This window comes from Streptosporangium sp. NPDC049078 (assembly GCF_040648855.1).
Classification (GTDB): domain Bacteria; phylum Actinomycetota; class Actinomycetes; order Streptosporangiales; family Streptosporangiaceae; genus Streptosporangium.
Map to the genome: position 1 here is coordinate 67,240 of NZ_JBEZEL010000002.1, position 56,387 is coordinate 123,626.

The window sequence follows — 56,387 nt, forward strand, 5'->3', positions numbered from 1 at the left end:
CGTACAGCGGGGAAACCCGGGCGACGAGTTCCCCGTGCGCATACCGCGGCTGATTCTGCAGGTGCGGGGTGACGTCGCGGCCGACCTCAACGGCGGCCTTGATGATCTCCCGCCAAGTGGTGGTCGAGACGTACCAGCCGTCGGTCGTCGGGAACCCTCCCGACCCCACCCACGGCTTGTGCCTGGCCGTCCGCCACTGCTTCCAGGGCTTCTTCGCAGGCCCGTTACGGAAAAGGACCGGTACGTCGAAGCTGTCGGCGTAGGTGAGCGGTGGCTCGTCGAGGACGTGTGCGGGGATCATGTGGATCACTTTGGCACGGTTGGACCGCTTCCGGCGCCAGACGCCGTCCTCGCTTCTTCCGGGCCGCTGCCGACAGCGTGCGAGAAGCGGTTGATCAGCGATGGGCCGTTGCGATGAGGCGTCGCAGTGAGGCGCGGGCGGGTGGGCCCCAGGTGGATTTGCCGCCTGGGTGGCCGTGGACGCCGGCGTCTCCGATGAGGATGCCGGCCAGTCGGCCAGGTCGGGGTGCTGGTCGCGCAGCAGATCCCGCACCAGCTCCGCGGTGATCTCGATCTCGGTATGCGTCATGCGGGGCAACGGTAGCCGGACCCCGTTCGCAGGGTCAGGTCACTTCTGAGCTGCATGGAGGGCGGGAAGAGCCGGTCAGAGGAATTCGAAGCTGTGTCTGCCCACATGCTCGGCCGGCAGGCAGCACGCGTCCTCGCTGATCGGCTCGGTGGTCAGACAGTTCGGAAGCACCTTGAGCTCCCCGTGGATGTCCTCGGTGTCCCAGGTCGCCCACCAGTCCGTGACCGACGACCCCTGCGCCAGGGTGACGTGCCGACCGCGATGTCCCGCCTCCAGAGAGCACCGCATGTAGGGCTCCACGATGAGTCCTGGGCACGGGAGGCTGGAGAGGAACTCCCCCTGGACCCGGGTCAACTCCACGATGGCCGTACAGAACGGCAAGGGCACCATGCGCTAACAGTAGGCACAGCTCAGCGGAGGTGTCCTCCCTTTGGGGCGATGACGCCGACGGCGTTGCCACGGCGGCCTTCGCACTGGTCATCGCCCGGACGGCGGCTGACTGTCGGTGCTCTCTGGTTGGGTGAGCGGCACCGATACGAGAGGGGCGACGAGATGAAGTCCGAGGAAGGTTTCTGGGGCCTGGTGGAGGCGGCCTGGGCACCGCTGGGAGTGGAGGTCAATCAGGCGCGACGGGAGTTGACACATCGGACGCCCGCCCCCGACGAGGACCTTCACGGCAAGCCGCCGTTTGTCGTGGTCGAAGCCGCCCTGAAGGAGTTTCTGAGCAACCTCGGCTCCCTCAGCGAGGGGTTGTCGGCGGACGAGCTGACGGATCTCGATCGGGTGGTCGAGGCGAAGCTCCACGACATCGACCGCGCGGACATCCAGGCGGTCACCGACGGTTCCGACGACGGTTTCCTCTACGCGCGTGGCTTCATCGTCGCGATGGGCCGCGACTTCTACACCGCGGTGGCCGAGGATCCGAAGAAGGCGGTGCTGGATGCCGAGTGCGAGAGGATGTGTTACTTCTTCGCCCATCTGCACCACGAGCGCTACGGGACCTTCCCTGACACCGGATCGGGAATCTCCCGCGAGTCGTGCTCGAACCCGGCCGGCTGGCCTCGCTGACCGGGCTCTGCTCACCCCCATTACGCGACGGGAACCGGCGGATCCCAGGTGATCGGTAGCTGGGCGATGCCACCACCGAGCTTCCGTTCGCTCATCCCCCCGGAGACCGGGATGTCACTGACCGGGATCGCCAGGCGCATGGTGGGCAGCCGGGGCAGAAGCCTGGCGAGTACCTCGTTGATCTCCAGCCGAGCCAGGGGGGCACCGAGGCAGTAGGTGATTCCGTGGCTGAACACCAGGTGGGGGTTGGGCGATCGGGTGACGTCGAACCGTTCCGGGTCCTCGAACACCCGGTCGTCGAACGCGGTCGAGCCGTGGTCGCACAGCACGAGGTCGCCGGCGCGGATCGTGACCCCGCCGATCTCGATGTCCTCGCTGGCGTAGCGGGGCAGTGCGGATTCGGCGAATTTGCTCATCCGCACGGCCTCCCCCACCGCGCCGGGCAGCAGTTCCGGGTCATCGAGCACCAGCTTGTGCTGGTCCGGGTTCATGGCGAACAGCGCGATCGCCGCGCTGATGCTGTGCGGAGTCACCTGGTACGACATGGTGACAAAAGCCAGCAACGCACCGACGAAGTCGTTGGGGAGTCCGGATTGGCACAGCGCCGAGGCCAGATCGTCGCCCGGTTGCGCGCGTTTGCGCTTGGCAACCTCGCTCAGGTATCTGAACAGCTCCTGCGCCTGGCCCAGTCCCGCCCCCACCCTGCTGACCCGGTCGAGCACCACCTGGTATTCCGCTGGATCCGCTATGCCGAGCAGATCGCACAGGATCTGATAGGAGAACGGCAGCGAGAACTCGGTGTGGATGTCTATCGGCGGCTGCTTGGCGAGTACGGCGTCGAGATACTCGTCGACCACGGCGCCGACGCGCGGCCGCATGCCGGCTATGCGCTTGGCCGAGAAATACGGGGTGAGATTCGACCGGAGGGCCTGATGCGCACGATGCGCCTCAGCCGGATCCTGGTTCGACACGACCAGGTCCAGCATCGGGCTGTCCAGGTACCGTGCTCTGTTCGGCGGGTCCGGGTGGGTGGTCCCGAGTCGGTCGTCGAGCAGGAGTTGCTTGAGTTCGGCGAGCCGGGTCACCAGCCACGCTTCATCGCCGACCGGGGTACGAACCCGGACGATGGGGCCGCTGTCTCGCAGTTGGCGGATCAACGGGTTCAACTGGCCTAGACATCCGGGTTCGCCCAGTGTCGGCAGTTCGCTATGGACCATCCAAGCCCCCCGAGGTTTGGTTTGAGCGCCACGCTATCGCTAGATGATCTCCTCTTTATGGCTAGGGGTTTTCTCAGATGCATCGGCAATTTTCAGGTCGCACACCATCCCGGCGTCCTGTTAATCCTGTTTCATCCCGTTAGTCCTTTTCGCGGCTCGTCAGGCGGTCTCGGAGTCGCGACAGGCGTACAGGTCGGCCAGGAGCTTGCCGCATCTCTTCCGCCTCGTCTTCAAGGGGCCGAGACGCCGTCGCCCCCAAATCTGACGCTTGGTCCACTTCGGCGACCGCCCTGGCCTCCTCGGCGCAGGCAGCAGCGGCTCCAGCCGCGCCCACTGCACACCGGTCAGGTCAAACCGCCTCGTCACCGCCAAGGTGGCCACAAGGTCTCCGGTGTTCAGGTTCTTCTTGGTCGATCACCGCAGCAGGAGATCCCGGCGACGCCTCGGCCGTCAACTCCATTGAGTGTGGCCGTATCGTGAGCGGCGAACCGCGTCGAGACTCTGCTGACAGACTCGTTCTCATGAGAATCACGCTGGTCCAGGGGGACATCACCGCGCAGCGCGTCGACGCCGTCGTCAACGCCGCCAACTCCTCGCTGCTAGGAGGCGGCGGGGTCGACGGGGCCATTCACCGGCGTGGCGGCCCCGCGATCCTCGCCGCCTGCCGCGAGTTGCGCGCCTCGCACTACGGCGAGGGACTGCCGACCGGTCAGGCCGTGGCCACCGTCGCGGGTGAGCTGCCGGCCCGCTGGGTCATCCACACCGTCGGCCCCGTCTTCTCCGCCACCGAGAACCGCTCGCATCTGCTCGCCTCCTGCTACCGCGAGTCCCTCCGGGTCGCCGACGAGCTGGGTGCCACCAGTGTCGCCTTCCCCGCGATATCCACCGGCGTCTACCGCTGGCCCGTCGACGACGCCGCCCGCATCGCGATCGGCACCGTACGTGCCGCGCCGACCCGGGTGACCGACCTGCGGCTCGTCCTGTTCACTGCCGACGCCTACGACGTCTTCGAAAGGACACTTGAGACCGAGGGGGCATGAGCGTCGAACGATCTGGCTCGACCGATCGACCCGCATGCCGTACACCTCGACCGTCTCGCGCCAATCGGCTCAGGCGGAGGTGTCCCGGTGGCGATACCGTACGAGAACGAAGACGCAGGCCAGCCCGATGACCAGTTCCAACGCGGTCGCGAGCACCAGCCCGCTCGCCGGTATCCCGTCCAGGGTGATGCCCAGCAGGCGGGACAGGCCGTAGGAGAGGTACATCACGGCACCGGCGAGCGTGGCGGTGAAGGCCAGCCGCGCGACGAACGCGCCGAGCGCGATCAGTGCGCCGGTCGCGAGCAGCGCGCCACCCCCGGCCCTGATCTCGCTGAGCAGGCCGGCGTCGCTCCCGAGCTCGATGCCGTTGGTGCCGTGGAAGGCCGCGGGCGCGAACAGCACGGCCGCGCCTATCCCGATCATCACCGCGCCGGACACGAGCAGGACGAGTCTCAGCGGTCTCGCGTGCCGCATCCTCGTCGCGTCCTGCGGGGGGTACGGCGGGCTCGTCATCTCCACGTCCCGGAGGCGGCGGCCGTACGGCAGAAGTCGGTGAAGTCGCGGGGTTCGCGGCCGAGTGCCTCGCGCACGCCGTGGGCCACCGAGGCGTTGCGCCCGTCGAACACCTCCTTGCACAGGTCCGTGAGCAGGTCCGCGTAGTCGAGCCCGGCGCTCTGCGCCACGGCGGCGTGAAACACCTCCGGTGAGACGGCGACGTACTCGACCGGCCGGTCAGCGGCCTTCGCGATCTCGGCCGCGGCCTCGTGGAAGGTGAGCGCGCGCGGCCCGGTGAGCTCGTAGAGCCGGCCGGAGTGGCGGTCGTCGGTGAGGGCGGCGACCGCGACGTCGGCGATGTCGTCGACGTCGACGAACGGCTCCGCGACCTCGCCGGCCGGCAGCGCGATCACGCCGTCGAGCACCGAGTCCCGCAGGTGGCCCTCGCTGAAGTTCTGCGAAAACCAGCTCGTGCGGATGAGCGTGTGGCTCAGACCGGACTCACCGACGATCCGCTCGCAGCGCTGCGCGTTGGCCTCGCCCCGGCCGGAAAGCAGTACCAGCCGCCGGACGCCCTCGTCGACCGCGCAGGCGGTCAGCTTCTCGATCGCGGCCGGTGCGCCGGGGGCGGCGAGGTCGGGGAAGTAGGAGATGTAGACGGATTCGGCGCCGCGCAGCGCCTGGCGCCAGGTGTCGGGCCGCTCCCAGTCGAAGGGGGGGTCGAGGTGGCGCGAGCCGCCCCTGACCGGGTGGCCGCGCTCGGCGAGCCGGTGCACGATTCGCCGGCCGGTCTTGCCGGTCGAGCCGATGACGAGGGTGACGGGGGTGACGGTGGTACCACGCATGGTCCAGATGCTCCCTTGGTTGTCGGTGAGTCCAGTTTTGTGCGGCACCCGTGGACCAACAATAGAAAAAGGTCCGCTCTCCTTTGCTGTTCGTCCAGGTTTGTGGACGGTCAATCAGGCATGATGAGATCTGTGCCAAATGTCCCCCGCCCGTTCCCCGCTCCCTCCGACCTGCTGGGCGAGAGCCTGCACCTGCTCCGGCTCACCGGCACCCTGTACTGCCGCGCCGAGCTCACCGCGCCGTGGGGGATCGAGGTGCCGGCGCTCGACGGGTTGATGGCGCTGCTGGTCGTCACCTCGGGCCACTGCCTGCTGGAGGTCGACGGAGCCGAGCCGCGCCTGCTCCGGCAGGGCAGCCTCACCCTGATCCCGCACGGCATCCCGCACCGGTTGCGCAGCGACCCGGGAGCCGACGTCGAACCGCTCTTCGACATACCGGTCGAGCAGGTCAGCGAGCGCTACGAGATCATGCGCCACGGTGGCGGCGGGGACCTCACGCACACCACCTACGGCGTCGTGCACTTCGACCATGTGGCCGCCCAGCGTCTCGTCGCGCAGCTTCCCGAGGTGCTGCACATCGACGCCTGGGACGAGGACACCGCCAACTGGCTCAGCAGCACGCTCCGGCTCATCTCCCGTGAGGCTCTCGCCCTGCGGCCGGGCGGGGAGACCGTCATCACCCGGCTCGCCGACATCCTCGTCGTCCAGGCGATCCGCTCCTGGCTCGACTCGGCGCCCGAGGCGAACCGGGGCTGGCTGGCCGCCCTGCGCGACGAGCAGGTGGGACAGGCGCTCGCGTTGCTCCACCGCGCGCCCGAACGGCAGTGGAGCGTCGCCTCGCTCGCGCGGGAGGTCGGAATGTCGCGTTCGGCCTTCTCGGCGCGGTTCACCGAGCTGGTCGGTGAGTCCGCCATGCGCTATCTCGCCCACTGGCGCATGCAGCTGGCCCGCATGCACCTTCGGCGCACGTCGGAGCCGCTCTCGGTGGTCGCCCGCCGCTTCGGTTACCAGTCCGAGGCGGCGTTCTGCCGGGCGTTCAAACGGGCCTTCGGTGTGCCGCCGGGCAACGTCCGCCAGGCGTCGGACGAGGTGATCCCGGCGGCGCGAGGGTGGGACGGTGCTCCGGCGCGTTGAGCCGCGTGGGTGGCAAGGGCGTCGGGAATTCCACGTCGGGAGCTCTGAAGCGGGAGCTCTGAGCCGGGAGTTCTAAGCTGTCCGATCGTGCGCTTCCTCCCGCTCCGTGCCGGTTCTCCGCGACCTCTCCGACACGTGACCCTGTTGTCCGCCGTGTGTCTTGCCGTCCTGCCCGCCGGAGCCGCGCAGGCCGCATCCCCCGAGTCCACGCCGGCCAAGCCGTCGAAGCAGGCCGCCACGTCCGGCTCTTCGTCTCCAGGGCGGACTGTCGCGCCCAAGACCTCGTTGCTGAAGTCCGGCAGGTTGGCGACCACCTCGTGCCCGGAGCCGCCGCTCGTCGACAGGGGCATCCCGCAGCCGGGCGAGTATCTCACCCTGGTCACGAGATGTCTGAGAACCTCGTGGGCCGCTCACTTCGCCCGCGCCGGGCTGCGGTTCCGCACGCCCACGGTCCGCATCTACTCCGAGCCCGAGCGGCGCGTCTGCGGAATAGTGTGGCCCACCGGCGCGGACGCCTTCTACTGCACGGAGCGGGCCACGCTCGTGTTCCCGCTCACCGGCCTGTGGATCGAGGACAGGATCGACCTGTACCCCTTCAAGGTGGCGGCGCACGAGTACGGCCACCACCTGCAGAGCCTCACCGGCATCAGGACGCATTTCGAAAGGCGCGTCCGCGCCGAACGCACCCGCCATTTCGAGCTCCGCCGCCGCTACGAACTCCAGGCCGACTGCCTGTCGGGGGTGTTCCTGGGCAGCGTACGAGCCTCCCTGCCCCGTACCGAGCAGGACTGGAAGGCACTGTCGGAGACGATCCGCGCCAACGGCGACGAGGGCGAGTACCGCACCCACGGCAGCGGCGCCAACCGGGTCCGCTGGTTCGAACGCGGCTACCGGGCTGTCTCCCCCGGCGCCTGCGACACCTGGACCGCCACACCGTCCCGGGTGTCCTGACCCGCGAACCCCGGCCGACGCGGCGCGGGGAGGGCTTCGGCTCCAGCCGGCCGCCCGTGTCGCCGGGAACCTCAGGGGTTCGGGCCGGCGCGGTGCCTGCCCACGGGGGCGACCCGGCGATCGGCGTACCTGTCCATGGGAGCGACCGGCCGATCGGCGTACCCGTCCCCGGGAGCGATCGGACGGTCGGCGTACCCGTCCCCGGGAGCGATCGGACGGTCGGCGTACCCGTCCCCGGTGGCGGAGCCGTTGCGGCCCAGGCGCTCCAGCAGCGGCGACACCAGTCGCACCGCCGGCGGTGTGAACGTGAGAAGCACCGCCGTCACCACGGCCGCGGCGAGGAGCACACCGGCGAGCACGTCGTGCGGGTAGTGGACCCCCACCATCACCCGGAGCAGCGCCGCCGCCACGGCCAGCGGCAGGGTCACCGCGGCGAGGCGGGGACGGAGCAGGGCCAGTCCGACCGCGAGTCCGGCGGCGAGGGTGGCGTGGTTGCTCGGAAACGACCAGTCCCCCACGCCGGGGCACTCCGCGATCGCCGCCGCGGCTCCCGGCACCACCCGGCAGGGGCGTTCCTCGACCACCATCAGCTTCACCGTCTCGCTGATCGCGTAGGCGGTGACGGTGCCCACACCGATCATGACGGTTCCCGCGACACCGCGCGCGTCGCCCCGGCGCAGGGCGGTCCACCACACCCAGACGAGGATCAGGCCGAGGATGACGAGGGTGCCCTCGCTGGCTATCTCCATCGCCGTACTCGCCCAGGTGGGCACGTTCGCCATCGCCTCGGTCACCGATCGGTAGCCGGAGGCCGAGGCGCCTTCCACGACCTTCGCCGGACCGGTTCCTTCCGTTCCCTCCGGCGAAAGCCAGGCGACGGCCCCGGCTCCCAGGCCCAGTGACGCGGTCGAGCCGAGCAGCCGGTTGCGGAGATTGTTCCCACCGTCAGTCTTCATAGCGGATGATCATAAGAAGGAACGTGGCATAACGTCTAAATGAACAGTATTTGACTTCACGATGAAGGCCGGTCGTCATTCGCGGCCAGGTGTCGGGAGCCACTCCCCGGCTCTCGGCGCGTTCCGCGATCGGCCGCCGTACGCCGTCGGCCCGACCCGACCTCGCCACAGCCTCACATCGTCCCGTCCCGTCCCGTCCTCGCCCCGACCCGACCTCGCCTCCGCCTCACGTCGTCCCGCCCTCGTCCCGCCCTGACCTCGTCTCCGCCTCACGTCGTCCCGCCACGGCCTCGCCTCCGCCGGCGGGTCGAACCCTGCCGAGACGCGGTAGCCGCTGCCGTCCGCCGGGTGACGGATCCGCGCTCCGCCGTACGACGGACGCGGTCGGCCCGTACCCCGCACGAAAATGGAGGGGTGGACGGCCTGGGTAGCATGCTGTGCATGTCTGGCACGACGACCGGTCTCGCGAGGATCAGGCTGGTCATCGCGGACGACCAGGCCATGATCCGCACCGGGCTGCGGTTCGTCGTGGAGGCCGCGACGGACATCGAGGTCGTCGGGGAGGCGGGCGACGGGCTGGAAGCCCTCTCCGTGACCCGGCGGCTACGACCGGACGTGCTGCTGATGGACATCGCGATGCCCCGAATGGACGGTCTGAGCGCCGCCCGGCGACTGCTCGCGGACCCGCATCCGCCCCGGATCGTCATGCTGACCACCTTCGACACCGACGAGAACCTGCATGCCTCGCTCCGCGCCGGAGTGAACGGCTTCCTGCTCAAGTCCTCGCCCCCCGAGCAGCTCATCGAGGCGATACGGGTGGCGGCGGCCGGCGAGGCGCTCATCGACCCGGCGGCCGCCATGCGGGTCATCGCCTCGTTCGCCGCGCACCACGAGCCGGTCGCACCGCCGGAGCTGGCCACGCTCACCCCGCGCGAACTGGAGGTGCTGCGCCTGCTCTCCCGAGGACTGTCCAACCCTGAGATCGCACGGGAGTGCCAGGTCGGTGACGCGACCATCAGAACCCACGTCGCCCGGGTGCTGCACAAGCTCGGCCTGCGCGACCGGATCCAGGCCGTCGTGTTCGCCTACGAGGCCGGGGTCGTGCGGCCGGGACAGCAGGACCGCCCGTGCTGAGGAGACTGCTCGGCGACTGGCGGCCTACCTGGCTGGATCTCCTGCTCTCCCTCGCCGTGGTGATCACCGGCCTCGCCGAGTCCTTCGGCCGTCAGGGCTCCCAGCCCGGCCAGATCAGCGACCCGGTGCCGCTGGCGGTGGGGGCGGTCGTCACCGGGACGCTACTGCTGCTCCGGCGCAGGTTCCCCACGACCCTGCTCATCGCGCTCATCTCGATCGGCCTCACCATACGGACGGTGGCGGGTGACGGCTACTACGCCGCCTGGCACTTCTACTCGACGCTCATCCTCGTCCACACCGTGGCGAGCGCCGCGGAGCTGCGCAGCCGCCGCGGGCTCGCGGGACTGGCGTGCGTACTGGTGGCGTACGCGAGCCTGCAGACGTTCCAGCGCAACGACATCGCCGAATTCATGATCAGCGCCGTCTTCATCGGGGTGGCGTACGGGAGCGGCATCCTGTTGCGCCGCCAGATCGACCGGACGTTGCGGCTGGCGGAACGCGCCGTTCGCCTTGAGGTGGAACGGGAGGAGCGGGCCCGGCAGGCGGTGGCGGAGGAGCGGACCCGGATCGCGAGGGAGCTGCACGACGTCGTCTCGCACAACGTGAGCGTGATGACCCTGCACACGGGCGGGGTGCGGATGCGACTCGGCGAGGAGCACCGGCGGGAGCGTGACATGCTGCTCGGGGTCGAGAAGGCGGGTCGCGAGGCGATCGAGGAGCTCCAGCTCATGCTGGGAGTGCTCCGCGGGAGCGGCGATCCGAACCCCGGCGCCTCCCAGCCGAGCCTGGAGCGGCTGGACGAGCTGGTCGCGCAGGTCAGGGAGGCCGGGTTGGACGTACGCCTCCGGATCACCGGCGAGCCGCGTCCCCTGCCGCCGGGACTCGCACTCTCCGCCTACCGGGTGATCCAGGAGGCTCTGACGAACGTGCTGAAGCACTCCCCCGCCGCCGCTGCCGAGGTCGTCGTCGCCCACGGGCCGACCGGGCTGGATCTGGAGATCACCGACGACGGCACGGGCGACGGCACTTTCCCGGCCGACGTGCCCGACTCGGACGCACAGCAGTCGAACGCACAACATTCGGAGGGACAGCGCTCGGACGCACAGCGCTCGGACGCACAGCGCTCGGACGGACAGCGCTCGGACGGACGGTACTCCGGTGGGCACGGTCTGATCGGGATGCGTGAGCGGACCGCGATGCACGGCGGCGAGTTGTCCGCGGGCCCCCTGCCCGGTGGCGGTTACCGGGTGGTCGCCCGGTTTCCGCTGGACGCCTCGGTGGCGACCGGCTGAGCCGTTTCCTGCCCGGCCCACTCCGCGTCGCTCATCCGCAGCATCCGCAGCCCGATCGCGCCGGAACCGGCCAGGTAGAGCAGGCCGCCCACGGCCGTGCCGATCGGGAAGACCGGGGCACCGAAGATACCCACGATGATCGCGAAAGGGGCCCACCACGGCCCGTGACCGGCGTAGGCCAGGACCAGGCCAAGCAGGAACAGGCCGAGCAGCCCGAGGAATCCCGGGATCTGGAACCCGAAGGTGGCGCCGGGGTCGGAGAACGCCTGTTCGGCGAGCTTCGCGCCCTCGGCGGGCGGCAGGGCGCGTTCGAGCCGGGAGTAGAAGAAGTCCCCGAGCATCAGCCCGGAGAAGTTCACCACGCCGAGGAGCGCGAGACCACCGGCGAGATGGCCGAAGACGACTCCCCTGTGCCGGATGAGGTGGATCATCCCGATGATTCCCGGGATCAGCAGCACCCAGCTCCAGTGCAGCAGCGAGGCGCTGACCGAGACCTGTTCCGGATACCTGCCGTAGACGCCGGTGGTGTCACCGCCCTGCCGCAGGGCCGGGTCGGCGACGACGCCCGCGATGTAGATGAGCGGCGCGACGATGAGGCACACCCCTGCGGCCCATCTGCGGAAGCCGAGTGGATTGGAGAGCGACGGCATGAGATCTTCCCTTGCGTTCCGGCCCGCACCTGGACCGGCGGGGCGAGGACGGGAACGCTAGGCAACGACACGGCGCGCGTCGTCCTCCTCATGGTCTATCGCCACTCCGCCGTCCGGCGGACCGCCGTAATCGGTTTGACTCTCCAGTGACTGGAGGGTTGATGCTGCTGTGGTGAACGACCGCGACCAACTGCTCACCATCGGACAGCTCGCCGACTGCACGGGCCTGTCGGTGCGTACGATCCGCTTCTGGTCCGACATCGACGTCATCCCGCCGACGCGCCGGTCGGCGGGCGGTTTTCGTCTGTACGACATGGAGGCGGTGGCCCGGCTTGACCTGGTGCGAACGCTGCGCGAACTGGGGCTGGACCTCGACACCGTTCAGAAGGTCCTGACCAGGCAGTGCACGGTGGCCGACGTCGCGCGGGCGCACATGCGGGCGGTGGACACCCAGATCCGCTCCCTGCGGTTGCGCCGGGCGGTGCTGCGGTCGATCACCCAACAGGAGCGCACGACCGAGGAGATGGTACTCATGCACAGGTTGATCCGCCTGTCCGCTCAGGAGCGGCAGCGAATGATCGACGACTTCGTCGACCGTACGTTCGACGGCATCGACCCGCAGGCGCCGGGGGCTCACATCGCGGCCTCGATGCGCCAGGTTCCCGCGGAGCTGCCGGACGATCCCACCCCGGAGCAGGTCGAGGCGTGGCTGGAGCTCGCCGAACTCCTGGGCGACGCCGGCTTCCAGGAGCGCGCACGACAGATGGCGGTGGCCGGTGCCACAGCATCCGGCGACGAGGTGCCGCAGCCGTACGACCCCGCCCTCGTCTTTGAGCACGCGGGGAGAGCGGTGGCCGCCGGCATCGGCCCCGAGTCTGCCGAGGGCAGGGCGATCCTGGATCTGATCGTGGATCCGGGGCTGCCCGCCGCGGACCGCGCCCGGTTGGCCGACCAGGTGGAGACGTTCACCGACCGCCGGGTGGAGCGGTACTGGCAGCTCGTGGGTGTGCTGAACGGCAGGCCGCCGTTTCCGCCCAGGGTTCCCGACTTCGAATGGTTCATCGCCGCGTTGCGCGCGTCCTGATCCGCGGCCGCCCTCGGAGACAGGCTCCGAGGGCGGCCGGCACCGTCCGGAGGTGAGGGTCCCCGGCTTCCGACCCCGGGCCGGTTCGCCGTCGTGGTCGTCAGTACGGCTTCGCGGTGGACCGCCACGAGAGGAAGAACCTCGTCTTCGTCGTTGACGACGTTCACCGCTCTCCCATAACATCGTCTCTACTAGAGACGATGTTCGGCGCATCCCGTGGACGTGGGGCTTCGCCTCGGGCGAGGCGGCGAGTGGTAGTAATGAGACCCGTAAAGGAGGCCGGACAGACAAGTTGGTGCACCATGACCGAGCATTTCCTCGGCGTTCTCGGCATCGGCGAGGCGCTGGGGGTGAGCCGACACGCGGTGCACAAATGGCGCTCCCGCTATCCGAGCGGTTCGAGCCACCCCTTTCCGGAGCCCGACGTCGAGGTCGACGGGGCTCCCGGCTGGCGGACCGACCGGCTGGAGGAGATCACGCGGTGGCGTGACGGCCTGCCGGGCCGCGGCGCGGGCGGAGGCCGCCCCTCAGCGGCACGCCAGGAGTATCTGAGGGCGGCGACGGCACGCGGCCTGGATCGGGACGAGGCGATGCGCGCGCTCGTCACGTTCACCGAAGAGTTCCCCGAGATGACCGAGCCGGAGATCTGTGCCTGGCTCATCGAGAAATGGCGCCGGTAGCACTTTACGGCGACACACCCCAAACGAGACGAGAGGCGATGACGCATGCCCGAAATCGGCGGGAGCACCGCACCGGGATTCGAAGGGGTGCGCGAGGCGTTCGCGGCCAACCTGGCCGGTGGGCAGGAGGTGGGCGCCGCGGTCGGCGTCTACCTGCACGGCAGGAAGGTCGTGGACCTGTGGGGCGGGATCGCCGATCCCGAGACCGGCCGCCCCTGGGAGCGCGACACCGTGCAGGTCGTGTTCTCCACCACCAAGGGCGTCACCGCCGCCTGCGCGCACCTGCTCGCCCAGCGGGGCGAACTGGACCTCGACGCACCCGTCGCCGCGTACTGGCCGGAGTTCGCGGCGAACGGCAAGGAGCGCGTCCCGGTCCGCTGGCTGCTCACCCACCAGGCGGGACTGCCCGTGATCGACCACCCGATCACCCCGGCCGAGGCGATCGCCTGGGACCCGATGGTGACCGCCCTGGCCGCCCAGCGCCCCTCCTGGGAGCCGGGCACCGCGCACGGCTACCACGCGCACACCTACGGCTGGCTGGTCGGGGAGGTCGTCCGACGGGTGACCGGCCGCAGCCTCGGCACGTTCCTCGCCGAGGAGATCGCCGCACCGCTCGGCCTGGACCTGTGGATCGGGCTGCCGGGAACCGAGTCGCACCGGGTCAGCCGGATCGTCGCCGACCCGATCGATCTGGACGCGTTCACCCGGATCGACCTGGACGCCCTTCCCGGGCCCGCACGCGAGGTGATGGCTGCGTACGCGGACCCCACGTCGCTGACCAGGCGGGCGATGTCCGTCATCACGCCGCTGCCGGACCACGACGACCCCGCCGAGCAGGCCGCCGAGATGCCCTCGACCAACGGCATCTGCACGGCCCGCTCGCTCGCCCGTTTCTACGCCGCGCTCATCGGCGAGGTCGACGGACATCGTGTCCTCACGCCCGACACCCTGGCCGCGGCGACCGCGGAACAGGTCGCCGGCATCGACCGGGTCCTGCGAGTGCCCGTCCGGATCGGCACCGGTTTCGGCCTGCCGACGCCGGACGCCTTCTGGTACAGCCCGACCGCCTTCGGGTTTCCCGGCTACGGGGGATCGCTCGGCTTCGCCGACCCGGCGAACGGCCTCGCCTTCGGTTACGTGATGAACCGTCTCCAGGAAGGCGTACCGGACCACAGAGCCGCCACCCTCCTCGGCGCGGTCCACGACGCACTCGAACTCCGGGCCCGGTAGGCCCCGCTCACCGTCCCGCGACGGCCCTCCGGCGGTGACCCGCAGGCGCCGAATCGGTTTCCCGGTCACGAAGCGGCTCGTCATGCCGTTCGGAGACCTCGCCCCGAAACCCCCGGGGCCGATGAACAACGGCTCCCTTCGTACGGTTTCGGGAGTCGATACCGGTTCGCTCGGTGATCGCGGATCATCGCTAGATTGATCTCCGGTCAACCTCACCTCCCGACAGACCTGACACCAGGTCGTGCACCGGCATCAGCCGAAGGAAGGAAGATCCGCCATGCCCACCGTGACAGTGCAGATTCCCACCGCGGACGGCCATGCCGACGCCGTGGCCGCCTTCCCCGACGACGGCGAACGGCATCCGGGCGTGCTGATGTACACGGACATCTTCGGCGTGCGGCCCGTGCTGAGAGAGATGGCCCGCGAACTGGCCGACCACGGGTACTACGTGCTCGTCCCCAACCTCTACTACCGGCACGGCCCGGCACCGGTGGTCGAACTTCCGGAGCACATCAGCAAGGAGGTCCGGCCCGCGCTCTTCGCCCAGCTGCTGCCTCTCGCCCAGGCGCACACCACCGAATGTGTCCTGCGCGACGCCGACGCCTACCTCGAGTTCCTCACCACCCGGCCGGAGGTCGGTGCCGGACCGGTCGCCGTGGTCGGCTACTGCATGGGCGCCGTCCTGGCGATGCGCACCGCGGCGGCCCACCCCGGCCAGGTCGCCGCCTTCGCCGGATTCCACCCCAGCCCGCTGGTGACCGACGCGCCCGACAGCCCGCACCTCCTCGTCCCCGAACTCACCGCCCAGGTCCACCTCGGCCTCGCGGAAACCGACATGTCGCCCGAGGCCATCGGCGAGCTCAACCAGGCCATGGATGCCGCGGGACTCACCTACACCACCGAGGTCTACCCCGGCGCCCTCCACGGCTTCACCATGTCCGACACCGATGTCTTCGACCCCGCCGCGCTGCGGCGCCACTGGGACCGCCTGCTCCCCCTCCTCGGCCGCACCCTGGCCGGCGGCTGAGACTCCGGCTCGGAGACCGCGCCTGACATACGCCCGGAGTCCCCGGCTCGCCCGCCGGCGGCCGGGACCCGGTGATCGCGGTCACCGGGATTCCCTCAGGGAACGAGGATGATCTTGCCGCGGGTACGGCCGGACTCGGCGTCGCGGTGCACCGCGGCCAGGTCGGCGAGCGGGCGCGTCTCGGAGATGTCGAGACGGACGACGCCCGCGTCGACGAGCTTGACCAGGGCTGCGAGGTCGCCCGTGTCGTTGCGGGCCACGAAGTGCGTCGCGGTCACCGGGGAGTCCGCGGGGAGCCTGAGCGGAACGGTGACGGACACGACGAGACCGCCCGGCCGGACCAGCGGCACCAGTGGCCTCGCGCCGGCCGCGACGATGTGCAGGACCACATCCACCGGTTCGTCCAGCGCTTCGGCGACGGGCGTGGCCGTGTAGTCGACGATCCGGTCCGCGCCGAGGCGGCGGACCGTCTCCGCGCTGCGAGGACCGGCCGTGGCGATGACGTACGCCCCGGCGTGCTTGGCGAGCTGGACGGCGAACCCTCCGACGCCGCCGCCCGCGCCGTTGACGAGCACCCGCTGCCCGGAGGTGACGGCCGCGTGCTCGAACACCGCCTGCCACGCGGTGAGACCCGCGATGGGGAGGGCGGCGGCGTGCGCGAGAGGGACACCGGTCGGCGGCGTGACCAGGGTGTCCGCGGCGGCGGTGACGTACTCGGCCGCGGCGCCTCCGCCGTCGACCCTGCCGACGACCCGGTCGCCGACGGCGAGGGTACGCACGCCGTCGCCGACCTCGGCGACCGTACCGGCGACGTCCCCGCCGAGCGTGTACGGCAGGTCGAGCGAGAAGACCGAGCGCAGGAGCCCCCGGCGCAGGCCGATGTCGGACGGGTTGAAGGAGGTCGCGGCGACGTCGATCAGCACCTCCCCCGGGCCGGGCACCGGCCTGAGGATGTCGTCGCGGCGGACGACGGAGGCGTCACCGTACTCGTGGATTCGGATGGCTTTCACACAGTCGAAGCTACGGGCAGCCGACGAGACGAACCATGTTCGGTGATCCCTTATTCATAATCGATCGTCTTCGCGGGGATATCCTCGCCGGATGGACGTGCTCAGCGACGTGATCGCGGTCATGCGGACCGGACAGCCGCGCTCGGCCCGGGTGGCCTGGCACGCCCCCTGGGCGCAGCGGTTCGCCCCCATCCCCGGGGCCATCGGCCTGCAGGTGATCCTTCAGGGACCGTGCTGGCTCATCGGGCCGGACGGCGACGCCGTGCAGCTGGTCGCCGGGGATGTGGTGTTCCGGCCCCACGGGCGCGGGCACACGCTGGCCGACAGCCCGTCGACCTCGCCGGTCGCGCCCGCCTGCGACCCGGGCGATCCCCGCCTCCTCCAGCGCTACGTCACCGACACCGTCGGCGCCCCCGACAGCACCTCCGGCAGCGCCCCCGGCGCCCCCGGCGGCACCGGCGGCGCCGGCGCTCCGGCCGCCGTGACGCTCTGCGGCGGGTATCACCTCGACCCGGCCCGCACCCATCCGCTGCTGAACGATCTTCCCGAGCTCATCCACCTTCCCGCGCACCTCGGACGACACCCCGAACTGCGCTCCACCGTCGACCTGCTCGCGGGCGAGGTGGCAGGCCCCCGCCTCGGTACGGACGCCATCGTGCCCGCGTTGCTCGACACGCTGCTGCTGCACATCCTGCGGGCCTGGCTCGACCGGCGGCCGGTGCCGGGGACCACCGGCTGGGCGGCGGCGCTCAACGACCCGGCCACCACCGCCGCGCTGCAGGCCATGCACAGCGACCCGGCCCGGCCGTGGACCGTCGCGACGCTCGCCGCCGAGGCGGGGCTGTCCCGGGCGCCGTTCGCCCGCCGCTTCACCGCCCTGGTCGGCCGGCCGCCGCTGACCTACCTGACCTGGTGGCGGATGACCGTCGCCGCGCGGCTCCTGCGCGAATCCGACGCCCCGCTGCACTCCGTCGCGACCAGGGTCGGCTACACCTCGGAGTTCGCCTTCGCCAACGCGTTCAAACGCCAGTGCGGCACCGCCCCCGGCAGATACCGCCGCAGCGGGTAGAACAACGTCATGGTGCCCCGAGACCACGAACTCCTGCAAGCCGCCCGACGCGTCGCCGCCGCGATGGGCTTCACCCCCGACGAGGTCATGCGACGTGTCGTGGAGCTGGGGCGCGGCGAGCGCCTCGGCTGCTCCAGCGGCGAACTCCTGCTGCTCGCCCTCGCCCAGCTCGCGCCCGAGCGGCCGATCTCCCAGAAAGCCGGAGGGCGTGCCTCGACGGTCGAGACCGTCGAGGCACCGCGCCTCGGCGTCGCCGCCGGCGGGTCCGCCCCGACGTGGGAGGGAGACATCCGCTGATCTCCGCGCGCGACCTCCCTTGAGGCCGACGGCGCAGCGGAGATCATCCCTGGACACCGGGCGCCTCCCCCGGCCCGATCGCCTGAGACGGTTGTGATCGCCCTCCTCGGAAATACTGGGGCGATGTTCGAAGGCTTCGAGGAAACATCGGTCCAGGTCGAGGAAGCGTCCGTTCTCACCCGGTACGGCGGGGAGGGGCCGCCGGTGCTGTTGCTGCACGGTCACCCCCGGACCTCGGCGACCTGGCATCGTGTCGCGCCGCTCCTCGTCGAGCGCGGTTTCACGGTCGTCTGCCCCGACCTGCGGGGATACGGTCGCTCGCGCGGTCCGGCCCCCGCACCGGACCACTCCGGGCACTCCAAGCGCGCCGTCGCGAACGACATGGTGGCGGTGATGCGTTCTCTGGGACATGACCGGTTCGCCCTCGCCGGACACGACCGAGGGGGTGCCGTCGCGTTCCGCCTCGCCCTGGATCACCGGGACGCGGTGTCCCGGGTGGCGCTCCTGGACTGCCTGCCCATCAGCGAGCACCTGTCCCGCATCACCGTGGAGTTCGCGACGCAGTGGTGGCACTGGTTCTTCTTCGCGCAGCCGGGCACCCCGGAACGCGTCATCAACGCCGACCCCGACAGCTGGTACCACGGCGATCCGGAGAGCATGGGCAGGGAGAACCACGACGAGTTCCGTGCGGCCACCCGGAATCCCGACGTGGTGCGGGCCATGCTGGAGGACTACCGGGCCGGTCTCACCGTCGACCTGCGCGACGAGGAGGCCGACCGGGCCGCCGGTGTGCGGCTGCGGTGCCCCGCTCTGGCCCTGTGGTCGCTGCGCGACGACCTCGAAGACCTGTACGGCGATCCGCTGGAGATCTGGCGGGACTGGGCCGACGACGTACGCGGCCATGGCATCGACTCCGGCCACCACATGGCGGAAGAGGCCCCGGACGCTCTCGCCGCCGCCCTCGGTGACTTCTTCCACGGCTGACCTCGAAGGACCGGTTTCCTTCGTGACCGGCCGGTGCGGGGTCCAGAGGTCATCGCCGTCAGGGCCCGGAGGACGTCAGGGCCTGCGGGGTTCGCTGCTCTCGACACGGAGGCTCGAATCCTCGCTTTGATGGAACCGAAAATCTGTAGTGGCCGAGGTAGACATTTGCGTTGGGTGAGGCTAGAGTTCCTGACATCGCAAGGAACGGTTCCACGAGGGCAGAGCAGGACGTAGGCATCACGACGAACTGCCCGGACGAGCGTGGACATCGAAGGACGACGAAGAAAGACGGGCAGAAGGTCGGACGTGCCAGGACCGAGCGGTAGAAGGGTCCCGGCCGTGGACACGCTGCCACCGCGGTAACGAGTACCACCGTCGGACGTGCCAGGACCGAGCAGTTGAAGGGTCCCGGCCGTGGACACGCAGCCGCCGCAGCGAAGGAGTACCAGCGTCGGACGTGCTGGGACCAGCGGTAGACGAAGGGTTCCGGCCGTGGACGCGCGGCTGCGACACGTGATGCATGAGCTCGAAGAGGACAGATAACGAAAGGAGTGTTGAACGCCATCAGGATCGCCCGTCGCCGGTTGATGTTCGCCGCACGGGTACCGCAGTCCCACAGATTGGAAGGTGGTCTACGGTCACGCATACGCGATCCCCGCATCCCCGCCCCCTGCGGGCGGCCAATGCGGAAGAAACAGGTTGGCCTCAGGGCCGATAGATGGTGTTGAACCTCGTGGGTCCCGGCGCATCATGGCGCCGGGACCCCTGTTGGCGTTACAGGAAGGTTGTATGGATCGAACACCGATGACGTCGGCCGTACGCGCGGAGCCCAGACTTCGCGACACCGCCGATAAGGCTGAAACGGCTGGTAAGGCCGACACCGCGGACAGGGCCGACGAGCTCCCCGCCACACCGGGCGAGGTCTCCGCTCGCCGGTTCGACGACGAGGACTATCCCGCCTACAGCATGGGCCGGGCCGCCGAGATGCTCGGCGTCACCCCGGCGTTCCTGCGCAGCCTGGGCACCGCCAGACTGATCGAGCCGCAGCGCTCCGAGGGCGGCCATCGCCGCTACTCCCGCTACCAGCTCCGTCTGGCCGGCCGCGCCCGCGAACTGGTCGACCAGGGCACCGCCCTGGAGGCCGCCTGCCGCATCATCATCCTGGAAGACCAGCTCGCCGAGGCCCTGCGCATCAACGCCGAACTCCGGCAGGCCCGTGACCGGCAACAGCCCGACAGCGCGGACCGCCGCTCGGCGTGAGGCCGGCGATCCGCGGCACGAAAAGACGAGCCAGACGAGTCAAGGGGCGACTCCCGGTCGCCCCGCCTCCGGCTGGAGATCGATCTGGTAGAGGATGAAACCCCTGTTCACCGCGACCTTGTCGTAGAGCCGCCGGGCCTCGGTGTCGGTCTCCTTGGTCGACCAGTAGACCCGGCTGCAGTCGCGGGCGCTCGCCCACTCGGTCACCGCCCCGATCAGCGCCCGCCCCGCCCCCTCGTCCCTGGCCTGCGGCGCGGTGAACAGGTCCTGGAGATGGCACACGTCCAGCGCCGTGGTGCTCGAGTGGATGAGGAAGTGCGCGACGCCGACCAGCTCGCCGTCGAGCTTCGCGCCGAGGGCGTGCATACGAACACCCTCCCGGAACTCGTCCCAGGCCCGGTCGTACAGCTGGGGCGGGAGGGTGCGCCCGTAGAAGTCGTTGTGACCGCGGAAGAGGGTTTCCCAGCGGGGACGGTCCGCGGGGGTGAGCTTGCCGATCCTGAGCATGTGATGTCCTTCAGGCGAGGGTCGGGAGTTCAAACTCCGTATCCCCCGTGAGGACCGTCCCGAACGTTGAACGGGTGTCGCTTCCCGACAACCGGTGGGAACCGTCCCCACCGTTGACCAGGTATGCCTTCCCGGCAGCACGCGGGAACCCTCCCTAACGTTGACCGGCTGTCGCTTCCCGACAGCGCGTGGAAACCGTCCCCGCCATTGACGCAGGTGTCGCTGCCCGACAACCGGTCACCGCTTCTCACTGCCTGCCCGACAATCTGCCACCGCCTTCCTCCTTGCTCGGCCCCGTCCTTACCGAGCCCCCCACCGCCTTCCTCCCCCGCCTGGCGGCGTGGTATCAATTAAATGACCGGATACAGATATGTGGTCAAACTTTCAGGAAATGACGGGGGCCATGAAACCGGAGACCAGAAGGGTGGGGCGACCTCCGCAGGACGCCTCCCAGCGGCTCGCGCGGGCGCACCGCATCCTGGACGCCACCGCCGACCTCGTCCTGCGCTGGGGGTACGACAAGACCACCGTCGAGGACATCGCCAAGCGGGCCGGGGTCGCCAAGGGCACGATCTACCTGCACTGGAAGACGCGCGAGGAGCTGTTCGTCGCACTGCTGCGCCGTGAGCGGGTCGAGATGGTCACCGAGGTGCGACGGCATGTCGCAGACGGCCCGGCCACGCTTCGCGACCTGCTCAGGCTGCTCGTCCTGGAACTCCTCGGCAGGCCCCTGATGCGCGCGAGCATCCTGGGCGACTCGGAGGTGCTGGGCAGACTCACCCGCCAGAAGTGGGACGGCACGGCCGAGGCGGAACTGGGCGGCGGTTTTCAGACCTACCTCGGCACGCTGCTGAAACACGGCGCGCTACGGAGCGACCTGTCGCCCGCCGAACACGTGACCACGTTCGTCTCCGTCCTGTACGGGTTCCTGACCGTCTCGCCGATGATGCCCGCCGGGTACCGGCCGTCCGACGAGCGGCTGGCGGAGCTGGTCGCCGATGCCGGCGGCAACGCGATGGAGGCCACCGTCCCCGCCACCGTCACCCTCTCCCCCACCGCCACCGATCCCGCCGCCGCCGTCACCCAGGCGGTGACGCGAGCCACCCTGGAGTACGTCGACGCCGCCCTGGAGGTCGCGCGGCGGAAACTTCGCGTCTCCCTCGGCTTCGAGGAGACCGACCAGTTCGAGGAGCACGAGGAAAACAAGGAGAACGCGCGGTGAAGACCCTCCCCCTTGACAGCGAAACGGCCGATCTCGCGCTGGCGGGCGGCAAGGGAGCCTCGCTGGCCCGGATGGCCCGCGCGGGACTCCCGGTTCCCGACGGCTTCCACGTCACCACGGACGCCTACCGCGACTTCGTCTCCCGCGACGGGCTGAACAACCAGATCATGGAGGCCGTCTCGGGTATGCCCCCCGAACAGGCGTCGCGGCGGATAGCGGCGCTGTTCACCGAGCGGGAGATCCCGGCGGAGACCGCCGCCGAGATCCGCGCGGCCCACGCGAGGCTCGGCGCGGACGTGCCGGTCGCCGTACGCTCGTCGGCCACCGCGGAGGACCTGCCCGACATGTCGTTCGCCGGGCAGCAGGACACCTACCTCAACGTCCGGGGCGACGGCCTGCTGGACGCGGTCCGACGCTGCTGGGCCTCGCTGTGGACGGCGCGCGCCATCGCCTACCGGGCCTCGAACGGCGTACCCCAGGACGACGTGGCGCTGGCGGTGGTGGTCCAGGAACTGGTGGCCGCCGACGCGGCGGGCATCCTGTTCACCGCGAACCCGGTCACCGGCGCGCGGGACCAGGTCGTGATCAACGCCTCGTGGGGACTGGGCGAGGCCGTCGTCGGGGGGCAGGTGACCCCCGACACCGTCGTCGTCTCCAAGGAGCGCGGCGAGATCGTCGAGGAGCGCGTCGGCGACAAGACCGTGATGACGGTCCGCACCCCCGGCGGCACCCGCGAGGAGGCCGTACCCGAGAACCTGCGCCACCGGCCCGTGCTCGCCCACGCCGAGGTCACCCGGCTCGCGCGGCTCGCGACGCGGATCGAGGAGTTGTACGGGACGCCCATGGACGTGGAGTGGGTGAGGCGCGAGGAGACGTTCCTCGTCGTGCAGGCCCGCCCGATCACCCGGCTCAGGCAGCCCGTCGAGGAGTGGAACGACAGCCTGACCGGCGACTACCTGTGGACCGGCGCCAACCTCGGCGAGGCCATCCCCGACGTGATGACGCCGTGCACCTGGTCACTCGTCCAGATCTTCATCGGGGAGGCGATGTCGACGTCGAAGGTGCCCGGCTTCGACGTGGTCGGCAACATCGGCGGACGCTTCTACATGAACCTGAGCGTCGCGTTCTCGGTGGCGCACGCCCTGGGCATGCGGAGAAGGCTCGGCGCGATCGAGCAGGTCTTCGGCAGGCTCCCGCGCGACCTGGACGTACCGTTGCTGCCCGCCTCGCGCCTGCGGATCATCAGAAGCGTGCTGCCGCTCGCCTTCACCCTGCGCAGGCGGGTCGCGGTCAACACCAGGAGGATGCCCGGTTTCCTCGCCACGGCGCGACGGCGCTGCGAGGCGCTGCGCGAGCGGATCGCCGCCACCGCGACGACCGGCGAGCTGGCCGGGCTGTGGGAGAGGGAGCTGCTTCCGTACTTCGTCGAGGCCTGCCAGATCCTGGAGGCCTCCGGGCGGCAGGGCGGCGCCGCGCTGGTCATGACCCGCGACAGGCTGCGCGCGCTGGTGGGTGAGATCGACGCCGAGGCCATGCTCACCGGCGCCAACGCCGACGGGGAGCTCGCCAGTCTCGGGACGATCGTCGGCCTGGAGAGGCTGGCCGCGCGGGAGATCGACAGGGAGACCTTCGCCCGCCTCTACGGGCACCGGGGCGCGCACGAGTTCGAGGTCTCCATCCCCCGGCCCGGCGAGGACCCGCGGTGGATCGACGCGCAGCTCGCGGCCATCTCCGGGAGCGACGGGCACGCCGGTACGCTGCTCGACCACCAGCGGGAGGCGCGTGAGGCGGCCTGGAGGCGTTTCGGGGAGCGCCACCCCCGCGAGGTCGCGAAAACGCGCCTGCGGGTGGCGCGGTGGAACGCGATCGTCCGTGACCGGGAATCGGCCCGCTCGGAGGTGATCCGCGCCTTCTGGGCGTTGCGTGCCTTCGTCCTGCGTGCCGGTGAGCTCACCGGCCACGGCGACGACCTGTTCTTCCTGTCGATCCAGGAGATCCTCGCCGTCCTGCGCGGCGACGACACCCCGACCGCGAAGGTGGCGGTCCGGCGGGCGACGTACGAACGGTACGCGGCCCTGCCCGCCTACCCCACGCTGATCATCGGCCGTTTCGATCCGGAACGCTGGGCCGCCGATCCCGGCCGGCGCGGCGACATCTTCGACGCCAGGGGCGGTGACACCCCGGTGAGCGACACCGTGACCGGCTTCCCCGGGGCGCCGGGCGTCGTCGAGGGCGTGGCCCGCGTCATCGCCGGTCCCGAGGACGGCGGCAGGCTCGCGCCCGGCGAGATCCTCGTGACGACGCTGACCAACATCGGCTGGACCCCGATGTTCCCCCGCGCCGCCGCCGTGGTGACCGACATGGGTGCTCCGCTGTCACACGCCTCGATCGTCGCCCGCGAGCTCGGCATCCCGGCCGTGGTCGGCACCGGCAATGCGACCATGCGTCTGCGCGACGGCGATCGGATCAGGGTCGACGGCGAGCGCGGCACGGTCGAACTCCTGGAGCGGTGATCCCCGGAACCCCGAACACGCCCGCCTCCTCGGCACCGTCCGGCCTGGCGACCCCCGGCGCCCTGAGCTGACGACCTCGGCGCCGCCCGGCCTGACGACCTCGGCATCACGGCTTGACCACCCCGCGCCCTGGCCTGACGACCTCGACACCGCCCGGCTCCACCATCTCAGCGCCGCCCGGCCTGATCACTTCGGGGTCGCCTCCGGTGTGGAATCCGGCCGCCAGGGCCCGCCGTGGTCGAGCAGTCGTTCCAACCTCTCCGCGTACGGCCGCCAGTCCAGCCCCCTGTCCGCGGCCCAGGTGTCGTCGTGGCACGTTCGCAGATGGCGCGGATCGGCGTCGCCGAGCACGGTCACCACGTCACCTCCGACACCCTGGGCGCGCATGCGTGTGACCATCTCCAGCGCACCCCACAGGTTCGTTCCGGTGGCGGGGCCGACCGGGGATCCGATGTCCCTGCGGACGCGGCGGGCCGCGGCCACACTCGCGGCGTCCGGTACGGGAACGACCAGGTCGACGAGGTCGGGGACGAACCCCGGCTCCAGGCGTGGCCGGCCGATCCCCTCGATCCGGGAGGGCATGCCCGTGCCGTAGTCGGCGGCGCCGCTCGCCCAGCCGGGGAAGTAGGCGGAGTTCTCAGGATCGACCACGGCCAGCCGTCCCGGCAGGTCATGGGTGCGCAGGTGGCGGCCGACGGCCGCGGAGGTGGCGCCGGTGCCCGCGCCGACCACGACCCAGCGCGGGCACTCCTCCAACTGCCCGAACAGCTCCTCGGCCAGGCTCCCTCCGCGCCAGTCGACGTCCGCCGCCGAGGTGTAGTGGTCCAGGTAGTGGCCGCCCACCCGCTCGGCCAGCTTCGCGGCCTCCGCGTAGATCGCGAGGGGCGGATCGACGTGCAGGCATCTCCCGCCCAGCCTTTCGACCCCCTCCCCGGACGACCTCTTCGGCATGACGGCGACATACGGCAGGCCGAGCAGCCGGGCGAAGTACGCCTGCGCGACGGCCATCGCGCCACCGGTGGCCTCCACCACGGTGGTGCCCTCCGTGACCAGGCCCGCGGTGATCGCCCGAGCGAAGAGCGCCCGCGCCAGCCGGTGCTTGAGGTTGCCCGTCGGCTGCGTGGACTCGTCCTTCAGCCACAGCCGCACCTCCCATCCGGCGGGCAGCGGGAACCGGCGCAGCGGTGTGGGAGGGGTCCGTTCCCTCTCACCGTCCAGCTTCGCGATCGCCTCCACCGCCCACGTGCCACCACTCATGACGGCAATCTAGTGCGATTCACCGGTCTGACAGTGACCGAAAAATCCGCGGGGAACGGCCGAATGCGCGGCGCTCGGGCGGGGCGAGGGTGAAGGACCCGGTGAACCAGGCGGCGAGCAGCGCGCGGTCGATCAGCGTCAGGTCGGTGCCCGCCGCGTACTCCCTGGCAGGAGCCGTGAACGTCGCGGAGGTGACGAGCACACCGCGATGACCGGGGTAGGCGTGAAGCGCGCCGAGGAGGTCACGGATCTGGGGTGAACCGACCGAGGTGCCCCAGCGCTTGCACTGGATGACGAAGCGGTCGCCGCCGGGCGCGGTCGCGACGACGTCGACACCGCCGTCACCGCTGCCGCCGACCCTGTGCACCCCGCGAAAGCCCTCTCGCCGCAACAGAGCCTCGACGAGGGCCTCGAACCGGTCACCGGTCATCCGGTCGACGATCTCGAGGCGCGCGTTGACCTCCAGCCATTCCCGCTCCCGGGCCTCGATCACCCGATGACGCAGCAGGAGTGCCCCGGCCAGAGCCACGATCAGCGCGATCGTGCCACCGATCACCAGCGGCCAGTTGGCGATGACGACGTCGACGAGCCACACCCCGACCACGACGAGGGCGATGGCCGCGACCACCCACAGGAACGGGCCGCCGTCGTCCTTGCCCCGGCGTGATCTTCGCCCGCCGGAAGCCCGCCGTCGCGCCGTCCTGGCGGGTGTCCGTCGCCGTGCCATCGTGCACCTCCGGGGGACGAGGTTGGAACGTTGCCGCTGACCCTGCCGACTCTGACAACGGGCACCGACAATTTTCAGGGTGACGTGCCTGAGGCGGCGTGCCTCAGGGGGAACGCGCTTCGGCGTAACCGGCGGACGTGGAATCACGTCGGCCGCGTCGGATGCGCCCCACCCGTGACGATGCCGCGCGCCCCTCCGTTCAGGGTCGAGGTCCGGAAGGGCGCGAAATGTGCCGGGAACCTCACACGTTCCGGGGAGGAGCGGGCGAGTCCTCGGGGAGCGTCCCGCTCGCGCCCCCGACGCCGGCGAGGCGCTCCGCGATGTCGGTGACGAGTGCCGCCTCCCCGTCCTCCGGATGGCGGTGATCCCCGGGAAAGGTACGCAGCTCGAACCCGGAGGCCGCGACGCGGCTCCAGGCGCGCATCTCCCCGTGACTCACGCGCGGGTCTCCCGTCCCCAGGTAGCCGGTGATCGGAACGATGACCGGCGGGGTGGACGCGGGCCGGTAGGCGTGCAGGAGGTCGTGGTCGGCCCGCAACGCGATCATCGCCAGGTCCATCAGCTCAGGAAAGCGCAGGAGCGTCGGGTCCGCGGCGGCGGCCCGCTGGGCGAGCTGACGGTCACCCACGGGGATCCTTCGCGCGTCGTCCGCGCACAGGTGCGGCGCCGCGTGCGCCGACACCAGCAGCGCCACCGGGGAGATCCGGTACTGTCCGGCGAGCCTGACCGCGACCTCGTACGCGACCACGGCGCCCATACCGTGCCCGAACAGGGCGAGCGGCCGATCCGCGAAAGGGAGCAGCGCCCGGCACACCTGGTCGGCGAGAGGTTCCATGCGGTCGATCGGTCGCTCGCCGACGCGATTCTGCCTGCCGGGGTAACACACGGCGGAGAGCTCGATGTCGGTGGGCAACAGGTCCTGCCACCCCTGGTAGGCGGTCGGGGCACCTCCGGCGTGGGGAAAACAGACGAGGCGCAGGCGAGGCTCGGCGAGCGGGCACTGCCTGCGCAACCACAGGCGGGAGCTCGCCGGGAGGGTCCCTTCGAGCATGTCCCACTCGGGGACGCCTGATTCGGGGACACCCGAACGTGGGATACCGAGATCGGGTCCGAGGACATCGGAATCCGACGTCCCGGAACCCGGGACGTCGAGGTCGGGTCCGAGGGCAACGGAACCCGAGGCTCCGGAGCCCGGAACACCGAGGTCGGGAGCGCTGGGATCAGGAGCTCCCGGACGGGGACGACCTGGCCTTCGAGGGCCGGGATCCGGGCCCGCTGGACCGGGGCCGGGAAGGCCCGGGCCGGGACCGGGGATTCCGGGACCCAGGCCTCCGGGATCGGGGATTCCAGGACCGGGACCTCCGGGAGCAGGACCTCCGGGACCCGGGATTCCAGGACCGGGGACGGCCGGGTCGGGAAGGCCGGGGCCGGGAGCGCCCGGCCTCGGGAAACCGCGTCTCGCCCTGCCGTCAACCGGTTCGAACCCGTGCATGCTTCCCCTTAGCGGTTATGGACGGCCGCTCGGCGGCTACGGAACTGTTCGGTCAGCACCGCCACGTGCTCGCGCCGGTAGCCCTGCTCCATCGCCCTCAGCACGCGTTCGCGCATCACCGCGAGGTAGGACTGGTCGATCCCCGCCCGCTCCGCGATGCCCGCCAGGTTGTTGAGGACGTCCAGGTGCGAGGTGAGCGGGGCCTGCTCGAAGGTGTAGTCGCGGCGCGCGATGAGGCCGAGTCCGACGCAGATCGTGTTCCGGAAAGCGGGGTCGTAGAGCGGCACGGACTCCGCGAATTCGTGGAGGGGGACGCCGATGCTCTCCGCGATGGCCGAGCATTCGAGGAAACCGCTGAGGAACGCGTAGTGGAAGGCGCTGGAGACGACGTGGTACGCCTTGGCGTAGACGGGGTCGGCGCCCAGGCGCACCTGCTTGCCGGACAGCGCCTCGGTCACGCCCGCCAGTTTCTTGAAGTCCTCGGCCGCCCCGCTGTAGACGGTGAAGCAGTCTTCGGTGCCGATGGCGTCCGGGTAGTTGAGGATCGCGGCCTCCAGATATCTGCCTCCGGCGGCCTCCACCCGCTCGCGCAGGGGGGCGACGTCGTCGGGAACACCTCCGGCGCTCTGGACGACGAGCTTCCCGGAGAGGTCGGCCCCGGCCTCGTCGAGGACCGCGTGGGTGATCTCGTAGTTGAGAAGACACAGCAGCACGATCGGGGAGGTCTCGATCGCCTCGGCCACCGTCGCGTGGAGGTGGACGTCCCTTCCCGCGAGTCTCGCCGAGTGTTCCGGCGTACGGTTCCAGACCGAGACCTCCAGGCCGGAGTCGACGCAGGCCCGTACGATCGCGGAGCCGGTCACGCCGGTCCCGACGACCGTCACATCCGTCATGGCACCACTCCATCCTGGTGAAGGTCATGCCGACCCCGTCGACCTCGATGACGTCCGCCCGCTCGGCGAAGGTGTCGAACCGCCGTGCGGTGCCGAATGTAAGGCGAATTACGCCATTAGTCATAAATCGCCGGTCGCGCTAATACGTCGGCCGAGCGAAACATTAGCAGCGGACGCGGGAACAGTCGATGACCTCGAATATTTGGTTCTCACCCGGCAAGGTCAACATTTCCACGGATATCAGCCTTGACGTCCCACCCTTTCGCCATAACACCATCCTCCAGCAAAGGACATCAAAAACCTGCCTTCTCCCTGACTCCCCTTTTTCCATCCATGAGCGTTCCGGCTATGCGAAACAGCTGTATCGCAAGCAGAGAATCAACGACCGTCGCCACTGCTCCAGATGAGCATTTATGCGTATAAGTCGGGCCGATGTGCAGGACCGGCTCCTACGAACGGCGCGGAAAGCCCGACGCCGGCCACCCTGTGATGTGCTCTCAGGAAGTCTGCGAGGTCGCGGCCTCGGGGCGCAGGTCGGCGAGGCTCAGCTGGTGCGCGGGCTCCTCCGGCAGGACGATCCGGCGGGTGGGGACGAGATCCGGTCCGACGTGGAGCAGTTCGCCGGGTTCCATCGGGCTCCATCCGGGATGGTCGTCCATGTGCTCGCTCGCGACCACGTAGGCGGGGGCGCCGACGAGGTCGCGGGAGCGGACGCGGATACGGCCGTCGGTGCCGCTCTGGTCGAGGTGCCGGCCACCGTGGCACCCGCCCGCGGCACGCTGGAGCACGTACAACCGGTGGGTGTCGGGATAACGCAGCGCCCACAGATCCCGCGGGGTGGTGAGAACCAGGTTGAGGCCGTAGATGGGCAGGTGCTGGGCGACCCAGCGGGCCGCGGCCTCGATACCGGCGGCGACGTCGCCGCCGTGCGCCCTGGTCTCGCGAGTGATCAGCGCGAAGAAGCGTTCGGAGTCGGTCTCCCCCTTGACGAGCTTTCGATCCTCGCCCAGCTCCGCGTCGAGGTCGTCCAGGCCCTCGACCACCCCGTTGTGCGCGAAGAGCCGCCCGTCCTGCAGGAAGGGATGCGTGTTGCGTCTCTCCAGGCCGCCGGTGGAGGCGAAACGTACGTGGGCCACGAAGGTGGTGGATTCCACCTCCTTCGCCTCCTCGGCGAAACACCGGTCCCGGTAGGCGGCGATGGGCGCCTTGTGCACCTCCGGGGTGCCGTCGGCGTCGAAGTACCCCAGACCGGTCCCGTCGGGATCGCGGTGGCTCTGCTCACTGAGGCTGTCCGGCGCGTCCAGAAGCCAGAAGGTGGCACGCGTACGCCGAGGCGCGCTGCTCAGACCGAACAAACGGCACATCTCACTGTCTCCTTCTCACTTTGTCCTTCGCCCGCGCCGGCCCTCCCCCTGCCGACGCGAGCGCCTGCGCACACCCTCAGCCGTGGTGTCGGTGTCTCTTCCCGGCACCGTGCGCGAAGCCTCCGGCGTCATCGGCGGTGCGGTGGCCGCCTTGCGCCTCCAGGCGGGGCAGGACCCTGCGCAGGTCCTCCATCAACAGATCGGCCAGGTCGTGGCTGAAGCCGTTGCGGACGACGACGCGCAGTACCGCCAGGTCCGTACGGTTCTCGGGAAAGGTGTAGGCGGGCACCAGCCAGCCGCGCTCACGCAGCGCGGCGGAGACGTCGAAGACCGTGAAGCCGGCGACTCCCTCACGTACCCGGAAGGCGAACACCGGAGCCTCGCCGCCGTCGGTGAGCAGCTCGAAGTGGTCCAGCCCGGCGATCTCCCTTGCCAGGCGGGTCGCCACGTCCCGGCAGGTCCGCTGCACCCGGCGGTAGCCGTCGAAGCCCAGCCGCAGGAAGTTGTAGTACTGCGCGACCACCTGGGCGCCCGGCCGGGAGAAGTTCAGCGCGAAGGTCGGCATGTCCCCGCCGAGGTAGTTGACGCGGAAGACCAGATCGTCGGGGAGCGCCTGGGAGTCGCGCCACAGCACCCAGCCCACCCCCGGCATCACCAGCCCGTACTTGTGTCCGGAGGTGTTGATCGACGCCACCCGTGGCACCCGGAAGTCCCAGTGCAGGTCCGGATCGAGGAAGGGCGCGATCATCGCGCCGGAGGCGCCGTCCACGTGGATCGGCACGTCGAGTCCGGTACGGGCCTGCAGGTCGTCCAGGGCCGCGGCGATGTCGGCGACGGGCTCGTAGCTGCCGTCGTAGGTCGAACCCAGGATGGCCACGACCCCGATGGTGTTCTCGTCGCACCGCTCGACGGCGGTCTGCGGGCTCAGGTGGTATCGATCGCCCTCCATCGGCACGTAGCGGGGTTCGATGTCGAAGTAGTCGGCGAACTTGTCCCAGCAGATCTGTACGTTGACGCCCATGACGAGGTTGGGCCGGTCGTCTGGGCGGCCCTCCGCCCGGCGCCGCTGCCGCCAGCGTCGTTTGAGCGCCAGGCCGCCCAGCATGGCCGCCTCGCTCGACCCTGTCGTCGAGCAGCCCGTCGCGCGGTGAGGCTCCTCGGCGTGCCAGAGCCTGGCGAGGATGTCCACGCATCGCGTCTCCAGCTCCGCGGTCTGTGGATACTCGTCCTTGTCGATCATGTTCTTCTCGACGCACTCGGCCATCAGCCTCAGTGCCTGCGGCTCCGCCCAGGTGCTCACGAACGTCGCGAGGTTCAGCCGCGCGTTGCCGTCCAGCATCAGCTCGTCGTGAACCAGCTGGTAGGCCGTCTCCGGCTCCATCTCCCCTGCCGGCATGGCGTGGCGCGGGACCCGCAGGGGCTCCCGGCTGAAGATCGGATTGATCTCCAGATCCCGGCTTCCGCGCCCGGTGTGACCTGGCCGCCTCAGAGGCATCGTCCACGTCCTTCCCCAGCTGATCAAACCGCTGTGAGCTGGGGTTTTCCCCTTGAACGGGGTACCCAGGCCACCGCCGCGCGACACCCTCGCCGCAGTGGCCCCGCCGAGACCTCACCGCCTGACCGGGAAACCGTGACCGTTGACCGGGACCGTTGACCGTGTCCGTGGGCCGGGACCGTACGTCGGGACCGTGGGCCGAGAACGTGGGCCGAGAACGTGAAAGCAGATCGGCGGATCGGGTGATGAGGGATGACCGCTGATCGCGTCCGAAGGGTTGCACATGACGGGAAGACCATCGTGACCACGATGTCCTGGACCGATCGTCCAGCGGACGACGCCGAGGTCCTCCGGCTCTCCCTCGTCGAGTCCGAGCGGTTCAGCGCGATCTTCGACCTCCACTTCCACGAGATCCACCGCTACGTCGCGCAGCGACTCGGCGCCGACAGCGCGGAGGACGTCGTGGCGGAGACGTTTCTCACCGCGTTCCGCAAGCGGGCGCTCTACGACCCGTCGCGCGCCGGCGTGCGGGCCTGGCTGTACGGGATCGCGACCAACCTCATCGGCAAACAACGTCGCGTCGAGGTGCGCACGCTACGCGCGCTCGGGCGCCACGGCCCGGACCCCGACTCGCCGGGACACGAGGAACAGGTCGCGGCGCGGGTCAGCGCGGAGAGCCTGCGGCCGAGCCTGGCGACGGCGCTGGCCGGGCTCCACCGGCGAGACCGCGACGTCCTCCTCCTGGTGGCCCTGGCCGGGCTCAGCCACGAGGAGATCTCCGGCGCCCTCGGCATCCCGTACGGGACCGTCGGGTCACGCCTGAACCGGGCGAGGAGAAAACTGCGCGCCGCGCTGGGTGGCACCAACCCCATGCTCGAACCCGAGGAGACCGATCGTGGATGAGCTGGAGAAGGTTCGCGAACTGTACGGCGAGCCGCGGCCCGACCCGTTTCTCAAGGCCAGGGTGTTCGGGCGGTTGCAGGCCGAACCCCGGCGCCGCCGGTGGTTGCCGTGGACGGTCGCGCTGACCGGCCTCGCCACCGCCATGACCGTGGTCCTGATCGTGGCCGTGCTCGTTCCGACGACGACGGCGGACCGGGCCCCCGAGATCTCCGGGCGGTCGGTCCTTCTCGCGGCGGCGACCAGGGCGGAGGCGGACCCCGCGACGACGGGAGCGTACTGGCGGGTCAAAAAGTCGCACCGCAGGACACACCCGGAGCCGCTGGGAAAGGGGCAGAACCGCTACCAGGTGGTGGAGTCGTGGCTCACCGAGCAGTGGGCCGCCGAGGACGGCAGGATCTGGGCCGGTTCGCGGACGCTGGGGGCGCGTCCGGGAAGCGCGGCCGACAGCGAGGCGTGGCGCCGCGACGGGTCTCCCAGTGAGTGGGCGGGCGTGGCCCCGTCCTGGAGTTCTTCGGGAGGAGAAACCCTGTCCTCGTCGCCGGGTGAGGGCCTGCTCAAGCCCGTCACCGGCAGGACGGCCTTCAGCGTGGCCGGCCAGGACATGACCTTCGAGCAGATCCGGGAGCTTCCGGCCGACCCCGCCGCGCTGAAGGACCGGATCTCCTCGATGGTGCGAGGTGCGCCGCGCGGTTCGGACAGCGGCGTCCTGGCGGACGCGCTCAGCGGTCTGCTGTGGAGCAAGCCGTCGTCGCCCGAGGTGCGGGCGGCCGCCTATCGTGCCCTGGCGGAGCTGCCGAACGTCCGCTACCTGGGCACGGCGCGGGACGAGCGGGGCAGGAAGGGTGCCGCGTTCTCCTTCACCGTGCGGACCTCCCCGACCGCTCCCGCCCTCGTCCAGCGGACGCTGATCATCGATGTCGCCAGTTCCCGGGTGCTGTCCTCGACCGATGCGGGCGGGCCCGGGGAGGAGGAGGTCGAGGTGGTCCTGGAGGCGGGCTGGACGGACGACAAACCCGCCCCTCCCTCACTCCCGTAACCCGCCCGATCACCGCCTCCACAGCCCACCGGACGCCCCCGGGGCGGTCACCGTCTCCACATCCCCGTAACCAACCGGACGTCCCGGGCCTCGCCCGACCGGTCACGTCTCCTTGACCCACCGGCCGTCTTCAGGCCGCGCCGGCCCTCCCGCAGCTCACCGGTTCTCTTCGGGCTGCGCGGAAACGGCCCGGCCATCCCGGTGTACGACCGTTCGCGGGCTCGTGAGGACGTCCGCACCTCACCCTTTGGAGCGATCACGTGTTTCAACGCGCCCGCAGGGCCCTCGGCCTGGTCACGAGGCGTCCCGCCCCGTTGTCCCCCGTGCCCCAGGACGGCCCGGTCGTCTATCCTGCCGGGTGGTTCCCAGCGATCAAGGTTGACGAGGTCATGCGGGGCCGGGTCGCGTTCGTCGGCCTGCCCCCCGCCGACCTGGGCTCGGACATCGACTGGCGCGCCGACCCGTACGGCAACCGTTCCTGGGCGCTGAACCTCCACGCGCTGAGGTGGATGGGCCGCCTGGTCGGGGAGTACGAGCGGTCGGGCAGGCAGGAGTGTCTCACCCGCGCCACGGAGATCGCCGGCGACTGGGTAAGGAAGAACCCTCGCGGCGGGATCGGGGTCAGTCCCTGGGCCTGGGCCGAGCATCCGGTCGCACTGCGCGCACCGGCGCTGGTCTGTCTCAGCGCGCACGTACGCGCCACCTGGCTGTTCGACAGCCTGGCCGAGCACGGCGGGATCCTGTCCGACCCCGCGCCCTATCGTCAGGGCCACAACCACGGTCTGGACCAGGACATCGCGCTGCTCGCGGTCGGCTGCCGTCTCCGGCGGGAACGATGGAGGGACCTGGCCGTCCGGCGGATGACCGAGTCGGCGGAACTCTCCATCGACGCGCAGGGGGCGCTGCACGAGCAGGCCCCGAGATACGGCCTCTACGTTCACCGGCGGCTGGGGGCGGCCCTGGAGGCGATCGGGAGAAGCGGGGCCGCGATCCCCGCGAGCCTCGCCGCGCGGCGGACATCGCTGGAGGCGTACGTCAGCCACGCCACCCAGCCCGACGGCCGTCTGGTGCCGATCGGTGACAGCCCCGCCGACACACGCCCGGAAGGTTTCCCGCACGAGAAGGACACGGTGAAGGTGTTCGACGGCGGCTACGCCTTCGGCAGGACGGCGTGGGACGACCCGCGATCCGCCTACTACTCGATCAGGTTCGGCCCCGGACGCCGCCTGCACGGCCACGAGGACCATCTGGGCGTCACCTACCACGCCCACGGCCGGGACATCCTGGTGGAGGCGGGCTTCCACTCCTACGAGAGGACGGCCTACCGGGAGTGGACGACCTCCCCCGAGGCGCACAACGTTCCCGTCGTCGTGGGCGCCACCTTCCGCGAGGGTACGGCGACCCGCCTCGTGAACTCGTTCGTGGAACGCGCCCGCCAGTCCTACACGCTCGCCGACGACGCGTACGGCGTCCGGCGCACACGCTCGGTCCTGGTCTGTCACGGCACCGATCTGATGGCCGTACTGGACACGGTCCCCGCCGGGTCGGCGCTGCGCAACCTGTGGCACCTCGGTCCCTCGCTCAGGGTCGTCTCCAGCCGTGACGGCAGGGTGGTGCTGGCCGACGGGAGCCTGCGCGTGACGCTGCTGCAACTCACGATGCCCTCCCTCCGGCCGATCGGCGGCCAGGAGGTGCGCCCCTGCGCGATCTCGACCGGCTATCTCAAAAAGGCCGACACGGTGACGGTGCTCTCTCCCCCCGCCGCCTCCCTGCTGACCTTGATCGTCCCCGGCGCCGAAGATCCGGAGATCAGCCTCTCCGAGGGAAGGGTGACCGTCCGCACCCCCGGCGGCCCCGTCTCCTTCACGCCCTCACTCGACCGTCCCTGACCGGTACCGCGCCCTGTCCGAGACCGACCTCTGGGGGAGTGATCATTATGGCGGCCGAGCCGAATCGCCCCCAACAGGTACCGACCACAAAAAGATCGGCATACCAATGCCGGATACGCGATCCAGAAGGGCCCGCACACGGAAACGCCTGATGCGAGGCTCTTTTCCGTGTAAATCTGATCGCGTGCATCCAATCACAACTCTCCCCGCCGCCGTTCCGTCCGGCGAAGCAGCCCCCGAGCCGGCCGTACACCCCCTCATAATCCTCGCAGGCCTCCTGATCATCGGATATCTCATCTCCTGCGCATTTCATCCATACATGAGATGCAAAACCTGCAACAGGTCAAAAGAATCGCATTCCACAACCTTCAAGGGCGCATTTGGTAAATGCCGCGCTTGCCAAGGAAAGGGACATCACATACGGCGAGGCGCGCGGTTCCTCGGACGGAAGGAGTGACCGGATCGCCCGCGACGTCCCATAAGACGAGATGTCCGCCCTTGGAGGGAAACTCAAAACGCGTCGGGTCCAGGCGAAGTCGCCTGGACCCGACGTCCGTCATCGGCTAGCGGATGGTCATGCCCTGGTCCATCTCTGGGTGGCCTGGCCGTTGCACGTGGCGACGGTCACGGCGGAGGTGTTACCGGTGCCGGTGACGTTGAGGCAGAGGTTGTTGGCGCCGCTGGTCACGGTGCCGTTGGAGTTGAAGGTCCACTGCTGGTTGCTGTTGGTGTGGCAGTCCCACAGTTGCACGCGGGTGCCGGAGCCGGCGTTCGTGGGTGAGTCCAGGCACTTGCCGAGGGTCTGGAGTCTGCCGGAGTCGTGGCTGAAGAGCTGGTTGGGGTTGGTGTGGCAGTCGTAGATCTGCAACTGGGTGCCGTTGGCGCTGGCGCTGTTGGGCGAGTCGACACAGCGTCCGGCGCCCTCGTTGCGCAGGCGGAAGCTGGTCGTGGGGGTCGGGGTGGGAGTCGGCGTCACCGTCGGGGTGACGGTCGGGGTGGGCGTCGGGTTGGGCGTGGAGGTGCTCTGGAACTGGGAGACGAACTTCCACACCTCCCCCTTGGTCCAGGTCTGGGCGCCGTTCTCGGTGTAGGTCCCGTCCACCGGGGCGGGCGTGTGACCGTTGTCGTACGCGGCCCAGACGACGGGGTATCCGGCCCGGCACCCCGAGTAGGCGGTGACGACGTGCCCTCGGCTGCCCGAGCCCGGCTCAGGCGGGTTCTGGGCGGTACAGCCGTTGTTGCGGACGAACCTGTCCCGCAGCGCCCGCCCCTGCGAGATGTTGAGGACGCTGTCGGTGATGCCGTGCAGTCCCATGTACGCGATGGGCTGGGAGCCGTCGCTGCATCCGCTGAGCTGCGCGCCGGCGAACACCGCGACCGCGCGGAAGACATTCGCGCGGCTACAGGCGAGGGAGAAGCTCATGCCGCCGCCGTAGCTGAACCCCATGGCGAAGCGCAGCGAGGGGTCGACACAGAGGTCCGCCTCCACCCGCCGCATGATGTCGTCGAAGAGGGTGACGTCCTCGCCGTTGGAGTTGGCCCAGCCGTTGTTGAGGCCCTGCGGCGCGATGAAGATCGCGGTGTTGTTCGACAGCTGCCGCTGCCCGTAGTAGGACCAGGAGGCCCCGCTGCTTCCACCGGAGTCGACGTCGTTCATGGTGCCGTTCAGCCAGTGGATGCCGAAGATCAGGCGATAGGGGTTGTTGTTGTTGTAGTTCGCGGGAATTCGCAGAATGAAGCTGCGATTCTTCCCGCTGGACTGAATGGTGTGCGTTCCGCTGCTCAGCGTCGGGTTCTTTCCACATCCCGCGGTTCCCGCGAATGCGGCGGCGGACGCAGAGCTCCCCGCGCTGCTCCCGCTGCTCATCGCCGCGTGCCCCGTCATCAGGACGACAGCCGCCGCGAGCGCCACGGCCCCGAGGATGGACCTATGCTTCAACATTTGCGCTTCCCTCTGGCTGTAGGGACCGGGCCGACGATAAAGACATGTTCTGCGTTCCTCTCCATCAGCGGCATCCAATTCCTGGAGTTGTGAAACCGGAATCGAATTGTGAGCGCTAACGTTCACCAGAACTCATCGGTATGCCGCTTGCACGCGTAGGGGGTGTAGTGCAAGGGAGCAAATACGACCCGATTGCGGATGTCAAGTAACTTGCTTCGCAGCCCCGGACGCCCGGGCCCGTGGGGCGCGCTGGCCAGGGAAGGTTCGCATCCGCCCTCGGCTCACAGGATGAAACTTTCGTAGTGAGGTAGGTCAATCACGCACCGGACAGAGGACGACGACCCCAACCGTGATCATGGAATGCCGCCGTCACGCGCATTACGCCTTGCCGGGAAGTTTTCGACAGAGTTCCGATAGTTTCGGCGCCCATTCGGCGCGATCAACCGCGGAGAACCGACGACCGTTGACAGCCGGACGATCAGAGAGCGCCCGGGACCGCGTAAGAACAGGTCACGGGCGCTCTTGTCACGGCCATGAGGGGTAGGGCGGGCGGGACTCGAACCCGCGACCCAGGGATTATGAGTCCCGCTCACTGCCACCTTCGATCAACCTGTCTACCTGGGCAAACGATCTGAATGCTTTGCGTCTACGCAGAACTTCAGCACGCATTCGGCACAGCGCTGCTCCACCAGACACTGAATGCTCCTCACCCCTACGGGCATGGGAGGACATCCCGCACCACAAGCTGGGCCGCTTCTACCTCGGCTCACCCCCACGGGAGTGGAGAGGATCCGGAAGACCCGCCGCGCCGTGAGCAACGGTACGGCTCACCCCCACGGGCATGGGGAGGACGAGGGCGTCGTCTTCGCCAAGGCGGTCAAGGACGGCTCACCCCCACGGGCGCGGGGAGAACTTGGTGTCGGTGATCTTCCGGTAGAGCTTGTCCGGCTCACCCCCGCAGGCGTGGGGAGGACTGGAACAGCACGTCGGCGTTCTCTGCGGTCAGCGGCTCACCCCCACGGGCGTGGGGAGGACAGGCGTCATCCGCACAGTGACGGGTTCCGGAACGGCTCACCCCACGGGCGTGGGGAGGACCCGGAGCCGGAATTCACGGTGCCGCCGTAGTCCGGCTCACCCCCACGGGCGTGGGGAGGACAGTCCGGGGAACTTCAGCGGGATCGGCCGGGCTGGCTCACCCCTACAAGTGTGGGGAGGACTCCACGATCCGGGAGAACGTGACGGCGCTGAGCGGCTCACCCCCACGGGCGTGGGGAGCACTCCGCCATCGCGAGAGACGCGCATCATGCCGTCGGCTCACCCCCACGTGCGTGGGGAGGACCTCACCCGCGGCATGCTCATGGAACTCGCCGCCGGCTCACCCCCACGGGCGTGGGGAGGACGCTTTCTTGCTCGCTGCCGCGTACGCGCGAGGCGGCTCACCCCCACGGGCGTGGGGAGGACTCAGCCACGCCAAGGACCGGCATCTCGTAGTCCGGCTCACCCCCACGGGCGTGGGGAGGACGATACCGCGATCATCCCCCTGACGGCGCACGACGGCTCACCCCCACGTGCATGGGGAGCACAGAGAGACGCGGCCTACCGCGCGGCTCTGCGCCAGCTCACCCCCACGGGCGTGGGGAGCACCCCCTGGTGATACGGCTGTTGCAGCTGGCGACGGCTCACTCCCACAGGCGTGGGGAGGAAAGCACGCTCGCCTCAACGAGCCGCTTGAGCTGCGGCTCACCCCCACGGGCATGGGGAGGACCTCCGGGTCGGTCTCAGCGCACAGGGCGAGGTCGGCTCACCCCCCACGGGCATGGGGAGGACGATTCGAGCGGATGGCGCTGGCTCTTCCAGCGCGGCTTACCCCTACGGGCGTGAGGAGGACTCACCGAACCCCGCTACCCCGAACGGAGCATCCGGTGCACCCCCACGGGTGTGGGGCGGGGACCAGCTCAGACATCAGGTCGATGCCCTGCGGCTCACCCCCATAGGCGTGGGGAAGACACCAAGCGCGGCCCTCATTCCGCTGGACAGAGTGGCTCACCCCCACGGACGTGGGGAGGAGGGTGACTACGCGCCCGTCAACGTCGCGGTCCGCGGCTCACCCCTACAGGCGTGGGGAGGACGACGTGCAGATCAGCAACTCGCACGCCGACTACGGCTCACCCCCACGGGCGTGGGGAAGACTCGTAGCCCATATCGAGGTCGATGATCGCCGCCAGCTCACCCCCATGTGCATGGGGAGGATGTCGGCGTCATACAGACGTTCATCGGCGTGTTCGGCTCATCCCTACGGGCGTGGTGAAGACGCGTACCTCGTCGAGAAGAAGGCCACCCGCCCTGGCCCACCTCCACGTACGTGGGGATAAGACCAACCTCTGCGGGGAGATCGCTCTGGAGCCAGGCTCACCCCCACGGGCGTGGGGAGGACACCGTGCCAGCAGCGCCCGCCACCTGGTAGATCGGCTCATCCCCATGGGCGTGGGTGAGGACGGGGACAGGCCCCCGTTCCCGCTGTGTTCCCGCGGCTCACCCGCACGGGCATGGGGAGGATGAACTCGGCCACGAACGGGGTCCGAGCTGTACGGCTCACCTCCCGGTGTGGGGAGGACCCGTCGTAGACCATGTAGAGCGCCTCAGCGATCGGCTCACCCCCACGGACATGGGGAGGGCCAGCCCTTAACCGGCGTGATGAAGTAGTCGTACGGCTCACCCCCACGGGCGTGGAGAGGACGCCAAAAAGACTTGCTGGCATTGTGGCAGGACGACTCACCCCCACGAGCGTCGGGAGAACTCACCGTCGGAGATAACCCCCTGGTCGAACATCGGCTCACCCCCACGAGCGTGGGGAGGACGTCACTTTGCGGATGACGCGGTCCAGGACGCCCGGCTCACCCCCACGGGCGTGAGGAGGACCCCGACAGCAGCACGTCGCCGGGCTGCAAGTTCGGCTCACCCCCAGGGGCGTGGGGAGGACTCAGCCTGAGCCCACGCGGGCAGGTCATCGACCGGCTCACCCCCACGGGCACGGGAAGGACAGATACAGACCATTCATCTAAAAAAACGCGAGGAGCCCATCCTCACAAATATGGAGAATAGAAACGGTGGGCTGCAAGTTCGAAAGTAAAACCAATTTCCCTTAAAGGCGTTCGCTGTTGAGTTTTCAATTTCCAATCGTCGAGATTAGTGATTGGGCGGCGCAAGGCTGATGAGGCCGCAGCCGTAGGCTTTGGCGCGGCCTATGCCTTCTTGGAGGGCGGGTGTGAACCTAGATGGGTCGGTGACGATGAGGTGGCCGTCGTAGCGGACATGGTCGATGGTGATGCGGTGGGACTGGGCGTCACCGTGAGATTGTCCTTGAGTCCTGAAGGCGGGGTAGGGAGCGACGTCGGGTTGTCCGTTCCTGCCGGTTGGGATGACGAAGCCGTGTCGCTCGCCTTGTCGAACCAGCCAATCGATCTGGCTGTCAGGTGTGCGCAGAACGACATGGCGAGGCTGAGGGCGTTTCCCAGCCTCTGCGCGTTTGATCTGGTCTTTCTCTTCGCGTTTGACGGCGCGGGTCGGGTTGGCGACCAGGCGGAAGGCGAACTTACGGCCACCCGTAATGGCCTCTGTCACAGGCTGGAAATCACGCACCTGAGGCGGCTCGACAAGGTAGTGGTCGGGCAGAGATGACCAGTTCGGCTCGATGTGGCTTTGGACATACAGCAGGAAGCCTCGGTCGCTGTGGTCCAAGCGCCAGAGCACGCCGTGGGTTTGACGTGCCGGGGTGTCGCCTTCGACGTTAGGGAAGGCGGACATGACGGTGCGGTGCATCTGATGGATGTCGGCGTAGTCGCGGCGGAAGTGCCGTGAGGTCAGGTCAATGGTGAGCTTGCTCAGGAACACGCGGTTCTCCTGCTGAGATCAAACTTGGGGTGAGGGGCACGTGTCCGCTGAGCACGGCGCGGGAGGTAAAGCGTCGGTCGCCGCGGGCGAAGGAGAGGGGTTGGTCGCGTCGAGGTTCCGCGCCTGGGGTGGACGGGTGGCATTCGACCATGCTGCGCAGTGTGCCGGTCTTACCTTTCTCGATTGCTTTGAGTTCGCGTTGATGTGCGAGGGGGCAGGTCTCCAGCCATTGGTGTTCCGCCAGGACTGTCTCCAGAGGTTTTTCTTGCAGGCCGGCTCCGGTCCGTAGGTGATCGGCGCGGCCGCTGGTGATCAATGGGCGAGCAGGGAGGAACGACTTGCGTCCGAAACACAGTGGCCAGTGGGGTCGCTGGATCGCCTCTGCTGCCCTGGTCAGCAGTTCGGTGTCCTCATTTTGGAGGACGACGAGAAACACGGCGTCGGCCAGGTAGTAGCGCTGGCTTACGACAGTGCGGTGGCCGGAACCAGCGGTGGTGGGGACGTTTTGGGCAGTGTGGTAGTCGCGCTCCAGGATGCCTTCGCGGTCGACACGCACTCCCATGCGCAGCGCCGCGAGCTCGCTCAGGGCAGCTTGGTCGTCGCGAGAGATTCCCAAGGCGGCGCCGAGCAGGCCGACGACTCCGGACTTGGTGGGTTCCGTGGTGGTCTCGCGGGTAGTGAAGCGTGACCGAATGCCCCAGGATTGCATGGGCGCGTCCAAACAGAGCGCCAGGCTGAGCGTCATCGCCTGTCAGGCCTTGGCTGCGGCGAAGATACGGCCAGTGAACTCGTTCAAAGATTTGGTTTTCTCGGTGTCTTTCATCCCGTTGAGGTTGCCGGTGAGGGATGCGGCGATGACCGAGACGATGTCGCTCCCGCCATAGAACTCGCGAAGCTGCCCCAGGTGTTCGATGAGGCGCTGGGTGGAAAGGCCCATCAGGTCGGTTCCGGAGACCGGACGCAGAAACGCGTTGGAGAGATTCCATGCGCCCCTCTGGCGGACGACGGACACGAGCGTGTCGGGGAGGGTGAGGGCTGCCATGGAGTTCTGCTTACCGCTGGGAACCGCGTGTATGAAGGCAGACAGCCAGGCTTGAGCTGTGCGGGTAACCAAGTCGGTGTCATTGCCGAGGTTGTGGGCGAGTTGGTTCAGATCGAGATTGGCGTAGCGGTAGTAGCAGGCGCTGTTGAAGTCCACGGTGCCGATCATGTCCGCCCCGGACTGGTCCTGAGGCTTGAGGTCGTCCACTGCGGTGTAGTAGTCGAACTCATTGACCACCGCGTGGGTGGACAGTGCGTGGGCGACCTGGCAGGCGGCGTCTACGTTGAAGTCCTTGTTATCGGCGATCATCCGGCCGAACAGGGCGACATCGGCAACCTTGCTGGCGTCCAAAATGCGCCGGGCTTCGGCCAGGTCTTCTTTGGACGGTTTGATCTTCTTGGTCTTGCCGGTGCTTCCGGCCTCCTCGGCCTGCTCATCTTCCCCGTCTGCGGTCTTCTTCCTGCTGCGGCTCTTGGTGGCCTTAGCGGCGGCTGCGGCTTCGAGCCGGTTCCATTCGCGCTGGCAGAAGTCGGCGAGCAACTGCGAGGCTTGACGTCCGACGAACAGCAGGTACTGGGTCAGACGGGTGTTGGCGTCCACGCCAAAGCCGAGGGATTCCAGACCTGCAGTGGCCACGGCGGTAGCGGCCTCCGCGTCACGGCCGTGTTCGGTGACCAGGATGCTAACGGCGTTATCCAGCAGTCGCTTGGTGCGTACGCCGGTTTCGTCCTGGCTGAGTCCGTACTCGTTGAAAAGCAGCCGGGCCGCGCGCTTGAGGCTCTGGCTGGAGACCCTTCCTCGCATGACGCCGCCGAAGGTGGCCGTCTTGGGCTGTCCAGTGTCGTCGCGGTTGAGGTTGCTCACCGGAAACGACTGCAACAGGTGAAGCTCGATGATCACAGGATTCTCCTGGGGGTGTCAGATGGTTGGGGAGACTACGGACGCGGTGGGAGGCGTAGCCGCGGGAGAAGGTGCGGGGCGGTGGAAGTCGCGTGCCCAGTTCAGCCGGACTCGGTGGACGCGGTCGGGGTCGGCGCGCTCATGCATGAGCGTCACCACATCGTCCAGAAGCCGGTAGTAGTCGAGCGCGATGTCCTCGGCACCCAAGAGCCGTACCGTCTGGCGTAGGTAGTGCGGAAGGGAGGCGCGATCCACAGCCAGCAGTTGGACGAAGCGCCGCTCAGCGGAACTGCGTTCGGCCACCAACGCTCGCATTGACGTTCCCAGGGAACGGGAGCCGGGGGCGGTTCGTGATCGTGGCCGGGGATTCAACGCGAACAGCCCGGCGACCAGGATCCACGCCTGCTGCTCAGCCTGCGGAGGATCGAAGGGGAAGACCACGGCGTAGGCATCGGCTTCGTGCCGTGGGCCGGTGAGGGAACGGCGAAGTTGCGCCAACGTCCGGCGGGCTTCCGACACCTGGTGGGCGTTTGCGGACTCGAGTTTGGCGTGCAGGCCGTACAGGTGTCCGACGAACCGGCGTCGCCGTTCACGGACCTCGTCGTGTGGTGCTGAAGGGGCCTGGATGCTCACGTTAGGGCCTCCGTGTTGATGAACTGTCCCGCTTGGGCGGTGAACACGTTGATGAGGTGGTGGAGTTTGCCGGTGAACTGGCCGAACACTCGCCCGGCCTCCGAGAGGTTGCGGCCCGTTCGAGGCGAGCCGTTAACCCAACGGTTCGCCGTGGCGGTCGCCAGGGTGCGCACATCACCGGCCCATGCCTCTATGGCTGCGGCTTCTGATCGGTGCTGGCGGCGCGCCTCGCCCAGCGCGCGCAGGAACTTGTCGAATGGGCCGGGCAGCCGACTCCAGTACGCCAGGTCGACGGTGCTGTCGCGGTCGACTTTCATGGCGGCGGCATAGGTGCTCTCCATGTCGCGCAGCGCGCCGGCTACCTGGTCGGCCAGGTCGACGGCATGTCCGATGATGGGACCGGCAGGCTCGTGCTGGGCGCGTAGCAGCGCAACGGGGGCTGCGACCGCTTCCTCCGACCAAGACTGGATCACCGCGGCCTGAGAGCCAAGGCGCTGGCCGAGCACCCGCAACGTGTAGACGGTGTCGTCCCCGATGATGCCGTCCTCTACCAGGTCAGCGATGTGATCTAGGGCGCGGGGGCGGCGGCGCTGCTGCTCATCACCCGCCAAGAGCAGCGTCTCGGTATGGCGCCACACGCCCCGGCGTTCGTCCAGCCGGACCGCCCGAAACTCCTCCCACTTCTTCTGCCGTGGTTTGCGCGGGGGACGGCGAAACGCCGACATCAGTTCCACCTCGGCCAGCTCATCACGCAGCTCGGTGCCCGGAGCGATCACTACGCTTCCCACCACCGGCCCGGTCTCGCTGTCTCGCGGTAGCAGAAGGATGCGCCGAGATGGCCACGTCAGCAGGTCTGTCCAGCCTTGGGACGAGCGCCGATCGGGCTCGGGGTTGGGGAAAGCGTTCGATTCCCACGCCGGTCGATCCTGAACGGACGTGGGCTGGGGCTGCCCCCGCCGCGGGTTGTAGATCGGCATGTTGAGCATCAGGGTTTCGTGGAGCGTTCCGCCCTCCACGATCACGACCCCGAAATAGTTCGCCAGGCCCCGGGTAGACGACTTAACGGTCCGATACGGAGTCTTGGTCCCCCCGGGGTCGTAGGCGTGAACCGTCACCAGCAGCCGGGCCGCCTGCCCAGGTTCCAATGTGATCTGATCAGCCGAAGTGGTGTGATCGAAAAGAGTCACGTTGTTGCCGCTCGCACGGTCGAGCACCAGTTTGGCGGCGCTGGACGGCGGACAGCTGGCAAGCGGTGCGCACTGCAGGAACGGCCGCTGGGGGTCCAGCAGGTCGAACCGCTCACCGTAGACGGCCAGGTAGGACTCCAGCGGACCCGCGGTGAAGCCTTCCCGCCACAAGGCACCCCACGCGTCAGCGTCCGCCGGGCCCTCATACACCCGATGCGCCAAGGCGAGGACCAGCCGGTACAGGGCCGCGGTCATCGTAGGCGTTTCGGCGGCCAACCGCCGAAACGCGCGTGCCTGCAACAACAGAGTCTTCAGCCCCACCTCATCGGGCGAGCCATCCAACCGCTCCACCGGCAGCCAGCGCTGCTCCATCAGATCAAAGATCACATGTGTGCCTTCCTGCGTTCAGGCGCCACCGCCGGCCGCCCGGGGAGCGGTCGGCTAGCGCGTGGATTAGTCGATCAGTACTCCGAAACGACGGGAGTAGCGCAGGCGGTACTTCTCAACCACGCATCGGTCATCGCGAAATACCAGCGCCCGATACCGGCTCAGCCATGCGTTGTCGGCGAAGGCCGGCGGGACCGTTTGCCGCTGGATCGCCTCGACCAGCCCGTAGGGCACATCAGCCAGCGCGATGAGCCGCACGCAGGAGTCCAGCATCTGTCCGAGCACCTCAGGGGCAAGAGGGGCATCACTGTCCAGATCGATGGGCGTGCTGCCTTCCACCGCAACAACGCCGGTAGGAACGGCCCTGAGGGCTACCACCTCGGCGATTAGCTGAGCCGTTTCCGGAAAGTCGTCAGCTTCGCTCATGAGGACCGCTCCTGCCGCGTGTCTTGCCGGCATGTGTCGCTTGTGCGGTCATGTCCTTGAGTGAGCGGTCAGGCTCAGGTAGCGGCAGATAGATCAGCCGCACATCAGCGCTTTGGTTGTCCTTCTTGCGCGCCAACTGCTCGTCAGCCTTCTCACCGCCCCTCCAACCTGGCGGATAGGCCACCGGATGGGTGCCGTAGACCTGCTCGATCAGATCCGACACCTCCGTCGGTGAGTGAACGTGGGTGCGATCCTTCAGCACCGCCCACGTGCGCCAGGTGAGCGCCCGTGGGTACACCGCGCCAGTGTAAGGAGGAAGCACCGGGCCTTTATCGCTTTCAATCACACCGGTGATCGCCACGGTGAGCTCGGCCAGATGGGAAAAACGCCGGTGAACCTTCCCGTGGCGCTGCACCCGGCCCATCCGCTGAATGATGCTGTCGATCGGCGCGAGATCAGTGACCATGGCGTCGAAGTCCAAATCCAGGCTTGACTCCAAAACCTGTGTTCCCACGACAATGGCCCGAACGGGGCGATTCGGGTTCCTCGGCCACGGGCAGGAGTGGTCCTTCGTGGCAGGGCCGAACCGCTCGCGCAGCTTCTCCTCAACCTCGTAACGAGGCCCGTTTGCCATCTGACCGGTGATGACCCACAACTCCGGTCGTTCCCCGGCGGGAAGCTTCTCAATGGCCTTTTCCAGCTTGGCGCAGGTGTCTTCGACACGACGGACAAGGTTGTGAACCACCGCCAAGCAGCCTCCCTTGCGGACCCTACTGATTAGCCAGTCCACTAGTTCCTCATCAGCCACGGTGTCCAGCTTCACCAAGCGATCAGCGTTGAGATCGCTCACCCCTACGGGAAACGCTATGACGTCGTTACCGGTGGCATAGGTGATCCGAGGATAGGCGGATATCTGCTGGCCAGCACCGCTTTCCTGTGAACATCCCCTACCTGCGCGCCAGGTGGAGATGAGCTGTGTGCGGCGATGAGCGGGCAAGGTCGCCGACAGTAAGATCACCGAAACACCCAGCAGGCCCAGCCATCCCAAAACCCGGTCCAGCAACGTCGACATGTACGTGTCGAAGGCATGCACCTCATCGATCACAACAACCTTGCCCGACAGCCCGGCCAAGCGGACGAAGACGTGCTTGGACCTGATCCCGGCCATCAGCACCTGGTCCACCGTTCCGGCCCCGACCGGCGCAAGCAGCCCTTTTTTATGAGTGAACCACTCTCGGGCATCAGACTGAGTCGGCGTTTCTTCGTCTTCGTTCACGCACACCGGCCGCACCTCGCCCTCAACTGCGTGCGCCAGGGTCTGAGCGGCCAAAAACTCACCAGAGCTGCCGTGCAACAGCCTCACCATGAGATCGGGCTGATGAGATTTCAGCATCTTCTTTATCGCGTAGTAGGCCTGATTGCTAGTTGCCTTGGTTGGAGCCGCGAAATACAGACCCAACCCACCGTGTGTTTCGCTGGCGAATCGGGCCGCCCGTGCGGCAGCCTGCAAGGCTGCTTTCGTCTTTCCCTCACCTGTCGGAGCCTCCACGATCAACAGAGTTGGTGAGCCAAAAATGTGTCCCAGCGCCTCCACCGCCCTTTGAACCGGGCGCGCTTCTTCCTGGAATAGGCCCGCAAAACTTACATCCTCTGGCGGTGTCCAAGAGATCCACCCCAGTCGCTCTACCGCCACCGCCGCCTGACTCTTGGCTTGAGCCACGTAGGTGTCCAGATCCACCTCTGCTCCCGCATAGGGAAAATTCCCCGTGTCGGAGGCGATCCAGTCGCTCGTTGAGGTCAACCCGGACATAACGGCAATAAGCCCTAGCTCGATCCGTACTTGTTCCCACGACGACACGGGCAGTGAGGCCAATCCCCATCGACGCAGTAGTTCGTTGACCAAGCCGTCACACCAGCCGTCCCAGGTCGCGCCTCCCCGATCTCCCCGCTTCTTGCGAGCCTCGATGACCGTCGCACTACGCGGAATAAACCCATGGTGCCCGCCGATCGCGTACGCGACGTCTTGAGCCGTGCGTGGCGGCGCACCCCACTGCCGCAAGATCCGATCCATGTGCACTGTGGTGAGCACCCCGTGCGGGGTGTCCACACGCTGGCGCAACTCTTGGTGATCAGGCATCGCACGGAGCACGGTTGCCGCAGGCTCGCCCATCAGTCCCACCGCAAGATCCCGGCGCAACGCCTGGAAGGCCGGGGACAACTTTCCGAGATCATGTAAGCCGCAGAAGAACGGCACCCACGCCCAAGCGTCACCGACCGGCGCGAACACCGATGCAAGCCTTGAGCGCGTCCAGGGACTGAGCAGTTTTTCGAACAGCAACTCCGCTACTGCCATCGTGTCAATTGCGTGACAGATTAGCGGATGTATTTCACTCCCCTTGTCCGCCTTGCCCCAAAAAACCCGAAAATCAATATTTTGTCCTGTATGATTATTCAAAGACAGCCTCGTAGCATCACGGGAGGATCCAGCTACCGCAAACCGGGATCGTACTTATAAACAAGAGGGTTAACGCTCATCCTTGCGTAGGCAAATCGAGTACATACAACGGACATGCGGGGTCGTTATAGATTAATCTCCCTGTACAAATTTGAGCGACACGACCGCTCCCCTGGTTCATCTGGCTCTTTCCACCCCGTGAGGAGCGGGCCGTACTGGCGGAAGGTCCCCCTGGAGGTCAGAGCCGTCCTCCCACGCATTTAGGGGAGCTGTCCGTCAGAGCAAGCGTGCTTGTCCTCCCCGCCTACGGGTGAGCCACCAACCACCGAGTCCCCTTCTGCGGAATAGGTGGCGTTCAACCAGGCCATGCCATGAAGCAGGGTCAGCGAGTCGGCGCCCTCGACCCTGCGCCTGCGGAAGTCGTCCACCCGCCGCAGCATCTGGTCGGAGGTGGCCATCGTCGGCAGCCCGACGAAGTAACCCGGCATCCCTGCGGCCTCACCCATCAGGCGCCCTGCGTGCAGCGCGGCCTCGGTCTTGCCCTCCCCCATCGGCGCCATGATCAGCAAAAGCCCTGGATCGCCGTCGACGAGGGCGGGAAGGCATTCGCTGATGGACTTCTGCAAGCCGTTCGGCGTGAACGGGAAGTCGTCACCGAACCCGCCAGGTTTGAATGTCAGCTGTCCAAGGCCCGCCTCTCGTAGAAGCCTCGAAGCAGATGCCCGGCTACGTACCAAGTGCTGCCCGAGGCAGGCCACATCGCCGCTTTCCGGCAGGCCAGCACCGATCTGCTTATGCAGGAAGGTGTCCTGGCTCACCAGCCAGTCCGCCAGGATCACCAGGCCACATGCCAACGCTCCCCCTGCGGCCGACACCTGCTGCGGCGGCTCCGGACGCCCCGTCAGCTCGTGCACCAAAGCTGCGATCGCCTGACGTTGCTCCTCCCATTTGCCGTCCCCCAGGGCCGGAAGCGAGTCCAGCGGGTCGCGGAACTCGCGATGGTTGAACGGGGAGAACCTGCCGTGATGACCGCCGAGTAGCTGAGCGACCCGGATAGCAGGGGACGACTTCCTACCGACCTTATAGCCAGCAGCCACCAGCAACTGCCCCAACCAGACATGCGCGGCGAACGCATGCCCCTTCGGCTCGGCGCGCACTTCTGGATAACCGCTGAGCTGGCCAAGCCCCGTTTCATCCTGCGCCTGGAAACAGAACATGCACTTGCAAATGTCGTGCAATGCCGCCCAATACGCGAGCAGATGCCGCGCATGTCTCTCACCGACTCCCAGCTCATTCGCCAGAGACGCGCGCAGGCCGGGCGAGAGGTAGTCGTCCCACAGGGTCTCTGCCGCTGCGGCGGCGTCGAGAAGATGACAGACCAGCGGGTAGCGCCCTGGAAGTCCTCGCGACTTGCCCCACAACGTGAGGTCAATCTCCGGGGGACCATCCATAGCTTCTCCGTCAGTGGCTCAGGCTCTGCCAGCAGACGCGTGCCTGCTGATCAGATTTACGAGAGCTCACTGTAGAGACAACCGCCGACATTTCACGTCAAACAAAGAACATGAAAAATACTCTCGTTTAAAATATCCCTATATGCCATTTTCGTACACCAATGCCACATTTATGTTTATATCGACATTGATCAGTCGCCCCCACGGGGCGAGTAGGCTTGTCGCTATGTCTTCGGCGACGTGTTCGGCTTGCCAGAAACTTCAAGTGCGTTTGTGAAACAGCAGGTCGGGAAGTGTCCTCCCCACGCCCGTGGGGGTGAGCCGAAGGGGCTCCGCAAAACCGAGCTGATCCGCGCGTCCTCCCCACGCCCGTGGGGGTGAGCCGTGATGGTTATGCAGGTCCGTCCTGCTCCTCGGGTCCTCCCCACGCCCGTGGGGGTGAGCCGGCCGGAGCGGACGCCGACCCCGAGGTGGAGGCGTCCTCCCCACGCCCGTGGGGGTGAGCCGTCGTCGTAGTAGCGGTATGTGGTTATTGCTTGGTCCTCCCCACGCCCGTGGGGGTGAGCCGCTGGGGGGTGTGACACGCTGACACGTGACGAGGTCCTCCCCACGCCCGTGGGGGTGAGCCGGTCGCCGCCTCGACGCCGGTTCGGACCCGATCGTCCTCCCCACGCCCGTGGGGGTGAGCCGAAGCACGGCGACGGCTCCACGTACCGGTGGTGGTCCTCCCCACGCCCGTGGGGGTGAGCCGCCGACCGCGAGGCGGAGCAGGTGGGTGGTGTGGTCCTCCCCACGCCCGTGGGGGTGAGCCGTGATCACCGCCCTGCTCGACGCCCTGACCGATGTCCTCCCCACGCCCGTGGGGGTGAGCCGCAGGTCTTGGCGATCGAACGCTGGTTCACGATGTCCTCCCCACGCCCGTGGGGGTAAGCCGGAGCAGGGCGCGCTGGACATTATCAATGCCCAGTCCTCCCCACGCCCGTGGGGGTGAGTCGCTGAGGGCTATATCCAGCCGTACGTCGCCGCCGCGCTCCCCACGCCCATGGGGGTGAGCTGGCGGTGGAGTCGGCGCTGAAATGAGGCCGACCCCGAGGGCCGGTGTCGCCAGCGCACGTTAGGCGTCGGCAGGGTCCACCGGATACCGATAGCGCAGGTTCCATTGGTAGGTCGGCATGATGTAGATCGTCACCTTCACGGGCCGGTCATCGGCTGTCCACCCGGTATGGGTGATCTCATAAACGCGCTGATCCCCGGTCATCCGCAAGAACGCGGCTTCCGATGGCGCTGGAGGCCGGACGTTGATGCACTCCTCGATCTCCACCTGGGCGTGGCCCAGCTCGGCCAAACGGCTGGAAATGCCACCCACCCCGGAATCCTCATGCTCGATCAGCGTCCCAGCGGCGATCGACAGCGGAATGTAGCTGGTGGCGATCTGAATGGGCACGTCGTTCGCGAACATGCGTCGAGCGCGAACCACGACGCTGTCGGCATCCGGATTCACCCCAAGGATCTCGGCGACCTGTGCGGGTGGCTGGCCAGGGCCGACGGTGTTGTTCGAGCGCAAGTGGTAGCCGAGCGTGGCCAGCTCGGTGGCGAGTGCACCTCGGCTTCCTTGACGCTCGCGCGCCTCGCGGCTGTGCCGGGTAGCCGCATCGCGAGGGAGCGGCGGGAGCTCGTGGACGATCCATCCGACGCCCCGGTGCACCCGGATGAGGCCCTCGGCGGCGAGGATCCGTGCGGCACGGTTGACGGTCACGCGATTCACTTCTAGCTCGTTGGCCAGGTCTTCTTCTTTGGGGAGCGCCTTTCCACGCTCGTAGGCGCCTTCGCGGATCCGGACGCGGATCACTGAGGCGATGTCGCGGTACTGACTACTGGCTGCGGACATACGAATGATCCTATCGGGCGCGGCACTACGTACTTCATTCTCGTTGACCCGACGCCGGACGAGTAGTATGAAGTACGTAGTACATAGTTCCTCTCCGAAGGAGAACGGCTCCATGGGGAGGGCTTATTCCCGCATGTCCGATTTGGAGGCACCTCGTGACCGACCCGCCCACGCGCCTGATGAAGCCGGAGGAGGTCGCACCCATGCTCGGAGTCTCGCCCAAGACGGTTGTGACGTGGGCGCGAACCGGCCGCATCGCCGCGACCCGCACACCCGGCGGTCAGTGGCGCGTCCCCGACACCGAGGTCAAGGCGCTGCTGAGCGCCTGAAACGAAATGGGCCTGCCGGTGCGCCAACACCGAACAGGCCCCGAGCCCTCTGCCTGCCCAAACAGGAAGGAAGACCCGTGTTCAACGTTACCGCCGTACCGCCGCGCTGCCAGCCGTGGTGCACCGACCACTACACCGGCGCCCACCCCGACGACAGCCACTGCCGCCGCCCCGCGTCCGGCCAGTTCGCCGACGTCTACCTGTCCAACGGCCTCGACGGCACCCCGATGGTCCTGTCCTACCAGCGCGTCCACGACGAGCTCCCGCTCGACGAGGCCGCGGCGTACTTCCGCGCCGGACTCGACCTGGTCGCCGCGGCCCGGACGGCGGTGGCCGCGTGAAGGTCCCCACGGTCGTCATCCATCACATCCCCCGCCACAAGGGATGGCCGAACGGCGAGCAGCCCTCCGGCTGGCCTGGTACCACCCCCGGCGCGTCCGTCCGTGATGCCTACGACCAGCAGCTGGCCGAGCAGGTTCAGAAGGAGGGCAAGCGATGAGCGCCCCGCTGCACACCCCGGCCAAGCCACTCCACAGCCCTACCGAGCGCGCCACCAACGCCGAGCAGGCCCGTCGGCCGATCCAGACCAGCAAGCCGAAGGGAGGCAAGTGATGCCCAGTAAGCGAATCGCCCGCGACCTCGCCAACCTCAACCGGCTCGACTCCGCCGCCGTGCTGCTGGAGACCAGCCTCGCCGAGCAGGCCGAGGCGCTCGGCCGGGAGACCGACGACGACCGCACCTACCGGGCCGCGCTGGAGAAGCGCGCCCGCTGACCCACCAGCCCGACCAGCAGACCCCTGGGTGCGAGTCCCAGGCGGGCACGCAGGAGCACCCGCTCCAGCACCAGCGAGAGAAGGAAAGCATCGTGAACAAGACCGACCTCACCGCCGCCATCGCCGAGCAGACCGATCTCACCAAGGCTCAGGCCGACGCCGCCGTCACCGCTGCCATCGACATCATTCGCACCGTCGTCGCCGCCGGCGAGCCGGTCACCATCGCGGGCCTTGGGGCTTTCGAGGCCATCTACCGGGAGGCTCGCAACGGCCGTAACCCGCAGACCGGCGCGCCCCTCCAGATCGCCGGTGTGTGGGCGCCGAAGTTCAAGCCGTTCGACGGGTTCAAGTCCCTCGTCCGCGAGAGCCAGTCGCTCGTCAACGCCTGACCCGAGGCGGGCGGAGGCCGGCGATTCCGCCGCCGACCTCCGCCCTCGACCCCATACCTGACAGAAGCAGGAGAAGGATCATGTCTCAGACTTCCACGCCATCGCCCGATCCGCCAAGCGAGCCCAGCCGGCAAGACATCAGTCGCGGTCTCGCCGCGCTGGAAAGCCACCTCGCCGAGCACGCGCCCAGCGCACTACCAGCGCCCCGCGAGCACCTGGAGGCCGACGGCGAGACCAAGCGCGTCCGCCAGCTGCGCGCCGAGGTCGCCGAGGCGCACCTGCTCGCCGAACTCCAGGACGACGACGCGCCGCTCATGCTCGACACGGCCAGGGTCCGCAAGCGGCGCCGAGCCGCCTGGCAGGCCGCCCGGCTGCACGCGCTCGCCCAGGACCCGGCCACCCGCGCCTGGCAGGTCACCCGGATGCGGCGCCTTCTCGTCGCCGTCGCCATGGTCGCACTGGCGCTCGCGCTCGGCTGGTCCACCGCCGGCGTCCACGCGTTCGCCGCCGAGGGCGCCGAGAAGGGGGCGCCCGGCTGGGTGTTCGCCTGGCTGGTCGAGCCGTTCATGTCCCTCGCCCTGCTCGTGGTCGTCGGCGCCCGCGCCTACCTGGCCACCCTCGGCCAGCCCATCGAGTCCCGGGTGCTGATCCGGATCGAGTGGCTGTTCCTCGGACTGACGCTCGGCATGAACGCCTGGCCCTACCTGCCCTGGTCGCTCCCCAGCGGGGAGGAGTTCTCCTTCTCCCGGCTTGTGCTGCACATTCTCGGCCCTGTGGTCGCGGTCGCGATCGTGACCGCTCTGCCGATCATCCTGGCCGCGTTCACGAGGCTCGATCTCGGCCTGTCGGGTACCCCCCTTACCGCCGCTCGGTACAGGGAAAACGCCGACTCCGGTAACCCTTCCGGTACCCCCCTTACCGGGGTCGCGGACGTCGAGGCGAAGGCGGCCAGAATCCGGCACCTGATCGCTACCGGAGAGCTGCCTGAAGAGCCCGGCGTGAAGAAGATCCGTGACGCCTTGAGCTGTCGCATGGCCACCGCTCAGGCCGTCCGTGACCGGCTCGCCGAGGGCGGCGGCTGGAACTCCGCGATCGACGAGGAGTACCGATGACCGTCGAGACTCTCGCCTCCCTCGCGACATTCGCCGCGACATTCGGCGCTCTCCTCGCCGCGCATTCGGTGGGCGACCACTGGGTGCAGACGCACGGCCAGGCGTGCGCGAAGGGTGCCCCCGGTTGGGCCGGGCGGATCGCCTGCGCCAAGCACGTCGCCACCTTGACCATCACGAAGGTCGTCGCCGTCGCCCTGGTCATGCTCGTGACCGGCCTGCGCCTGGACGGAACGCACCTGCTCGCCGGGCTGCTGATCGATGCGGCCTCCCACTACTGGGCCGACCGAGCCGCCGGTCACGAAGGCCGCACTACGAAGGTCACCCTCGAACTCCTGGCCAAGCGGCTCAAGAAGAGCGGGTTCTACGCCCTTGGCGACCGGCTCACGGCTCCGACCGGCACCGGCGCCTATTCCCTCGATCAGTCCTGGCACGTCGCGTGGCTCTTCGTGACTGCCCTGGTCGTCGCTGGAGGTGCGTGATGGCCTCCCGGAGCACCGCGCGCCGACCGTCGCGTCGAAAGCCCAAGAAGAGCGAATGGGGAACGCTGATCGGCCTGGTTTTCGTCGTGTGGGCCGCAGCGCTGGCGATCGGCCGCCTCAGTCAATTGCCCGCCTGGGCCGTTCTGGGAGCGGGGTTCGCCATCGGGGTGGTGGTGACCCTGTCGGCCCGGCGGATGCTGATCCGCCTGGGCCACCGCTTCGGCGTGCAGGTGACCCGCACCAAGGCCCGCTCATGAAGACCATCTACGTCGTCACCACCTCCCGGCGCCCGCTGTCCGAGCGGGCCCGAGGCCTGGTCTGCGTCGCCATCGCCTGGCTGCTCCTGGCCGGTGCGGTGCTCGGCCACACCCTGATTCTGCTGGTGAGCGCGATCGACGCACTGCTGGCCGCCACCTTCGGCACCCGCCGTATCGGCTACATCTCCGGCCGGCTATGCGATGCGGTCCGGGAGACCTGGAAGGAAAGTCATGACTGAGAAGTCCGGCAAGAGCCGCATCCCCGAACTGTCCAACATCCCGTGGGGCGGCCCGGTCTCGGTCACCCAGTACGCCAAGGTCGGTCGTGACCTGAGCCGTGATCTGGGTGAGGAGTTCAACCTGGGCAGCGACGAGCTGTACGCCGTCCTGATCCGCTCGTTCAAGGGCCACGCCGTCTTGTCGGTGTTCGGCGCTCCGGACGTGCGGTTGCGCGCCCGTCGGGTGGTGCGGCGCCTGAAGCGGGCCGCGGAACTGCAGAAGGCCAGCGGCATCGAGCTGGTGAAGTTCCACGCCCAGTTCCGCAAGGAGTTCATCGACATCATCCCTCCCGCCAAACCGTCCAGCCGTAAGCCCGAGTTCAATTGGAACGATGTCTGATGGCCGCCACCAAGCAGGTCGTAGCGCCTGCACCGCCGGACGCCTCCTCGTGGGAGCAGGTCGCCACCCGCGAGGTCTCCAAGGCCTTGTTGTACTTCCCCCCGTGGGCCGTCGCGGCGCTGCTGTTCGGGATCGGCTCGGCCTTCCACACGATCCTGCGGTCCGATGACCCGAAGGTCGTGGCGTGGACCACCGCTCTGATCACGGTGTGCGTGATGGGCCTGACCGGTCTGACCTGGAACCAGTCGCACGCTCGCAGCACCGTCGGGCGCCTGCACACCACGCTGACCACCCTGGCCGGCGGTCTGTGGGTGTGCGCGGCCACGATCAACGGCCCCACTTCGATGGTGACCGGGCGTCTCATCCTGATCGGCGGGGTGTCCATGGCCTTGTCGTTCAACATCCGCACCGTGATCCGGCAAAAGCAGATCGACGTGCAAGGCGCGGTCAACGACCCGCTGAAGTTCCTGTTCGGTCAGGGCGCGACCGCCGCGGGCATGCCCGCGATCGAGGCGAGGACGACGAAGGCGACCGAGCACAAGGTCGAGGGCGCGGTGCAGCTGGAGCAGGGCCGCCAGACCGCTGACGACCTGCAGAAGAAGCTCCCTTACGTCGAGTCGGGCATCGGCCTGCCGCCCGGGTCCATCACCACCTCGATCGACCCCGACGACGCCAGCAAGGCCAAGGTCGTGATCTCCGACCCTCGGGTGATGAAGAACCCGATCCCCTGGCCGGGCCCGTCCCGGCCGGGCGCCTCGATCACCGACCCGATCCGGATCGGCCTGTGGCAAGACCTCGACCAGATCGAGTACGTCATCGTCGGCCACCACGTGCAGGTCATGGGCAAGACCGGCAGCGGCAAGTCGATCGGCGGGGCGTGGAACTTCCTGGCCGAGGCTGTCAGCCGGGTCGACGTGG

General features: G+C 68.5%; 55 protein-coding genes and 1 CRISPR repeat array (2 of these 56 only partly in view). Of the genes, 30 read left to right on the forward strand and 25 right to left on the reverse strand.

Annotated features, from left to right (window positions below):
- Both AB0B90_RS03175 and AB0B90_RS03180 read right to left on the reverse strand, forming a co-directional pair.
- A protein-coding gene (locus tag AB0B90_RS03175; protein WP_362920470.1) for a hypothetical protein crosses the window boundary here: on the reverse strand, window positions 1-589 show its beginning. It extends 1,223 nt beyond the left edge of the window; 589 of the gene's 1,812 nt are visible here — the first part of the coding sequence; the start codon lies at window positions 587-589; the stop codon falls past the left edge of the window.
- Between the two features lie 75 nt (window positions 590-664).
- Complete coding sequence (locus AB0B90_RS03180; protein ID WP_350944339.1) at window positions 665-979, reverse strand: hypothetical protein; 315 nt, start codon at window positions 977-979, stop codon at window positions 665-667.
- Window positions 980-1,141: 162 nt separating this feature from the next.
- Here AB0B90_RS03180 and AB0B90_RS03185 point away from each other — a divergent pair, with 162 nt between their 5' ends.
- Window positions 1,142-1,657 (forward strand): DUF4240 domain-containing protein, encoded by a 516-nt coding sequence (locus tag AB0B90_RS03185; protein ID WP_362920472.1) that lies wholly within the window; start codon window positions 1,142-1,144, stop codon window positions 1,655-1,657.
- A 20-nt stretch (window positions 1,658-1,677) separates the two neighbouring features.
- Here AB0B90_RS03185 and AB0B90_RS03190 read toward each other — a convergent pair whose 3' ends face one another.
- Complete coding sequence (locus AB0B90_RS03190) at window positions 1,678-2,874, reverse strand: cytochrome P450 (RefSeq protein WP_362920475.1); 1,197 nt, start codon at window positions 2,872-2,874, stop codon at window positions 1,678-1,680.
- 521 nt (window positions 2,875-3,395) lie between these two features.
- On the opposite strand from AB0B90_RS03190, the gene AB0B90_RS03195 reads away from it, so the two are divergent.
- Complete coding sequence (locus AB0B90_RS03195) at window positions 3,396-3,914, forward strand: O-acetyl-ADP-ribose deacetylase (protein ID WP_362920477.1); 519 nt, start codon at window positions 3,396-3,398, stop codon at window positions 3,912-3,914.
- 69 nt (window positions 3,915-3,983) lie between these two features.
- Here AB0B90_RS03195 and AB0B90_RS03200 read toward each other — a convergent pair whose 3' ends face one another.
- Both AB0B90_RS03200 and AB0B90_RS03205 read right to left on the reverse strand, forming a co-directional pair.
- Window positions 3,984-4,427 (reverse strand): DUF4345 domain-containing protein, encoded by a 444-nt coding sequence (locus tag AB0B90_RS03200; RefSeq protein ID WP_350944343.1) that lies wholly within the window; start codon window positions 4,425-4,427, stop codon window positions 3,984-3,986.
- Complete coding sequence (locus AB0B90_RS03205) at window positions 4,424-5,254, reverse strand: NAD(P)H-binding protein (protein WP_362920480.1); 831 nt, start codon at window positions 5,252-5,254, stop codon at window positions 4,424-4,426. Before AB0B90_RS03205 ends, AB0B90_RS03200 begins: the two co-directional genes overlap by 4 nt.
- A gap of 132 nt (window positions 5,255-5,386) precedes the next feature.
- On the opposite strand from AB0B90_RS03205, the gene AB0B90_RS03210 reads away from it, so the two are divergent.
- Together AB0B90_RS03210 and AB0B90_RS03215 are read left to right on the forward strand one after the other, a co-directional pair.
- Window positions 5,387-6,388, forward strand: coding sequence for an AraC family transcriptional regulator (locus AB0B90_RS03210; RefSeq protein ID WP_362920482.1), 1,002 nt, complete (start codon window positions 5,387-5,389; stop codon window positions 6,386-6,388).
- A 135-nt stretch (window positions 6,389-6,523) separates the two neighbouring features.
- Complete coding sequence (locus AB0B90_RS03215; RefSeq protein ID WP_350944347.1) at window positions 6,524-7,339, forward strand: neutral zinc metallopeptidase; 816 nt, start codon at window positions 6,524-6,526, stop codon at window positions 7,337-7,339.
- Between the two features lie 71 nt (window positions 7,340-7,410).
- Here the strand turns inward: AB0B90_RS03215 and AB0B90_RS03220 are convergent, their stop codons facing one another.
- Window positions 7,411-8,295 (reverse strand): phosphatase PAP2 family protein, encoded by an 885-nt coding sequence (locus tag AB0B90_RS03220; protein ID WP_362920484.1) that lies wholly within the window; start codon window positions 8,293-8,295, stop codon window positions 7,411-7,413.
- A 441-nt stretch (window positions 8,296-8,736) separates the two neighbouring features.
- Between AB0B90_RS03220 and AB0B90_RS03225 the strand changes: the two genes are divergently transcribed.
- Together AB0B90_RS03225 and AB0B90_RS03230 are read left to right on the forward strand one after the other, a co-directional pair.
- Window positions 8,737-9,429 (forward strand): response regulator transcription factor, encoded by a 693-nt coding sequence (locus AB0B90_RS03225; RefSeq protein WP_350944349.1) that lies wholly within the window; start codon window positions 8,737-8,739, stop codon window positions 9,427-9,429.
- Complete coding sequence (locus AB0B90_RS03230) at window positions 9,423-10,721, forward strand: histidine kinase (RefSeq protein ID WP_362920486.1); 1,299 nt, start codon at window positions 9,423-9,425, stop codon at window positions 10,719-10,721. Before AB0B90_RS03225 ends, AB0B90_RS03230 begins: the two co-directional genes overlap by 7 nt.
- Here the strand turns inward: AB0B90_RS03230 and AB0B90_RS03235 are convergent.
- A complete protein-coding gene (locus tag AB0B90_RS03235) occupies window positions 10,670-11,371 on the reverse strand; it encodes a hypothetical protein (protein WP_350944351.1) in 702 nt (233 codons plus the stop codon). The two genes, AB0B90_RS03230 and AB0B90_RS03235, sit on opposite strands and share 52 nt — an antisense overlap.
- Before the next feature lie 172 nt (window positions 11,372-11,543).
- Here AB0B90_RS03235 and AB0B90_RS03240 point away from each other — a divergent pair, with 172 nt between their 5' ends.
- The 4 genes from AB0B90_RS03240 (at window position 11,544) to AB0B90_RS03255 (ending at window position 15,392) form a co-directional block, all read left to right on the forward strand.
- The gene (locus tag AB0B90_RS03240) at window positions 11,544-12,455 is read left to right on the forward strand and encodes a MerR family transcriptional regulator (protein WP_350944353.1); all 912 of its coding nucleotides are present in this window, start codon (window positions 11,544-11,546) and stop codon (window positions 12,453-12,455) included.
- A gap of 302 nt (window positions 12,456-12,757) precedes the next feature.
- Entirely contained in the window at window positions 12,758-13,135 is a 378-nt protein-coding gene (locus AB0B90_RS03245) for a hypothetical protein (protein ID WP_362920489.1), read from the forward strand.
- Window positions 13,136-13,180: 45 nt separating this feature from the next.
- The gene (locus tag AB0B90_RS03250; RefSeq protein ID WP_362920491.1) at window positions 13,181-14,365 is read left to right on the forward strand and encodes a serine hydrolase domain-containing protein; all 1,185 of its coding nucleotides are present in this window, start codon (window positions 13,181-13,183) and stop codon (window positions 14,363-14,365) included.
- Between the two features lie 277 nt (window positions 14,366-14,642).
- Window positions 14,643-15,392, forward strand: coding sequence for a dienelactone hydrolase family protein (locus AB0B90_RS03255; protein WP_362920493.1), 750 nt, complete (start codon window positions 14,643-14,645; stop codon window positions 15,390-15,392).
- Between the two features lie 95 nt (window positions 15,393-15,487).
- Here AB0B90_RS03255 and AB0B90_RS03260 read toward each other — a convergent pair whose 3' ends face one another.
- Window positions 15,488-16,402 (reverse strand): NADP-dependent oxidoreductase, encoded by a 915-nt coding sequence (locus tag AB0B90_RS03260; RefSeq protein ID WP_362920495.1) that lies wholly within the window; start codon window positions 16,400-16,402, stop codon window positions 15,488-15,490.
- A 91-nt stretch (window positions 16,403-16,493) separates the two neighbouring features.
- On the opposite strand from AB0B90_RS03260, the gene AB0B90_RS03265 reads away from it, so the two are divergent.
- The 4 genes from AB0B90_RS03265 to AB0B90_RS03280 all read left to right on the forward strand — a co-directional run bounded on the left by AB0B90_RS03265 (window position 16,494) and on the right by AB0B90_RS03280 (window position 20,012).
- A complete protein-coding gene (locus tag AB0B90_RS03265; protein ID WP_362920497.1) occupies window positions 16,494-17,471 on the forward strand; it encodes an AraC family transcriptional regulator in 978 nt (325 codons plus the stop codon).
- 9 nt (window positions 17,472-17,480) lie between these two features.
- A complete protein-coding gene (locus AB0B90_RS03270; RefSeq protein ID WP_350944362.1) occupies window positions 17,481-17,768 on the forward strand; it encodes a hypothetical protein in 288 nt (95 codons plus the stop codon).
- 123 nt (window positions 17,769-17,891) lie between these two features.
- Window positions 17,892-18,752, forward strand: coding sequence for an alpha/beta hydrolase (locus AB0B90_RS03275; RefSeq protein WP_362920500.1), 861 nt, complete (start codon window positions 17,892-17,894; stop codon window positions 18,750-18,752).
- 966 nt (window positions 18,753-19,718) lie between these two features.
- Window positions 19,719-20,012 (forward strand): MerR family transcriptional regulator, encoded by a 294-nt coding sequence (locus tag AB0B90_RS03280; protein WP_350944827.1) that lies wholly within the window; start codon window positions 19,719-19,721, stop codon window positions 20,010-20,012.
- Between the two features lie 39 nt (window positions 20,013-20,051).
- Here the strand turns inward: AB0B90_RS03280 and AB0B90_RS03285 are convergent, their stop codons facing one another.
- On the reverse strand, window positions 20,052-20,519 hold the full coding sequence (locus AB0B90_RS03285; RefSeq protein ID WP_362920502.1) for a GNAT family N-acetyltransferase: 468 nt from the start codon (window positions 20,517-20,519) through the stop codon (window positions 20,052-20,054).
- A gap of 391 nt (window positions 20,520-20,910) precedes the next feature.
- Between AB0B90_RS03285 and AB0B90_RS03290 the strand changes: the two genes are divergently transcribed.
- The gene (locus tag AB0B90_RS03290; protein ID WP_362920504.1) at window positions 20,911-21,741 is read left to right on the forward strand and encodes a helix-turn-helix domain-containing protein; all 831 of its coding nucleotides are present in this window, start codon (window positions 20,911-20,913) and stop codon (window positions 21,739-21,741) included.
- Complete coding sequence (locus AB0B90_RS03295; protein WP_362920506.1) at window positions 21,738-24,254, forward strand: PEP/pyruvate-binding domain-containing protein; 2,517 nt, start codon at window positions 21,738-21,740, stop codon at window positions 24,252-24,254. The genes AB0B90_RS03290 and AB0B90_RS03295 overlap by 4 nt, the downstream gene beginning before the upstream one ends.
- 186 nt (window positions 24,255-24,440) lie before the next feature.
- Here the strand turns inward: AB0B90_RS03295 and AB0B90_RS03300 are convergent, their stop codons facing one another.
- The 6 genes from AB0B90_RS03300 to AB0B90_RS03325 form a co-directional block, all read right to left on the reverse strand.
- Window positions 24,441-25,511, reverse strand: a complete 1,071-nt coding sequence (locus AB0B90_RS03300; RefSeq protein WP_362920508.1) for a pyridoxal-phosphate dependent enzyme — start codon at window positions 25,509-25,511, stop codon at window positions 24,441-24,443.
- Window positions 25,512-25,530: 19 nt separating this feature from the next.
- Window positions 25,531-26,238, reverse strand: coding sequence for a restriction endonuclease (locus AB0B90_RS03305; protein WP_362920510.1), 708 nt, complete (start codon window positions 26,236-26,238; stop codon window positions 25,531-25,533).
- A 241-nt stretch (window positions 26,239-26,479) separates the two neighbouring features.
- Complete coding sequence (locus AB0B90_RS03310) at window positions 26,480-27,289, reverse strand: thioesterase domain-containing protein (protein WP_362920512.1); 810 nt, start codon at window positions 27,287-27,289, stop codon at window positions 26,480-26,482.
- A 449-nt stretch (window positions 27,290-27,738) separates the two neighbouring features.
- The gene (locus AB0B90_RS03315) at window positions 27,739-28,623 is read right to left on the reverse strand and encodes an NAD(P)-binding domain-containing protein (protein WP_350944371.1); all 885 of its coding nucleotides are present in this window, start codon (window positions 28,621-28,623) and stop codon (window positions 27,739-27,741) included.
- 497 nt (window positions 28,624-29,120) lie between these two features.
- Entirely contained in the window at window positions 29,121-29,987 is an 867-nt protein-coding gene (locus AB0B90_RS03320; RefSeq protein ID WP_362920514.1) for a class II glutamine amidotransferase, read from the reverse strand.
- A 76-nt stretch (window positions 29,988-30,063) separates the two neighbouring features.
- Window positions 30,064-31,482 carry a glutamate decarboxylase gene (locus tag AB0B90_RS03325; RefSeq protein WP_362920516.1) on the reverse strand — a complete coding sequence of 473 codons (1,419 nt, stop codon included), beginning with the start codon at window positions 31,480-31,482 and terminating at the stop codon, window positions 30,064-30,066.
- Between the two features lie 309 nt (window positions 31,483-31,791).
- Between AB0B90_RS03325 and AB0B90_RS03330 the strand changes: the two genes are divergently transcribed.
- From AB0B90_RS03330 to AB0B90_RS03340, 3 genes are all read left to right on the forward strand, one after another.
- The gene (locus AB0B90_RS03330; RefSeq protein WP_350944399.1) at window positions 31,792-32,385 is read left to right on the forward strand and encodes an RNA polymerase sigma factor; all 594 of its coding nucleotides are present in this window, start codon (window positions 31,792-31,794) and stop codon (window positions 32,383-32,385) included.
- The gene (locus tag AB0B90_RS03335) at window positions 32,378-33,421 is read left to right on the forward strand and encodes a CU044_5270 family protein (protein WP_362920519.1); all 1,044 of its coding nucleotides are present in this window, start codon (window positions 32,378-32,380) and stop codon (window positions 33,419-33,421) included. The genes AB0B90_RS03330 and AB0B90_RS03335 overlap by 8 nt, the downstream gene beginning before the upstream one ends.
- 260 nt (window positions 33,422-33,681) lie before the next feature.
- Entirely contained in the window at window positions 33,682-35,310 is a 1,629-nt protein-coding gene (locus AB0B90_RS03340) for a heparinase II/III family protein (RefSeq protein ID WP_362920520.1), read from the forward strand.
- 574 nt (window positions 35,311-35,884) lie between these two features.
- Here the strand turns inward: AB0B90_RS03340 and AB0B90_RS03345 are convergent.
- The 10 genes from AB0B90_RS03345 to AB0B90_RS03390 all read right to left on the reverse strand — a co-directional run bounded on the left by AB0B90_RS03345 (window position 35,885) and on the right by AB0B90_RS03390 (window position 51,512).
- A complete protein-coding gene (locus AB0B90_RS03345; protein WP_350944404.1) occupies window positions 35,885-37,252 on the reverse strand; it encodes a ricin-type beta-trefoil lectin domain protein in 1,368 nt (455 codons plus the stop codon).
- A gap of 3,186 nt (window positions 37,253-40,438) precedes the next feature.
- Entirely contained in the window at window positions 40,439-41,143 is a 705-nt protein-coding gene (gene cas6e / locus AB0B90_RS03350; RefSeq protein WP_362920522.1) for a type I-E CRISPR-associated protein Cas6/Cse3/CasE, read from the reverse strand.
- Entirely contained in the window at window positions 41,118-41,888 is a 771-nt protein-coding gene (gene cas5e, locus AB0B90_RS03355) for a type I-E CRISPR-associated protein Cas5/CasD (RefSeq protein WP_362920524.1), read from the reverse strand. The genes cas6e and cas5e overlap by 26 nt, the downstream gene beginning before the upstream one ends.
- 6 nt (window positions 41,889-41,894) lie before the next feature.
- Window positions 41,895-43,085: a type I-E CRISPR-associated protein Cas7/Cse4/CasC gene (gene cas7e / locus AB0B90_RS03360; RefSeq protein ID WP_362920526.1), complete on the reverse strand. Its 1,191-nt coding sequence runs from the start codon at window positions 43,083-43,085 to the stop codon at window positions 41,895-41,897.
- Window positions 43,086-43,103: 18 nt separating this feature from the next.
- Window positions 43,104-43,718, reverse strand: a complete 615-nt coding sequence (casB, locus tag AB0B90_RS03365; RefSeq protein WP_362920528.1) for a type I-E CRISPR-associated protein Cse2/CasB — start codon at window positions 43,716-43,718, stop codon at window positions 43,104-43,106.
- Entirely contained in the window at window positions 43,715-45,292 is a 1,578-nt protein-coding gene (gene casA / locus AB0B90_RS03370; protein ID WP_362920530.1) for a type I-E CRISPR-associated protein Cse1/CasA, read from the reverse strand. The genes casB and casA overlap by 4 nt, the downstream gene beginning before the upstream one ends.
- Before the next feature lie 66 nt (window positions 45,293-45,358).
- Complete coding sequence (locus AB0B90_RS03375; RefSeq protein ID WP_362920532.1) at window positions 45,359-45,718, reverse strand: hypothetical protein; 360 nt, start codon at window positions 45,716-45,718, stop codon at window positions 45,359-45,361.
- Window positions 45,705-48,173: a CRISPR-associated helicase Cas3' gene (gene cas3, locus AB0B90_RS03380; RefSeq protein ID WP_362920534.1), complete on the reverse strand. Its 2,469-nt coding sequence runs from the start codon at window positions 48,171-48,173 to the stop codon at window positions 45,705-45,707. Before cas3 ends, AB0B90_RS03375 begins: the two co-directional genes overlap by 14 nt.
- A gap of 260 nt (window positions 48,174-48,433) precedes the next feature.
- Window positions 48,434-49,624, reverse strand: coding sequence for a CRISPR-associated endonuclease Cas3'' (locus AB0B90_RS03385; protein WP_362920536.1), 1,191 nt, complete (start codon window positions 49,622-49,624; stop codon window positions 48,434-48,436).
- A 295-nt stretch (window positions 49,625-49,919) separates the two neighbouring features.
- Window positions 49,920-50,680: a CRISPR direct-repeat array (repeat unit 29 nt; unit sequence GTCCTCCCCACGCCCGTGGGGGTGAGCCG).
- A 58-nt stretch (window positions 50,681-50,738) separates the two neighbouring features.
- Complete coding sequence (locus AB0B90_RS03390; RefSeq protein WP_362920538.1) at window positions 50,739-51,512, reverse strand: GntR family transcriptional regulator; 774 nt, start codon at window positions 51,510-51,512, stop codon at window positions 50,739-50,741.
- A gap of 179 nt (window positions 51,513-51,691) precedes the next feature.
- Here AB0B90_RS03390 and AB0B90_RS03395 point away from each other — a divergent pair, with 179 nt between their 5' ends.
- From AB0B90_RS03395 to AB0B90_RS03445, 11 genes are all read left to right on the forward strand, one after another.
- Complete coding sequence (locus AB0B90_RS03395; protein ID WP_362920870.1) at window positions 51,692-51,841, forward strand: helix-turn-helix domain-containing protein; 150 nt, start codon at window positions 51,692-51,694, stop codon at window positions 51,839-51,841.
- A gap of 77 nt (window positions 51,842-51,918) precedes the next feature.
- Entirely contained in the window at window positions 51,919-52,182 is a 264-nt protein-coding gene (locus AB0B90_RS03400) for a hypothetical protein (RefSeq protein ID WP_362920540.1), read from the forward strand.
- On the forward strand, window positions 52,179-52,340 hold the full coding sequence (locus tag AB0B90_RS03405) for a hypothetical protein (protein WP_362920542.1): 162 nt from the start codon (window positions 52,179-52,181) through the stop codon (window positions 52,338-52,340). Before AB0B90_RS03400 ends, AB0B90_RS03405 begins: the two co-directional genes overlap by 4 nt.
- A 112-nt stretch (window positions 52,341-52,452) precedes the next feature.
- Complete coding sequence (locus AB0B90_RS03410; protein ID WP_362920544.1) at window positions 52,453-52,614, forward strand: hypothetical protein; 162 nt, start codon at window positions 52,453-52,455, stop codon at window positions 52,612-52,614.
- Window positions 52,615-52,706: 92 nt separating this feature from the next.
- Complete coding sequence (locus AB0B90_RS03415; protein ID WP_362920546.1) at window positions 52,707-53,003, forward strand: HU family DNA-binding protein; 297 nt, start codon at window positions 52,707-52,709, stop codon at window positions 53,001-53,003.
- Window positions 53,004-53,083: 80 nt separating this feature from the next.
- Window positions 53,084-54,115, forward strand: coding sequence for a hypothetical protein (locus AB0B90_RS03420; protein ID WP_362920548.1), 1,032 nt, complete (start codon window positions 53,084-53,086; stop codon window positions 54,113-54,115).
- The gene (locus tag AB0B90_RS03425; RefSeq protein WP_362920550.1) at window positions 54,112-54,594 is read left to right on the forward strand and encodes a transcriptional regulator; all 483 of its coding nucleotides are present in this window, start codon (window positions 54,112-54,114) and stop codon (window positions 54,592-54,594) included. The genes AB0B90_RS03420 and AB0B90_RS03425 overlap by 4 nt, the downstream gene beginning before the upstream one ends.
- Window positions 54,594-54,851 carry a hypothetical protein gene (locus tag AB0B90_RS03430; RefSeq protein ID WP_362920552.1) on the forward strand — a complete coding sequence of 86 codons (258 nt, stop codon included), beginning with the start codon at window positions 54,594-54,596 and terminating at the stop codon, window positions 54,849-54,851. Before AB0B90_RS03425 ends, AB0B90_RS03430 begins: the two co-directional genes overlap by 1 nt.
- Entirely contained in the window at window positions 54,848-55,090 is a 243-nt protein-coding gene (locus AB0B90_RS03435) for a hypothetical protein (RefSeq protein WP_362920554.1), read from the forward strand. The genes AB0B90_RS03430 and AB0B90_RS03435 overlap by 4 nt, the downstream gene beginning before the upstream one ends.
- Entirely contained in the window at window positions 55,083-55,469 is a 387-nt protein-coding gene (locus AB0B90_RS03440) for a hypothetical protein (protein WP_362920556.1), read from the forward strand. The genes AB0B90_RS03435 and AB0B90_RS03440 overlap by 8 nt, the downstream gene beginning before the upstream one ends.
- Window positions 55,469-56,387, forward strand: the beginning of a protein-coding gene (locus tag AB0B90_RS03445) for a DNA translocase FtsK (protein WP_362920558.1). Its footprint extends 1,346 nt past the window's final position; only the first 919 of its 2,265 coding nucleotides appear in the window; its start codon is at window positions 55,469-55,471; the stop codon falls past the right edge of the window. The genes AB0B90_RS03440 and AB0B90_RS03445 overlap by 1 nt, the downstream gene beginning before the upstream one ends.

Bases quoted from the DNA above. Each gene is read 5' to 3' on its own strand.
- AB0B90_RS03180 (WP_350944339.1), bottom strand. From the start codon at position 979: ATGGTGCCCTTGCCGTTCTGTACGGCCATCGTGGAGTTGACCCGGGTC.
- AB0B90_RS03185 (WP_362920472.1), top strand. From the start codon at position 1,142: ATGAAGTCCGAGGAAGGTTTCTGGGGCCTGGTGGAGGCGGCCTGGGCA.
- AB0B90_RS03190 (WP_362920475.1), bottom strand. From the start codon at position 2,874: ATGGTCCATAGCGAACTGCCGACACTGGGCGAACCCGGATGTCTAGGC.
- AB0B90_RS03195 (WP_362920477.1), top strand. From the start codon at position 3,396: ATGAGAATCACGCTGGTCCAGGGGGACATCACCGCGCAGCGCGTCGAC.
- AB0B90_RS03200 (WP_350944343.1), bottom strand. From the start codon at position 4,427: ATGACGAGCCCGCCGTACCCCCCGCAGGACGCGACGAGGATGCGGCAC.
- AB0B90_RS03205 (WP_362920480.1), bottom strand. From the start codon at position 5,254: ATGCGTGGTACCACCGTCACCCCCGTCACCCTCGTCATCGGCTCGACC.
- AB0B90_RS03220 (WP_362920484.1), bottom strand. From the start codon at position 8,295: ATGAAGACTGACGGTGGGAACAATCTCCGCAACCGGCTGCTCGGCTCG.
- AB0B90_RS03225 (WP_350944349.1), top strand. From the start codon at position 8,737: ATGTCTGGCACGACGACCGGTCTCGCGAGGATCAGGCTGGTCATCGCG.
- AB0B90_RS03235 (WP_350944351.1), bottom strand. From the start codon at position 11,371: ATGCCGTCGCTCTCCAATCCACTCGGCTTCCGCAGATGGGCCGCAGGG.
- AB0B90_RS03245 (WP_362920489.1), top strand. From the start codon at position 12,758: ATGACCGAGCATTTCCTCGGCGTTCTCGGCATCGGCGAGGCGCTGGGG.
- AB0B90_RS03250 (WP_362920491.1), top strand. From the start codon at position 13,181: ATGCCCGAAATCGGCGGGAGCACCGCACCGGGATTCGAAGGGGTGCGC.
- AB0B90_RS03255 (WP_362920493.1), top strand. From the start codon at position 14,643: ATGCCCACCGTGACAGTGCAGATTCCCACCGCGGACGGCCATGCCGAC.
- AB0B90_RS03265 (WP_362920497.1), top strand. From the start codon at position 16,494: ATGGACGTGCTCAGCGACGTGATCGCGGTCATGCGGACCGGACAGCCG.
- AB0B90_RS03270 (WP_350944362.1), top strand. From the start codon at position 17,481: ATGGTGCCCCGAGACCACGAACTCCTGCAAGCCGCCCGACGCGTCGCC.
- AB0B90_RS03275 (WP_362920500.1), top strand. From the start codon at position 17,892: ATGTTCGAAGGCTTCGAGGAAACATCGGTCCAGGTCGAGGAAGCGTCC.
- AB0B90_RS03280 (WP_350944827.1), top strand. From the start codon at position 19,719: ATGGGCCGGGCCGCCGAGATGCTCGGCGTCACCCCGGCGTTCCTGCGC.
- AB0B90_RS03285 (WP_362920502.1), bottom strand. From the start codon at position 20,519: ATGCTCAGGATCGGCAAGCTCACCCCCGCGGACCGTCCCCGCTGGGAA.
- AB0B90_RS03290 (WP_362920504.1), top strand. From the start codon at position 20,911: ATGACGGGGGCCATGAAACCGGAGACCAGAAGGGTGGGGCGACCTCCG.
- AB0B90_RS03300 (WP_362920508.1), bottom strand. From the start codon at position 25,511: ATGAGTGGTGGCACGTGGGCGGTGGAGGCGATCGCGAAGCTGGACGGT.
- AB0B90_RS03305 (WP_362920510.1), bottom strand. From the start codon at position 26,238: ATGGCACGGCGACGGACACCCGCCAGGACGGCGCGACGGCGGGCTTCC.
- AB0B90_RS03310 (WP_362920512.1), bottom strand. From the start codon at position 27,289: ATGCTCGAAGGGACCCTCCCGGCGAGCTCCCGCCTGTGGTTGCGCAGG.
- AB0B90_RS03315 (WP_350944371.1), bottom strand. From the start codon at position 28,623: ATGACGGATGTGACGGTCGTCGGGACCGGCGTGACCGGCTCCGCGATC.
- AB0B90_RS03320 (WP_362920514.1), bottom strand. From the start codon at position 29,987: ATGTGCCGTTTGTTCGGTCTGAGCAGCGCGCCTCGGCGTACGCGTGCC.
- AB0B90_RS03325 (WP_362920516.1), bottom strand. From the start codon at position 31,482: ATGCCTCTGAGGCGGCCAGGTCACACCGGGCGCGGAAGCCGGGATCTG.
- AB0B90_RS03330 (WP_350944399.1), top strand. From the start codon at position 31,792: ATGTCCTGGACCGATCGTCCAGCGGACGACGCCGAGGTCCTCCGGCTC.
- AB0B90_RS03345 (WP_350944404.1), bottom strand. From the start codon at position 37,252: ATGTTGAAGCATAGGTCCATCCTCGGGGCCGTGGCGCTCGCGGCGGCT.
- cas5e (WP_362920524.1), bottom strand. From the start codon at position 41,888: ATGACGCTCAGCCTGGCGCTCTGTTTGGACGCGCCCATGCAATCCTGG.
- AB0B90_RS03375 (WP_362920532.1), bottom strand. From the start codon at position 45,718: ATGAGCGAAGCTGACGACTTTCCGGAAACGGCTCAGCTAATCGCCGAG.
- AB0B90_RS03385 (WP_362920536.1), bottom strand. From the start codon at position 49,624: ATGGATGGTCCCCCGGAGATTGACCTCACGTTGTGGGGCAAGTCGCGA.
- AB0B90_RS03390 (WP_362920538.1), bottom strand. From the start codon at position 51,512: ATGTCCGCAGCCAGTAGTCAGTACCGCGACATCGCCTCAGTGATCCGC.
- AB0B90_RS03395 (WP_362920870.1), top strand. From the start codon at position 51,692: ATGAAGCCGGAGGAGGTCGCACCCATGCTCGGAGTCTCGCCCAAGACG.
- AB0B90_RS03410 (WP_362920544.1), top strand. From the start codon at position 52,453: ATGCCCAGTAAGCGAATCGCCCGCGACCTCGCCAACCTCAACCGGCTC.
- AB0B90_RS03420 (WP_362920548.1), top strand. From the start codon at position 53,084: ATGTCTCAGACTTCCACGCCATCGCCCGATCCGCCAAGCGAGCCCAGC.
- AB0B90_RS03425 (WP_362920550.1), top strand. From the start codon at position 54,112: ATGACCGTCGAGACTCTCGCCTCCCTCGCGACATTCGCCGCGACATTC.
- AB0B90_RS03430 (WP_362920552.1), top strand. From the start codon at position 54,594: ATGGCCTCCCGGAGCACCGCGCGCCGACCGTCGCGTCGAAAGCCCAAG.
- AB0B90_RS03435 (WP_362920554.1), top strand. From the start codon at position 54,848: ATGAAGACCATCTACGTCGTCACCACCTCCCGGCGCCCGCTGTCCGAG.
- AB0B90_RS03440 (WP_362920556.1), top strand. From the start codon at position 55,083: ATGACTGAGAAGTCCGGCAAGAGCCGCATCCCCGAACTGTCCAACATC.